Raw genomic sequence first — 55,351 nt, 5'->3', positions numbered from 1 at the left:
ACCGGGTGGCGGTCGCGCCGTACGTCGTCGCGCCCGGCCGGCTCCCGGACCGGATCGTCGCGGGTGCGGCCGAGGCCGGCGCGGACGTGCTCTCCGAGGTGCTCGGGGCTTCCCCGGCCCTGGCCCGGCTGCTGCTGGCGCGGTACGACGAGGCACGGGCGGACCGCGCGCTCACCCTGTCGGCCTGAAGGCGCTCCCCGGGACCGGTACGGAGTCGCCCCCTGCCGTCCGTCCGCATCCTGGACCGATAGGGTCCGCAGGTCGAACGTATGGATGTAAGGAGCAGTCATCGTGACCACGGCCCCCCTCGCCTCGCCCGTCGGCACCTCCCACCAGAGGCACGTACCGGTGATCCAGGCCGACGAGGTCGCCGTGGTGCGTGACGGCAGAGCGATCCTGGACGCCGTCTCGCTCACCGTCCGGGAGGGGGAGCACTGGGCACTCCTGGGTGCCAACGGCGCCGGGAAGAGCACCCTGCTGGGGCTGCTCGGGGCGGTATCCCACCCTACGCGGGGCACGGTGCGGGTACTCGGCAGGACACTGGGCCGGGTGGATCTGCGGGAGTTGCGGACCCTGCTCGGCCACGTCAACCCCCGCCACCCGCTCCAGTCCGCGCTGACGGTACGCCAGGTCACGCTGACGGGTCTCACCAACTCGGTAGAACCGCTCCCGCGTTGGACGCCGACGGCCGACGAGCGGGCGCGGGCGGACGAACTGCTGGCGATGCTCGGGATGGCCGGCAAGGAAGCGTCCCGCTGGCCGGCGCTCTCCCAGGGCGAGCGGGGCAGGACCCTGATCGCCCGGAGCCTGATGCCGAGCCCTCGGCTGCTGCTCCTGGACGAGCCGGCCACCGGCCTGGACCTGGCGGCCCGGGAGCAGTTGCTGGACAGTCTGGACGCCCTGCGCGAGGAGCATCCGGAGCTGGCGACGGTGCTGGTCACCCACCACCTGGAGGAGCTGCCCGCCTCCACCACGCACGCGATGCTGCTGCGTGGCGGGCGGTGCGTGGCGTCGGGTCCTGCCGACGAGGTGCTGACCACCGACCGGGTCAGCGACTGCTTCGGTCATCCGGTGCGCATCACGCGTACGGAGGGCCGCTGGACCGCACGGGCGCAGCGGGTGACGCGCCGCTGAGCCGGGGTATGCCCGGCCGATCGTGCCGAACCGGCTCCAGCCGGCCTTCGCGAGGGGTGGCCCGAGAACCGGAGGGCCCCTACGGGGGGGCGGCTCGGTAGGGTCGGGCCCGTGCGCCCTGATGAGAGCGGTCCTGCCGATCCGGCACCTGTCGCGAACCGGCGGAACGGCCCCACGCTGCGCTGGATCGATCAGCCCGACGTGCGCTCCGCAGGACAGCGGTCACGCCAACCGCCGTTGCGGTACGGGACGTGTGTCGGAAGTCCCGCCTGTCCGGCGACGCCTGACCCGCCCTCCGGGCGGACGGCACCACGTTCGAAACACGCCCTACGACTCGTCGAACGGGTCCACGGAGAACGGGGTGGCCTGGTGGAAGTAGAGCAGCCATCCTCCGTCCCCCTGCCGCCACAGTGAACTGCGGTGCGCACGACGGCCTTTGTGTTCGGTGTCGAAGGTGAGGTGGACAAGGCCGGGGCAGAGTTCGACGCCCGCCATCCGGGACGCCGTCAGCGGGCCGGGGCGGGTGGTCGCCTCCGCGGTGAGTTCCGCGACGATCATGTCGCGGTCCCAGAGCCTGCCGCTGGTGCCGATCTCCCGGAATTCGGGGTGCAGCATCGTCGCGAGGAGCGGCGCGGAGCGGCGCACCTCGGGGTCGAGCAGGCGCAGCTCGTTCTCGATCACCTCGGCCACGGAGTGCGGGAGTTCAGTCACGGGTGAGCTCCACGAGTTTGACGACGGTGTTCCAGTTGCGGCTGGTGGCCACGAGGCCCTTGGTGACGGCGGGCTTGGCGAGGGCGACGGCGAGCGTGGAGCGGGCGAGGCCGTCCGGGGCGTAGAGGTAGAGGGCGCGGTCGCCGAGCCGGAACTCCTCGGGCAGGTGCGCGGCGGGGTCCACCGGGGCGAAGCGGTCCTCGGTGACCGGCCGGTCGTAGAAGGTGACGTGCAGCTGTTTCCCTTCCAGTTCGGCGGCGGGGAAGGGGCACGCGTCGGCGACGGCCCGGAGGTAGGCGGCCGGGCGGACGAGGCAGTCGACGGCGAACCCGTAGTGCTTTTCGACCGCCCGCTCGATCCCGGCCGCGACCTCGTTCTCGTCGTCGCTCGCCGCGGCGAGGACCGCGTTGCCGCTCTGCAGGTACGTGGTCACACCGCTGTGGCCCAGTCCCGCGAGGAGCGTGCGCAGTTCCGGCATGGACACCTTGCGGTGGCCCCCGACGTTGATGCCGCGCAGCAGGAGTGCGTACGTCGTCGTCATGGGCCCACCTTAGGGCCTGCATCGGGTTCGGGGCCGGGCGCGCGGTGGGGCGGTCGTGCGGTCCGGCGCCGATTGGGCGGTGTCCGACGACGCGCGTCGGGCGGGCGTCGGCGTACAGCCCGGCCGGCTCAGCGGGCCCCGGGGGCCCGGAAGGCGTCCGCGTGGCGCGCGCACCAGTCCGCGAAGGTCCGCGGCTCGCGACCGAGCAGCCGCTCGACGGTGTCGGTCCGGAACCCGACGGTGTCGGATCGCATGAGTTCGAACCCCTCGCGGATGGCGTCGGCGAGTGCCGGGGGCGCCCCGTGGGGGAAGCGGGACCGTACGGCTTCTTCCGGCGTGTTCACCGCTCGGACCTCGATGTCGTGGCCGATCGCATCGGAGAGGACGCGGACCTGCTCGGTGACGGTGAGCGCCTCGCCGCCGGTGAGCGCGTACTCGTTGTCCTGATGGCCGTCCTCGGTGAGGACGAGTGCCGCGACGGCCGCGATGTCCGCGGGGTCGATCGGCGCGAAACGGCCCGGCCCGACCGGGTCGAGCACATGGTTTCCCTCGTGGATGGTGGGGAGCCAGTCGAGGGCGTTCGTCATGAAACCGCCGGGCCGCAGGAACGTGGCGGGTATCGCGGAGGCGCGGACGATCTCCTCACGCTCGTGGTGCCAGCGAGCCATGGCGGGCAGCGGTTCGAACGTGACGTGGAGGGAGGACAGGTGTACGACGTGCCTCACCCCGGCCGTTCCCGCCGCGGCGATGGCGGCGGCAGTGTGATCGGTACCGATGCCCTGGGCGAGCAGGAAGAGCCGGTCGACACCGGCGAAGGCCGCGGTCAGCGTCGAGGCTTCTCCGAGGTCGCCGACGACGCGTTCGGCGCGTGCGGGAAGCCCGGCGGCCCGGGCCGGGTCGCGGACGAGGAGACGTAACCCGGCACCTCTCGCGTCGAGTTCGCGGGTGAGTTCACGGCCGATGTTCCCCGTGCCTCCGGTGACCAGTATCATCGGGGACCTCCAATTCGTTTGCCGACTAGCGACTTCCTGGGAAAGCTAGCCGGTTAATGATTAGCCGTCAATCGATTCTCGTACGCCGGGCGTATCCGACCGCCCCGTCCACCGAAAGGTCCCGATGGCCGAGTTCCTGGACCTGCACGGCAAGACGTCGAAAGCCCTCCGGGCCCTGGCCGACGCGGCCATGCGGCGACATGGGCTGCACGTCGGACAGAATCACCTGCTCGCGATGTTGTGGGAGCGGGACGGCAGCACGCCCGGTGAAGTCGCCGCGGCGCTGAACGTCACGACACCGACCGTGGTCAAGATGGCCGACCGGATGACGGTGGCGGGGCTGCTCGTCCGCCGCCGCGACGACCGGGACAACCGTCTGGTCCGCCTCTGGCTCACCGATGCGGGGCGCGCGCTGCGGGAACCGGTGGAAGCGGACCGCCGGTCGATCGAGGAGAAGGTCACCGCCGACCTCACCGAGGCCGAACGCACGGTCCTGCTGAACGCCCTCGCGAAGGTCCACCGGTCGGCGACCGGGCTCCTGAGGGACGGCCCGTCGACGCCCCCGCCCGGCAGCCGCTGAGCCCGGACGGGTGAGCCGGGACGGACGGAATCCGCCCCTCTGCCGCCCGGCCCCCTCACCAGGTGGTCGCGCCCCGCCCGGCGGAAGGCCGCCTCCCCCTGCCCGGCGCGCACGTGCCGGTGCCGCCGGTCGGAGGGATGATCGGTTGCGGACACCGGGGCGCGATCGGCGGGTTCTCCGGGCGGCCGAGTGACAGGAGATCTGGTGAAGATCGCAGTGGCCGGCGGCACCGGCACCGTCGGGCGCCATGTGGTCGACGTCGTCCGCGAGCGGGGCCACGAGGCCGTCGTGCTGTCCCGTTCGAACGGCGTCGATCTGGTCTCCGGCTCGGGTACGGCCGGGGCGCTCCAGGGGGTCGCGGCGGTCGTGGACGTGACGTCGAAGCAGACCATGTCCGCCGAGGCGTCCGCGGAGTTCTTCACCTCGGTGACCCGGCGGTTGCTCGCCGCCGAGCAGGAGGCCGGGGTGGGGCACCACGTCGCGCTGTCGATCGTCGGCGTCGACCGGGTCCCGCACGGCTATTACGCCGGCAAGGTGGCCCAGGAACAGCTGGTCGAGAGCGGCGCCGTGCCGTGGACGATCCTGCGTGCGACGCAGTTCCACGAGTTCGCGGGCCAGATCTACGGACAGCTCAAGCGGGGTCCGGTGGTGGCCGTGCCGAGGATGAAGTCCGAGCCGGTCGCCGCCCGCGAGGTCGCCGAGCGTCTGGTCGAGCTGGCCACCGGCGCCCCGGCGGGCCGGGTCCCCGATCTGGGCGGCCCGCAGGTCGAGTCGATGACCGCGATGGTCAGGGCCTACGCGCACCACACGGGCAAGCGGGGCCTGATCGTGGAGGTCCCCCTGCCCGGCGGAATGGGCCGGGCCATGCGGGACGGAAGCCTGCTCACACGGGCACCCGCCGACCACGGATCGCTCACCTACGCGACATGGCTCTGGCTCCAGCGGCCCACCGTGTGAGGAGTCACGCCGCGCGTCGGCCGGGTCAGCGCTGGTAGCGGGCGAGGACTCGGTTGCCGTCGTCCACCAGGCGCTTCTTCAGTTCGTCCAGCCCGATCGCGCCGCTGTAGTACTCCTGGAGCGCGGGGGTGGCCACCTTGTCCTTCCATTCCGGGTAGCCGCGCACGGACTGGGCGGGGGCCGGGCGGAGCCGCTGGGCGAGCGCGGTGCCGGTGGCCCAGCCCTGGTCCTCGGTGTGCAGCGCGGGGTCGGCGAGGGCCTTCGTGCCGGTGGGCAGCATCCAGTCGCCCTTGGCGAGGCGGACCATGTTGGGCGGGTCGAGCAGGAAGTCGATGAACTCCACCGCTTCCTTCTTGTGCGGGCTGTCCTCGGCGACGGAGAGGGTCTGCGGGCTCACGCCCTGGGCCGTGCCGTCGCTGCCGGCGGGCGCGGGCAGCACGCTCCACTCGAAGCCCTCGGGGGCCTGCTCGACGACCTGCTGCCGGTAGGCGAAGCCGAGCGGCACCATGGCGTACTTCCCCCCGAAGAACCCGGGCAGGGTGTCGGAGCCGCCCATGCCGAGGGCGGTCCGGGCTGCGCTGTGGTCGACGGTGACCTGGTCGTGGATGGTCCCGGTCACCACCGAGTCGCCCGCGTCGAAGCGGAGGTCCACCTTCCCGTCCTCCCCCCGGTGGAAGAGCTGCCCTCCGGCCGAGAGTCCCAGGTTGAGGGTGACCGAGACGGGTTCCTTGAGCGGCCAGGCGACCCCGTACCGCCCCTTGCCGGTGAGTTCCTTGGTGACCTGGCGGAACTCCTCCCAGCTCCACGGCCGGTCGGCGGTGGGGATGCGGACGCCCGAGGCCTTGAGGATCTTCGTGTTGGCGATGAGGACCTTGGGTTCCTGGAGGAACGGGACGCCGTAGACCCCGCCGTCGAAGGTGGTGGTGGACCAGGACGCCTCGGAGATGTCCTCGGTGAGCCGGTCGGGGAGGAGAGTACGCAGATCGGCGAGGTAGCCGCCGTAGGCGAAGTCGGCGAGGTCGTCGGAGGCGTCGTGGATGATGTCGGGCGCCTCGTCCCCCTCGAACGAGGTGAGCAGCTGGTCGTGGACGCTGTCCCAGCTGCCCTGGACGTAGTCCACCTGGACGTCCGGGTGGGCGGCGTTCCACTCGGCGACGAGTTCCTTGTTGGCGGCGACGGACTCCGTCTGCCAGGCCAGTGACTGGAAGCGCAGATGCACGGTCCCGTCGGCGTCCCGGCCGTCGCTCCCGCCGCCCGAGCATCCGGCGAGCAGCAGGGTGAGCACGGTCGCTGCCGAGGCCGCCGCCCTGGTGAGCGCGCGCATCAGCTCTTCACCGCCCCGGCCAGCATGCCGCCGGTGATCCGGCGCTGGATGAGGGCGAAGAGGAGGAGCGAGGGCAGCGTGGCGAGGAACGCGGCGGCGGCGAGCGGACCGAGGTCGGCCGCGCCCTCGGCGCCGATGAAGTGGGTGAGGACGACCGGCAAGGTCTGCTTCTCCGGGGTCTTGAGCAGGACGAGGGCGAAGAAGAACTCGTTCCACGCGGTGATGAAGGCGAAGAGGGCGGTGGCGACGATCCCGGGGGTCAGCAGCGGGGCGGTGACCGAGACGAGGGTACGCAGTCGTCCGGCGCCGTCGACGGAAGCCGCTTCCTCCAGTTCGGCGGGCACGGCCCGGACGTAGCCGACGAGCATCCAGAGCGCGAAGGGCAGCGACCAGACGACGTAGACCATGATCAGGCCCGCCAGGGAGTTGATCAGGTGCAGGTTCTTCAGGATGAGGAAGAGCGGGATGATCAGCAGGACGAAGGGGAACGCCTGGCTGACCACGACCCAACCGGTGGCGGCGGCCGAGAGCTTGCCCCGGTGGCGGGCCATCACGTAGGCCATCGGGGTGGCGATCAGGACGCAGATCACTCCGGCGCTGACGGCGGCGAGCAGGGAGTTCCCGGCCGCCTGGAGCAGTGGCTGTTCGTCGAACGCCTGGCGGAAGTTGTCCAGGGTGGGGTGCCGGGGAATCCAGGTGGGGTGCAGCGAGCCCAGTTCGCGGGCGGGTTTGAAGGCGGTGGAGATCAGCCAGAGGAACGGGAACGCCAGGAAGACGAGATACCCGGTGAGCGCGAGGTACTGCCCCGCACGGGTGGCGCGTCCGGTGCGCATGCTCATGTGTCGTCCCCTCCCCGGAGCCGGCCGACCAGGTACACGGCGAGGATCACGGAGATCACCGCGACCATCACACAGCCCATCGCCGCCGCGTAGCCGAACTGGCCGTAGCGGAAGGCCTCTTCGTATGCGAAGAGCATCGGCAGCCGGGTCCTTCCGCCGGGTCCTCCGCTGGTCAGGACGTAGACCAGGGCGAAGGAGTTGAAGTTCCAGATGAAGTTGAGGGCCGTGATGGAGAGGGCGACGGGTTTGAGCGCGGGCCAGGTGACGGTGCGGAAGCGGCGCCAGGCCCCGGCGCCGTCGAGGGCGGCGGCCTCGTGGAGTTCGTGCGGGGTGTTCTGGAGTCCGGCCAGCAGCGCGACGGTGGACTGGGGCATCCCGGCCCAGATCCCCACGACGATCACGGCGGGCAGCGCGGTGCCGAAGCCGGTGAGCCAGTCGCGGCCGTCGCCGAGACCGAGGTCGCGGATGGTCTCGTTGAGGATGCCCGCGTCCGGGTTGTAGACCAGCCGCCACATGATGCCGACGACGACCTCGGGCATCGCCCAGGGGATGATCGCCAGCGCGCGGGCCAGCCAGCGCATCCGCAGGTTCTCGTTGAGCAGCAGCGCGAGGCCGAGGGCGAGCAGGAACTGCGGGACGGTGACGCCCACGGCCCAGAGGAGGCCGATCCGGAAGGAGTCCCAGAAGAGGGTGTCGTGCAGCAGGTCCTGGAAGTTCAGCGCGCCGATCCACTGGGTGGAGCGGGTGCGGCCGGACTGTGCGTCGGTGAAGGCGAGCCCGATGCCGTAGAGCAGCGGTCCGACGCTGAGGACGAGGATCGGGATGAGTGCGGGCAGCACCAGGAACCAGGTGGCCCGGTCCCGGGCGGCCCGCTCGCCGCCGCGTCCGTCGTCCTTGCGGCGCTGTCCCGGCCACCGGCCGGCCATCCGGCCGCCCGTCCGCTCCGTCACGGCCGGAGTCGCCAATGTCACTGTCTGACCTCTTCGTCGCATCTGGTCGGCTTTCTGCCGCTCTGGCCACTCACTCAGCCTCCGTCATGGTCCTGACGGGCCGACCGTTCGTCAAGGTGGCCTGCGTGAATGCGAAAATCAGGCCATGAACGAAGAGCGAGCGCGCGAGGTACTGACCGCTGCCGGGCTGGCCGGAAAGAGCGTTTCCGGCTCAGCCTTCGGGGCGGAACTCCTCGCGCTGGGCGAGAACGCGGCTTTCGCCGTAGGCGATCTGGTGGTCAAGGTCGGCCGCGACGCGACGCACCATCCGGAGCTGCGCGAACGCGCCGAACGCGAGGTCGCCGTGGCCGGCTGGCTCGCGGACGCCGGGATTCCCGCCGTACGGACCGCCGAGTCCACGCCCCGCATGGTGGAGGGCCACCCGGTGACCCTCTGGCACCGGCTCCCGGACGCCGTACGGCCACCCGAACCGCGCGATCTGGCCCCTCTGTTGACCTTGGTGCACGCATTGCCGGGGCCGGAAGGCTTCTCCTTGCCCCGCCGCGAACTGCTCGGCGGCGTCGAGCGCTGGCTCCACCTCGCGGGCGACGCCGTCGACCCCGCGGACGCCGACTACCTGCGCGCACGCCGGGACGGTTTCGCGGCTGCCGCCGCCGCCCTCGTACCCCACCTGCCGCCGGGCCCGGTGCACGGCGACGCGCTGCCGCGCAACGTCCATGTCGGTCCGGACGGCCCCGTCCTGGTCGACCTGGAGACCTTCTCCTTCGACCTGCGCGAGCACGACCTCGTGGTGCTCGCCCTGTCCCGGGACCGGTACGGGCTGCCCGCCGGGGCGTACGACGGGTTCACCGCCGCCTACGGCTGGGACGTACGGGAATGGGACGGCTGCGCCGTGCTGCGCGGGGCCCGGGAGACGGCCAGTTGCGCGTGGGTCGCCCAGCACGCGCCGGCCAACCCGAAGGCGCTCGCCGAGTTCCGCCGCCGGGTCGCCTCGCTCCGGGACAACGACCCCGAGGTGCGGTGGTACCCCTTCTGAGGGGTAGGGCGTGTGGTGAAGGTGGCGCCGTCCGTCCGGCCGTGCCCCCTGCTCCCCGGCTACCGGCTCCGCGGTATGAGCGGCCAGGCCTGTTCGACGACGGCGGTCGGGTCGGTCCGCCGCAGGTACGCCTGCAACGAGGCCGACTGCGCGGCCGCCGCCACCACCTGGAGTTCGTGCAGGTCCGTCAGGGGCATCGTCCCGACCGGCCGGTGCAACTCGCCCATGCGCCGCACCACCTGGGCGGCGGCCACCGCGTCCGCCCTCGCGTCGTGGGCGTCGTCCAGCGTCACCCCGTAATGCGCGCACAGCGCGTGCAGGGCACGCCGGCCCTTGCGGTACTTGTCGACGTGCTTGTCGATCACCAGGGGGTCGACGACCGGCGAGGGCGCCGTGCCGAGCCGCTCGGTGATCGACCGAAGTCGGTGGCGCCGGCACTCACGGTCCAGCAGCGACAGATCGTAGCGGGCGTTCATCACGACGAGCGGGGTCCCCGAGCGCAGGACCCCGGCGACGGTCTCCGCGATCTCCTCGATCGCGACCGGTGCCGGGACGCCGTGTTCGCGGGCGTGGTCCGTCGAGATGCCGTGGATCGCCGAAGCCTGTTCGGGTATCGCCACCCCCGGATCGAGCAGCCAGGTCCGCTCCGACGAGACCGCTCCGTCCGGATCCAGCCGCACGACCGCAGCCGTGACGATGCGGTCGGTCTCGACGTCCGTGCCCGTCGTCTCCAGATCGAAGCCGACCAGTGGTTCCCGGTGCCAGCTCATCCCGTACCTCCTCCGTGGTGCTTACCCCCAGTGAGGAACACCCTGCCACGCACCACTGACACACCGGTCGGCGGGCGGTCCGGTCCCGGGCGTCCCGGAGACGGTCCGGGGCCTCTCCGGAAGGACTTCGGGGAGGTTCAGGAGACCGGCCGGGAGTCGGTCCACACCGACTCGAACTCCTCGCGGTACGTCTCGAACAGTCCGTGCTCGGTCTCCTGCCCCACCCGGACGACCGCACGCCCGCCGCCCCTCAGGACCAGGACGGGTGCCTCCATCCCGCGTGCGCGGCGCAGATAGGGCTGGACGACGCCCACCGCGTCGGGTCCGTCGCCGTCGACCAGATAGGCGGTGAAGCGCGGGGTCTCGTCGAACACCTGGATCTGGAAGGCCCCCGGGTCGCGGAGTCTGGCCCGCACCCTGCGCATGTGCAGGATGTTCATCTCGACGGACCTGCTCAGCTCGCCCTTGCGCAGGCTGAGTTCTCTCTCGCGGCGGCGGACCGCGCTGCTGGCCGGGTTGATGAAGAGCAGCCTGATCCGGCAGCCCGTCTCGGCGAGCCGGACCAGCCGTCGCCCGGAGAAGTTCTGCACCAGCAGGTTGAGCCCTATCCCGATCGCATCGAGCCGGCGGGAGTTGCCGAACAGGTCCTCGGCGGGGAGCTGGCGCTGGAGCCGGACCCGGTCGGGGTGGACGGAGACCACGTCGGCGTACCGGTCGCCGACCAGGGATTCGACGGCGTCGACGGGCAGCCGGTCGGCGGAGGGCACGGCGGCCCCGCCGCCGAGGATGGTCAGGAGCCGCTGGGAGGCCCGTTCGGCCTGGGCGTGGACGGCCTCGTTGAGCGCGCGGTTGCGGGAGACGACGTTCCGCGCGACCTCCAGCTCGTCCAGCGCCAGCTCGACGTCGCGACGGTCGTCGAAGTACGGTTCGAAGCACGGCCAGTGCTGGACCATCAGCTCACGGAGCTGGGGCAGGGTCAGGAAGCTCAGGACGTTGTCGTCGGCCGGATCGAGCAGATAGCCCTTCCTGCGGGACACCTCACGCACCGCGACGGCCCGCTGCACCCACTCCTGCCCAGCGGGCCCGGCGGCGGCCACCACCCAGTCCTCGCCGTTCACCGGCGCGTAGACGGGCCGCAGCACGGCGGCGACCACCGCCCGCAGCCGCTGCTCGACGAGATTCAGCCAGATGTACGCACGGCCGGCGCGCTGGGCACGAGTCCGCACCTCGCCCCAGTCCTCGGCGCTCCAGCCCAGTTCCGCGCCGATCTCCAGGGGCTGCGCCAGGGATACCGTCCCGGGCGGCGCGTCGTTCGGCTCCCCCTCGTGACTCACGTCACCCGGAGGCAGCTCGAACCCTCCCGAGCTCACCCGTGCACCGCCTTCCACTCCCCCACCCAACGATCACGGAAGGGTACTCCGCGAGCGCGGACCCGTGCAGCCCCCTGCCGAGGACGCTCCGTCAACTGGTGTACCGAAAGGGTGGGTTCCCTGGCCGGTCGCGGAAAGGAGTGAGCTGATTCATAGTGAGGTGAGCGGCCGGGGACCGGTGTTCGGGGCGCCGGGGAGGCTCCGGCGTACCGGACGGACCGCAGGGGTGTAACGCGGTGCGGCGTGTTGACGGCTCTCACCGGGGTACACGGCGCACGGCGCCTCCCGTTCGCGACCGCACCGGCCGACGTACTAGGTACGCGCGCAACTTTCGGGGATTATCTGGCTGAAGAACCGCACCACACCCGGATCAGAAGTGGAAGAGTCATATCTATGCAGGTCTGGCCGGGACAGGCGTATCCGCTCGGCGCCACGTACGACGGCGCCGGGACCAACTTCGCGGTCTTCTCGGAGGCCGCCCACCGCATCGAACTGTGTCTGCTGCACGACGACGGTTCCGAGACGGCGGTCGAGCTGCGCGAGACCGACGCCTTCGTCCGTCACGCCTACCTGCCCGGCATCATGCCGGGCCAGCGGTACGGCTTCCGCGTGCACGGACCCTACGAACCCCAGAACGGGCAGCGGTGCAACTCCGCGAAGCTGCTGCTCGACCCCTACGCGCGGGCCGTCGCCGGGAAGATCGAGTGGGGCGAGGCGGTGTACGGCTACCCCTTCGGGCGCCCCGACGCGCGCAACGACCTCGACTCGGCGCCGCACATGATGAGCTCCGTCGTGGTCAACCCGTACTTCGACTGGGGCGACGACCGCAGACCGCGTACGGACTACCACCGCACCGTGATCTACGAGGCCCACGTCAAGGGCCTGACGATGCTCCACCCGGGTCTGCCCGAGGAGCTGCGGGGCACGTACGCGGGCCTGGCGCATCCGGAGGTGATCGCCCACCTGACCGAGCTGGGCGTCACCGCGATCGAGCTGATGCCGGTGCACCAGTTCGTCCAGGACCACCGTCTGGCCGACGCCGGACTCGCCAACTACTGGGGCTACAACACCATCGGCTTCTTCGCCCCGCACAACGCGTACGCCTCCTGGGGCGACCGCGGGGAGCAGGTGCTGGAGTTCAAGCAGGCCGTCCGGGCGCTGCACCAGGCGGGTATCGAGGTGATCCTCGACGTGGTCTACAACCACACCGCCGAGGGCAACCACCTGGGGCCGACGCTCTCCTTCCGGGGACTGGACAACGCCTCCTACTACCGTCTGACGGACGACCAGCGCTACTACATGGACACCACGGGCACCGGGAACTCGCTGCTCATGCGGTCCCCGCACGTACTTCAGATGATCATGGACTCGCTGCGGTACTGGGTGACCGAGATGCACGTGGACGGTTTCCGTTTCGACCTGGCCGCGACGCTCGCCCGCCAGTTCCACGAGGTGGACCGGCTGTCGTCCTTCTTCGACCTGGTGCAGCAGGACCCGGTGGTGAGCCAGGTGAAGCTGATCGCGGAACCCTGGGACGTCGGCGAGGGCGGCTACCAGGTCGGCAACTTCCCGCCGCTGTGGACCGAGTGGAACGGCAAGTACCGCGACACCGTGCGCGACCTGTGGCGGGGCGAGCCCCGGACGCTGGCGGAGTTCGCGGGGCGCCTGACCGGATCGTCCGACCTCTACCAGGACGACGGCCGCCGGCCGCTCGCCTCGATCAACTTCACCACCTGCCACGACGGGTTCACCCTGCACGACCTCGTCTCGTACAACGACAAGCGCAACGACGCCAACGGGGAGGGCAATCGGGACGGCGAGAGCCACAACCGCTCGTGGAACTGCGGCGCGGAGGGCGAGAGCGACGACCCGGCGGTGCTGGAGCTGCGGGCCCGGCAGATGCGCAACTTCATCGCCACGCTGATGCTCTCGCAGGGCGTGCCGATGCTGAGCCACGGTGACGAGTTCGCCCGCACGCAGGACGGCAACAACAACGCCTACTGCCAGGACAACGAACTCTCCTGGGTGCACTGGCCCGATCCCGTACGGAAACCGGGTGACGCCGGTACGGCGGAGGAGGGAGGCACCGGGGACGCGGAGGCCGTACGGAGGCCGGGCGACGGGCTGCTGGAGTTCACCCGGGCCATGGTCTGGCTGCGCCGGGACCATCCGGTCTTCCGGCGGCGCCGCTTCTTCCACGGACGCCCGGTCGAAGGCACCCACGACGAGCTTTCGGACATCGCGTGGTTCACGCCCGAGGGCAAGGAGATGACCCAGCGGGACTGGCAGGCCGCACACGCCAAGGCCATGACCGTCTTCCTCAACGGGCACGCCATCTCGGAGCCCGGACCGCGCGGCGAACGGATCTTCGACGACTCCTTCCTGCTGATGTTCAACGCGGGTGCGGAGACCCTGGACTTCGCGGTCCCCGTCAACCACGGCGAACAGTGGCAGGTCGTGGTCGACACGGGGCGCCCGGAGGGGGTACCGCCGGGGAGCGGGCCCAAGGTCGCGGCGGGCGAGCATCTCTCGCTCATCGGCCGGAGCCTCACGGTCCTGAAGCGGCCCGCCTGAGTGGTGCGCAGGGGATGGGGGCGCCGGGGACACCGGCGCCCCCGTCCCTCGTCCCGGCCTGCGGCGAAGTGTCCCGTACCCTCCGTCCGGGTGAATCCACCCGGGTGCATCCGTGCGGTCGCGGGCAGCCGGAAGCGGGGCGGATGACACGGACGGGCCGCGAGTGGGTACGTAACCGGGCATGACGCCCACCGCCACGTACCGGCTCCAGCTGCAACCGGACTTCACCTTCGCGGATGCCGGGGAGGCGGTCCCGTACCTCGCCTCACTCGGAATCTCCCATCTGCACCTGTCCCCGGTCCTGGAGGCGGTGCCCGGTTCCCGCCACGGGTACGACGTCACCGATCCCGGACGGGTCCGCGCCGAGCTGGGCGGCGAGGAGGGGCTGCGCAGGCTCTCCGCGACGGCCCGCGCGCACGGGCTCGGGCTGGTCGTCGACATCGTGCCGAACCACATGGCCGCCTCCCCGCGCCACAACCAGGCGCTCCGGGAGGTGCTGCGCGAGGGGCCGTCCTCGCCCTACGCCCGCTGGTTCGACATCGACTGGGAGGGCGGCGGCGGGAGGGTGCTGCTGCCGGTCCTCGCGGGCCCGGTCGGCGAGGAGATGGGCCGGTTCGCGGTCGACGGCCCGGTGCTGCGGTACGGCGAACAGGAGTTCCCGCTCCGCGCGGGCTCCGAGCAGCTCGCGCTGCCCGAGCTGCTGGAGGCCCAGCACTACCGGCTCGGCTGGTGGCGGCTGGCCCGTACCGAGCTGAACTACCGTCGCTTCTTCACCATTTCGGACCTGATCGCAGTACGGGTCGAGCACCCCGAGGTCTTCGACGCCACGCACGGCAAGATTCTCGGACTCGTCCGGGACGGTGTCGTGGAGGGGCTGCGCATCGACCATCCGGACGGCCTCGCCGACCCGGCCGGATATCTGGAGCGCCTCGCCGAGGGGACCGGCAGCCGGTGGACGGTGGTGGAGAAGATCCTCACCGGCGAGGAGACCCTCCCGGCAGGCTGGGCGGTGGCCGGGACCACCGGCTACGACGCGCTGCACCGCGTCGACGGCCTCTTCACCGACCCGCTCGGGTCGGCCGAACTCCTCGGCCATTACCGTGCGTTCGCCGGTCCCTCAGCCGACGAGGGCGGCTCCTGGCCCGAGACCGCGCGGCGGGCCGCCCGGCACGTCGTCGGCCACGACCTCGCCGCCGAGACGGCCTGGCTGACCCGGCTGGCCCTACGGATCTGCGCCCGGGACCCCTTGCTCCGCGACCACGCCCCCTGGGCACTGCGTACCGCCGTGACCGAACTGCTGGTCCGCGTCCCGGTGTACCGGCCGTACGTCGTGGCGGGCGGCCCGGTCACCGAGTCCGCCGAGGCGGCTCTGCCGGACGCGGCGGTACGGGACGCGAAGGCCGCGTTCTTGGTACCCGAGGAGGCCGGGGCGGTGGACGTGGTCCGGGAGCTCGCGCTCGGGAGGCTGGGCGACGGCCCCGAACAGGTCTCCTTCTGCGCCCGGTTCGCCCAGACGGCGTCCGCCCTGCACGCCAAGTCCGTCGAAGACACGGCGTTCTACCGGTACGTCCCGCTGATCTCGGCGACCGAGGTGGGCGGCCGACCGGGCAGGCCCGCAGTGGAGCCCGCCGAATTCCACGCGTTCTGCTCCCGGCTGGCCCGGGACTGGCCGACCACCGGCACGGCGCTCACCACGCACGACACGAAGCGCAGCGCCGACGTCCGCGCCCGGATCGCCGTCCTGTCCGAATGCCCGCCCCGGTGGGCGGAGTTGGTGCGTCAGGCGACGGGGGTGACCTCGGCGGCGGCACCGGACGCCCAACTCGCCTGGCAGGCGTGGCAATCGGCCTTCGGCTGCGTGGACCTGCCGGCGTCGGAGACGGCGGGCAGGCTGGAGCCCGCGCTGCTCAAGGCGGTACGCGAGGCGGGCGTCCGCACCACCTGGACCGAACCCGACGCCTCCTACGAGCGTGCGGTGTCCGACTTCGTCGCGGCCGGCCCAGGCAGCGCCGGGGGGCCCGCCCGGGACCTCCTCGCGGCCTTCGCCCGCTCGCTCACCCCCCAGGTGCGGGCCAATGTGCTGGGCGCGGCGCTCGTCCATCTGACGATGCCGGGGGTCCCCGACCTGTACCAGGGCACCGAGCGGGAGTACCTCGCCCTGGTGGACCCGGACAACCGGCGGCCTTTCACGAAACCGGAGCCCGGAGCGGGATCCTCGGCGGCGGCGGAAGCATCGGGCACTTCGGCCGAGAAGGCCCGCCTGACCGCCACCGCGCTCCGGCTCCGCGCCGAACTCCCGCACGTCTTCGGAGAGTCGGGGACGTACGCCCCCCTCACGGCGCGGGGTGCGGCGGCGGAGCACGCGGTGGCGTTCTGCCGGTCGGGCGAGGTGGTCACGGCGGTGACCCGGCTCTCGCTCCGGCTGGCCGAGGCCGGCGGCTGGGCCGACACGGTCCTGCCGCTCCCGGACGCCGGGCCCTGGCACGATCTCCTGTCCGCGGAGGGGGAGTTCGGCGGCGGCGAGGTGAAGGCCGACGAGTTGTTCGCCGCACGCCCGGTCGCGCTGCTCAGGAGGGGGTCACGAGGGTAGGACGCGCGGGAGCGGCGGCCGCGAAGGCAGGAGGCGCGAGGGCGGGGGCCGCGAGTCCGCCCGCACCCGACTCTCTCGGAGGCCGTCGGCGAGACGTTCCTGAGCCTCGCCGGGTGCGGTCTGCATCGGCGGGCCTGACGAGCCGGGAGTGTCGGCCGGCCCCGAAGGGGCAGCGGGCGGCCCGGTCTCGGAGGGGCAGCGGGCGGCCCGGTCTCGGAGGGACGGCAGGCGGCCCGGTCTCGGAGGGACGGCAGGCGGCCCGGTCTCAGAGGGACGGCAGGCCGCCGGGCGGGAGGGCCGCCGGCCGGTCCGGCGGGAGGGGCGGGGGCGCGGTCAGGCGGAAGGTCATGTGGCCGAAGCTCACCTGGTCGCCCTCCCGGACCGGGACCAGGCCGACGACCCGCTGCCCGTTGACGCAGGTGCCGTTGGTCGAGCCGAGGTCGCGGAGCAGCCAGAGCCGCCCCCGCGCGGTGAGCTCGGCGTGGTTGCGGGAGACCGTCTCGTGGTTGAGCCGCAGTCCGTTGCCCGGGTCGCGCCCGATGAGCAGCGGGTACGGTCCGGGAGCGGGCAGCAGGAGTTGGGGCAGCTTCCCGGCCCGCCAGGCCATCCGCAGCCGTCCCGGGAAGCCCGAGACTCCGCCGACCGCGCGCAAGAGCCCCTGGCTCCAGGCGCGTTCCGCGCGCAGATCGGCGGTGAGGGCCGCCAGGTCCTCGGGGCGGTGGGCGGCAAGGGCGAGTTCCATCCGGCGCAGGAAGGTGTCGTGGGAGAGGCGGCCCTGTGCGGCGCCCTCCCTGAGCACGCCGAGGACACGGTCGCGCTGGGCGTCGGAGACCCGCGCGGGATACGTGTGGAACTCGGAGGAGGACGTCACAGGGTGATTGTCGGGCCGGGTGGCCCGGGGTGTCCAGAAGGGACGGTGTCGGACCGGGGCGGGCAGGTTCGACCGGCCGGAGGGGCGGGCGTACCGCTCAGCGCGCGGGGGCCTCTCCCGAGCGCTCCAGGTCGAGCGCGACGGTGCGCACGGCGTCGACGATGGGCAGCAGCTTCCGGCCGAAGGGGGTGAGGTCGTACACCGTCGACTGCTTGCTCCTCGACTCCGCGACCCGGACGACGATGCCCGCCTCGTCGAGCTTGCGCAGACGGCTGGTCAGGGTGACCGCGTTGACCTTCGGGATGGCCCGCTGCAGCTCGTTGAAGCGCATCGCCGACTTCTGCAGGGTCATCACGATCGCCAGGGTCCACAGATCGCCGACGACCGACAGGATCTGCATGCACCGCGCCGTCTGGGGGTCTACGGGTTGATTCATGGTGCTGCCATTTTAGGGTCCCCCGCTCGGGCCGGGCCGGGCGCGCGTCCCCCGGTGCCGCGCCCCGATCCCGGTCCGAGCGGGGGACCGGGAGGCGCCGATCCGCCGTGCTACGTTCACCGCTAAAGAATTTTTAGTGGTTTACCGGAAGGGTGGAGCCCCATGAGAATCACGATCTTCGGCGCGACCGGGCGGATGGGTCAGTTACTGGTGCGCCAGGCCCTCGACGCGGGGCACGCGGTCACCGCCTACGCCCGCAACCCCGACAAGCTCCGTTTCACGCACCCGGAACTGACCGTCGCGGCCGGTGAACTCGACGACGGGAAGGCGATCCTCGAAGCGGTCCGCGGCGCCGACGCCGTCATCGAGGGCGTCGGCTCGGAGAGCGCCGCGACCCGCAGGATCATCGCCGCCATGGAAGCGTCCGGCGTGGGACGGTTCGTGGTGGTGTCCACGTGCAGCGCCCCGGACCCGGCGGACCGACCGGACCTCAAGTTCAAGGCCCTCGTCCGGTTCGTCAGGACCGCCGCTCCCCGCGCCTGGTCCGAGGTCCGCGCGGCGGCCGAGGCGGTACGCGCCAGCGACCTGGACTGGACGCTGGTGCGCGTGGCCAAGCTCGACGACGGCCCCGCCACGGGAGAGATCAAGGTCGGGCACTACGGGCACGGCGTGGTGGGCCTCTCCGTCCGCCGCGCCGACATGGCGTCCTTCCTGCTCGCCCAGGTGACCGACCGGACCCATCTGCGCGAGGCCCCCGCGATCAGCAACTGAGCCGCACACCGGGGACGAATGGCGGTGCGTGCACGTCCGGTGCGCTGCTATCGTCTGCCGCCGCGAGCCCCCGGTGATCTCCGGGGCCGGCGATCCCCTGGAGCAACGTGACACCCGCTGTACCCGGCCTGACCTTCCGTCCGCTTTCCGGCCCAGCCGAACTCCCCCTCTTCCAGAGCCTGTCCTACGTCCTCGACCACGAGGTGGCCGAGGACCTGGAGGCGGGGCGGCGGAGTCCGTCGTGGCTCTGGGTGGCCCTCGACGGCGACCGGGTGGTCGCGCGGGCCGGGTGGTGGAGCGGCTCCGGTGGCGCTCCCGCGCTGCTCGACTTCTTCGACGTGGACGACGCGCTGCCCGCGGCCGAACGGCTCCGGGTCGGCGCCGCCCTCCTGGAGGCCGCCACGCCGGCCGTGGTGCCGCCGGACGCCCCTCGGCCGGAGTACGAACGTTTCGTGCCGCCGGACTGGCGGGAGGACCCGGCCGCGCGGGCGGTGGTCGAGGCGCGGACCGGGGCCCTGGAGGCGACCGGGGCGCGGATGCTGGTGGAGCGGCTGCGGCTGGAGTGGCGGGCCGGGACCCCGGTGCCCGAGGACACCGGGCGTCTGCGGTTCCGGCCGGTCAGGGACCGCGAGGACCTGGTCGCCCTGATGACCCCGGTGATGGAGGGCACCCTGGACGCGCACGGGAAGCAGGACCTGGCGGCCGGGATGTCGGCGCGTGAGGCGGCCGAGCGGCACTACGACGAGGAGCTCGCACGCTACTCGACCCCCCGAGACTGGTGGCGCGTCGGCGAGCTTCCGGGCGGTGAACCCGTCGGGTTCGTCGTCCCGGCGCGCAACAACTACAACCCGGTCATCGCGTACATCGGCGTGCTGCCCGGCCTTCGGGGCCAGGGGTACGTCGACGATCTGCTCGCCGAGGGGACCCGGGTGCTCGCCGCGCAGGACGGGGTCGAGCGCGTCCGGGCCGCCACGGACCTCGGCAACCAACCGATGGCCGGGGCGTTCCGGCGGCTGGGGTACGTCAACTTCGAGCGGGCGCTCAACATGGTCTGGGACTGAACGGCCCGGGACTGAACGGTCCAGGACTGAACGGTCCAGGACTGAACGGTCCAGGACTGAACGGTCCAGGACTGAACGGTCCGGACCGGATGGTCCAGGACCGGCCACCCGCTCCGTGATCAGCCCGTCGTCTCCGCTTCGGCCGCCCGGTCCTGCGCGAGCCATTCCAGCCGCAGCAGTTGCTCGTCGGGAATGGCGGCGTCCTCGCCGCGCGGTCCGACGTTGAGCAGCAGGTTGCCCCCTTCCGCCGCGGTGCCCCGGACCAGCGCGGTGAGGGCGTCGCGGCCGAGGAAGGCGTCGGACGGGGAGTTGCGGTTGTACCCGAAACTGTGGTCGATGCCGCGGGTGATCTCGTACGGGTCGGGGCCCGTGTAGCGGGCGAATTCCGGTGTACGGAAGTCGTAGTAGGGCGGCTTGCGCGGCACGAAGCCCTCGCCCTGGGCGACCGTGCGCCGCTCCCAGCGGTCGTACAGCGCCCCGGCCACCGGGAGTCCGAAGGTGCGCCAGAGCGGCGAGCGCGGCAGCAGCCGGTCGTTGACGACTCCGTGCGGCACGGTGAAGCGGTAGAACTCGATCAGCCTGCGGATCTCGGGGGCGCCGGCCGGCCAGGCAATGTCGTTCCAGAGGATGTCCGGGCGGTACCGGCGTACGAGTTCCCGCAGTTGGGCGTCGGCGTACCCGGGATAGGCGCCCCGGGGCACGGAGGCGAGCATGTCGGCGGCGGTGCCCACCGGGCGGCTGTCGAAGGTCCAGTCGAGTCCGCCGGAGTAGTACACCCCGAAGCGCAGCCCCTCGGCCCGGACCGCTTCGGCGAACTCGCCCACGACGTCACGGGTGGTGTGCCAGCCGGCCCGGTGCGGGTTGCGGACCTCGGAGGGCCAGAGGCAGTAACCGTCGTGGTGTTTGGTGACCAGAACGGCGTAACGGGCTCCGGCGGCACGGAAAGCGCGCGCCCACGCGGCCGGGTCCCAGCCCGCCAGCCCGTCCTCGAACTCCCGGCCGAAGTCGGTGTAGGGCTTGTCCCCGTAGGTGGCCCGGTGGTGGGCGAAGACCGGGCTGCCGGGAAAGCGGAGCCCGTTTTCGTACCACTCCGCGTACGAGGTCCAGGCGAGCGGGGCGGCTCGCCCGGCGAGGGGGAGGTCGGCGGGCGCGGTGCGGGGCGGGGCCCAGCCGGGTACCGACGCGGGCGTCCAGTGCACGAATATGCCCAGGCCGGCCTGGGTCCACCATTGAGCAACCATGGCGCGAAGTATCGGTCACCCGGAGCCCGGTCGGGAAGCCCCGGCCGCCCCGCCCCGGGTTCAGGCGGGCCCGACGGCGGGTTCGGCTCCGGCCGGTTCCGCCGCACCGGCGGCCTGCTGCCCGATGATCTCGATCCCCGGCGCCACGGCCTGTGCCGCCCCGTCCCCCGCCGCCCCGGTCACCTCGGGCACGCGCTGGGCCCGGATGACCTCGCGGTACCAGGCGTAGGACTCCTTCGGGGTCCGGCGCAGGGTCTCGTAGTCGATGTGGACGAGCCCGAAGCGCTTGCTGGCTCCCTCGGTCCACTCGACGTTGTCGGTCAGCGACCAGGTGAAGTAGCCGCGCACGTCGACTCCTTCACCGATCGCGGCGTGCAGCGCGCCCAAGTGGGCCTCCAGGAAAGCGATCCGGCGGGTGTCGCTGACGGCGTCGTCCACCGCGCAGCCGTTCTCGGTGATGTAGAGCGGCGGCAGCCGGTCGCCGTAGCGGTCGCGGAGGCCGACGAGGGTCTCGCGCAGGCCGTCGGGGACGACGGGCCAGCCGAAGTCCGTCTTCTCGTATCCCTCGATCTCCCTGATGCCGAAGGGGAGTTCGGCGGGAATGTCGAACCCGGCGAAGGATTCGAGCGCTTCGGGGCGGCGGGGCGCGCCGACGAGAGTGGGGTTGTAGTAGTTGACGCCGTACCAGTCCAGCGGGGTGGAGATGGTCTTCAGGTCGTCGGCGACCGGGCCCGGCATCAGGGCGGCGAATCCCTCGTCGGGGTAGCGGCCGGCGAGCAGCGGGTCGGCGAAGAGCCAGTTGGTGAGGGTGTCGTACAGCCCGGCCGCGTCCCGGTCCTCGTCCGAGTCACCGGCCGTCCAGACGGGGCTGTGCGAGACGGCGATCCCGATGTTGGAGGCCCCGGCGGCGCGCAGCGCCCGGACGGCCAGTCCGTGGGCGAGGAGCTGGTGGTGGGCGGCGGGCAGGGCGTCGAAGAGCAGGGTACGGCCGGGTGCGTGCTCCCCGAGGGCGTAGCCCAGCAGGGTCACCTCGGCGGGCTCGTTGATGGTGATCCACATGGGGACGCGGTCGGCGAGCCGTTCGGCGACGATGCCCGCGTACTCCGCGAACCGGTAGGCGGTGTCGCGGTTGAGCCAGCCGCCCTCCTCGTCCAGCGGCAGCGGGGTGTCCCAGTGGTAGAGCGTGGGCGCGGGGGTGATGCCCCGGGCGCAGAGTTCGTCGACGAGCCGGTCGTAGAAGTCGAGTCCGGCCGGGTTGACCGCGCCACTGCCACCGGGCACCACGCGGGGCCAGCTGATGGAGAAGCGGAAGGCGTCGGCGCCGAGCCCTGCGAGCAGGCCGACGTCCTCGCGCCAGTGTTCGAGGAAGCCGGTCCCCCGGGTGGTGTCCGTACCGTCCTTGATACGGCCGGGCACAGCGGCGAACGCGTCCCAGCCGGAGAGACCCTTCCCGTCTGCCTCGACGGCTCCCTCGGTCTGGAACGCGGAGGCGGAGGCTCCCCAGAGGAAGCCCGGCGGGAACTTCGGAACGGTCATTTCGGCCTCCATCAGCCGTACGGCGGCGTACGTATGAGCAGGATCGGGCAGGGCAATGATCAGAGCAGACCTTAAGGGGTGTTCCGTACTCCTGTGCGCGGATGCACGGAACACGGGACATCTCTTCGGTCACCCGTCGTGGAACCGGTCCAGTATTCCGGGGCGGGGCGCAGGACTTCAGCCGATCATGGAAGCCGGTCCGGACTTTCCTCCGGCACATCCGGCTTTTCATACGAATCACTGACACGACTGACGGGGAGTGGCGGATGCGGTTCGAGGTGTGGGCCCCCGGGGCGGGGTCGGTCGGTCTCTGGCTGTCCGGCACACGGCAGGCGATGGGGCGCGACGAGTCCCGTGCGGGCTGGTGGACGGCCGAGGCGGACGCGGCGGACGGTGACCTCTACGGCTTCTCGGTGGACGAGGGGCCTCCGCTCCCCGATCCGCGCTCCCGGCGCCAGCCGGACGGCCCGGACGAGCTGAGCGCGGTGGTCGACCAGGAGGCGTACGCCTGGCGGAGCGACTGGCCCGGACGCGGGCTGCCGGGCGGCGTGCTGTACGAGCTCCACGTCGGTACGTACACCGGCGAGGGCACCTTCGACGCGGCGGCTCGGCGGCTGGGCCATCTGGCCGAACTCGGCGTCACCCACGTGTCGCTGATGCCGGTCTGCCCCTTCCCCGGTACCCACGGCTGGGGGTACGAGGGCGTGTCGCTCTGGGCCGTCCACGAGCCGTACGGCGGCCCGGCAGGGCTGAAGCGGTTCGTGGACACCGCGCACGGGCTGGGCCTCGCCGTGCTGCTGGACGTCGTCCACAACCACCTGGGCCCGTCCGGTAACTACCTCCCGGCCTTCGGCCCGTACTTCACCGAGACGCACCACACCCCGTGGGGCGCTGCGGTCAATCTGGACGCGCCGGGTTCGGACGAGGTGCGCGCGTATCTGCTGGGCAGCGCGCTGGCCTGGCTGCGCGACTACCGTCTCGACGGGCTGCGACTGGACGCGGTGCACGCGCTCGCCGACACCCGGGCGCTGACCTATCTGGAAGAACTGGCGGCCGGGGTGGACGCCCTGTCGGCCGAGGTGGGCAGGCCGCTGACGCTGATCGCCGAGTCCGACCTCTGCGACCCCCGTACGACGACCCCGCGCGCGGCGGGCGGCCTGGGGCTGCACGCCCAGTGGAACGACGACTTCCACCACGCCCTGCACACCGCGCTGACGGGCGAGGCGCAGGGCTATTACGCCGATTTCGCCGCCGCACCGCTGGCCGGGCTGGCGAAGACGGTGACCCGGGCCTTCTTCCACGACGGCACCTACTCCAGCTTCCGGGGGCGGTCGCACGGCCGCCGGGTCGACGTCACCCGCACCCCCGCCCACCGCTTCGTCGGGTACGCCCAGACCCACGACCAGATCGGCAACCGTGCCCTCGGCGACCGGCTCGCCGCCTCCCTCTCCCCCGGCCTCCTGGCGTGCGCGGCGGCGCTGGTGCTGACCGGCCCGTTCACCCCGATGCTCTTCATGGGCGAGGAGTGGGGGGCGCGGACCCCCTGGCAGTTCTTCACCGACCACACCGATCCGGAGCTGGCCGAAGCGGTGCGCAACGGCAGGCGGCGGGAGTTCGGGGCGCACGGCTGGGCCGAGGAGGACATCCCGGACCCGCAGGACCCGGCGACCCGCGCACGCTCCTGCCTGGACTGGAGCGAGCCGGAGCGCGCGCCGCACGACCGGCTGCACGCCTGGTACCGGGAGCTGATCGCGCTCCGCCGGTCCGTACCCGATCTGCACGACCCGGACCTCGCCTCGGTGAAGGTCGCCTTCGACGAGGAGGCCGGGTGGCTGGCGCTGCGCCGGGGCGACGTGCGGATCGCGGTCAACCTCGCCGGCCGGCCCGCCGCCGTCCCGCTGGGCGGCGGGCGGAACCGGGCCGCCGCCGGGCGGGTGCTGGCCGCCTGGGAGCCGGTGGAGGCCCCGGGCGCCGACGGCCTGCTGCGGCTGCCGGCCGAGTCGTGCGTGGTGCTGGCGGACGGGTGACCGGGTGGGCGGAGCGCCCGGCCGGGCGTGATGACGCCGAACGTGGCGCCCGCCGCGATCGGCGCGCGTGCCGGGCTCCGGGTCCGCACCCGGGCCGGCACGGGCTCGCGGGGCCGCGGCCGCGCTGGGCGGTGTCCGGGTGGGAGTACTCGTCGGCCAGGGCCTTGCACCGGTCGCGCACGCGAGACGCTCGGCCGGGCGGACCGGGCCGAGCCTCTCCGTGATCGACCGACCGCCTCACACCCGACGGTGTTGCGACGACCTCGGGAACCCGAGACCACGCTCGGGGTCCGAAGACGGACACGGACTGCCCCGGGCCGCGTCCAGGCCCCTTCCGGCACCGGCTATCCGACGATCGCCAGCTCGCGGGCGGTGGAGTTGAGACGCCGCCCGCCGTCGTCGGTGACGGTCACGATGTCCTCGATGCGCACCCCGAACCGCCCCGGAAGATAGATCCCCGGTTCCACCGAGAAGCACATCCCCGGCACCAGCGGCTGCTCCTCGCCCTCGATCATGTACGGCGGTTCGTGGGTGGTGACCCCGATGCCGTGGCCGGTGCGGTGGATGAACCGGTCACCGTAGCCGAACTCGGTGATGACCGCGCGCGCCGCCCGGTCGACGTCCTGGCAGGCGGCTCCGGGCCGTACGGCCGCGCACCCCGCCGCCTGGGCCTCGCGCACCACGTCGTGGACCCGCTGCTCCTCGGCGGTGGGCTCGCCGACGTGGACCGTACGGGAGGTGTCGGAGCCGTAGCCGTACCGCAGACCGCCGAAGTCGAGGACCACCATGTCGCCGTGTGCGATGACCCGGTCCCCGGCCTCGTGGTGCGGGTTCGCGCCGTTGGGCCCGGAGCCGACGATGGCGAAGTCCACCTGCGAGTGGCCGAATCCGATGAGCAGCGCCGCCAGGTCCGCCGAGACCTCGGTCTCCCGCCGCCCGGCGAAGGGAACCTTCAGGATCTCCTCGTACGTGGCGTCGGCCGCCGCGCCCGCCGCCGCGAGCCGCTCCAGCTCGGCCGCGTCCTTGACCGCCCGCAGCATCGGCAGCACCTGGGTGAGCGAGGCGTAGGAGGTGCCGGGCAGAAGTTGCTGGAGCCCGAGCAGGTGCATGGCCCAGGCGTTGTCGCTGATCCCGTACCGGCCGGCCGCGTCGAGGAGCGGGGCGGCCACCTCGTACGGGTTTCTGGCGTCGGTCCAGTCGCGCAACGACAGGGCGGGGGCACCGATCGCCGCCTCGGCGTCGGGCGCCTCCAGGGCCGGTACGACCAGCACCGGCTCCTGACCGGGCGTCAGCACGAGAAGGGTGAGGCGCTCGGTGCTGACGGGCTGGTAGCCGGTCAGGTGCACGAGGTCCGGGCCGGGCGCCACCAGGACACCGGCCAGCCCGGCCTCGGCGGCGGAGTCGGCCGCACGGGCCATCCGGGCCCGGTAGACGTCGGCGGTGAAGGGCTCGGGCGGGTTCGGGCTGGTCATGCGGTGCCTCCAGAGGTGCTGCCGGTACGGCTGCCGGTGGCGGCGCACCACTGCGCGCGCCGCACGGAGCATCCTGCCGCCGCCCGCCGCGGGACGCGAGCGCCGGACGGGCGTGGCGGGACGGTTGGTACGCCGGGACACGGCGGTACGGGCCCGGGCGGGCTGGGCGGGACGGGCCCGGGTGGGCACGGCGGGGCGTTGCTGAGCACGGCCGGGCGGGGCGGCTCCGAGGTGCCCTGATCCAAAAAGGGTTGCCGGGCCACCACGCCTCCTGGTTCCCTACCGGGGCGCGTGCACGAGCCGACGCGACCCCAGACCCCGAGCGAGGACTCCCATGAAGCCGGGATACGCCGTACGCGCCCCTCTCCGATCCGAACTCACCGAGATCCTCGACGCCGTGAACGCGGCCGGCCGGGCCGGGGACGCGACGGCGGCGGCCCAGACCGTCGACGAGTACCTGCGCGTCTGGTCGCGCCTGGACACCGAGCGGGACGCCTGGATCGTGACCGGTCCCGGCGGGGAGGTCGCGGGCTACGGACACGTGACCGCCGAGACGGGCGAGGGCCGCGTCCACGCCGACGCCTACACGCATCCCGACCACGAGGGCGCGGGCATCGGCACCCGGCTGCTGGAACTGGCGGAGACCCGGGCCGCCGAGCTGGCGACCGCTGCCGGACACGACCTCTCCCTGTACAACTACGTCTACCTCGGAGGCGTTTCGGAACGGCTGCTGCGCGCCCGCGGCTACCGCCGGGCACGGGTCCACCAGCGGATGACCATCGCGCTGGACGGGCCGCTCGCCACCCCGGTGTGGGCCGACGGGGTCACCCTGCGGCCGTGCACCGGAACGGCCGGGGATCTGCGGGCGGTGCACGCCTGCGTCGAGGACGCGTTCGGCGACCGCTGGGGCGGCGAGCCCCGCCCCTACGACGTCTGGGCCGACGACCTGCTGTACGACGGGTTCGACCCGTCGCTCTGGCTGCTCGCGGAACGCGCGGGCCGGATAGCGGGCGCGGCACTGTGCCGGTTCCGTGACGTACGGGGCGACCTCGCCGGCGAGGTGGGCCAGTTGGCGGTGGCGCGGGAGGACCGCCGCCTCGGCATCGGGCGGTCCCTGCTGCTCAGCGCCTTCGCGCTCTTCGCCGAGCGCGGCGCGCCCTCGGTCGGGCTGGACGTCGACAGCGAGAGCCTGACGGGCGCGCATCTCCTGTACGCACGGGCGGGGATGACGGTCACGGTCTCCATCGGCCGCTTCGAACGCGAGGCGTCCGGCGGGACCGCGGAGGGCGCCCCCGCGCGGAGCTGAGCGGGGCGGACGCCACACCGGCGGCGCACCTCGGCCGGGTCACGGCTTCTCGGCGTGGTCACGGGGACCGGTCACGACGGCCGGACGACCAGGTCGGCGCGGTCGCGTCCGGCCTCGACCAGCCGGGCGTTCGCCTCGTCCGAGTCCGCGGCCCACCGCTCGGCGTCCGGCCTCGGCCTGCCGAACCGTACGTGCCGGTCCACCAGCCTCCGCACGCGCAGGTCCGGGTCGATCTCCACGTACCAGACCTCGTCGAGCAGCCCGCGCACCGGTGCCCAGGGCCCGTCGTCGTGGAGGAGGTAGTTCCCCTCCGTGACGACGAGCGACGTGCCCGGGTCCACCGCCACGGACCCGGCGATCGGCTCTTCCAGGGCACGGTCGAAAGCCGGGGCGTAGACCGTCCCGCCGCCGTCCGTCGCGGGCCGGACCGTGGCGGGGTCGCGCAGCCGTCGCAGCAGCGCGGCGTAACCGGCGGCGTCGAAGGTGTCCGGAGCGCCCTTGCGGGCGGCTCGCCCGAGGCGTTCGAGTTCGGCGCCTGCGAGGTGGAAGCCGTCCATGGGGACGAGTACGGCGGTACCGTCCAGCGCTTCCACCAGGGCCGCGGCGAGGGTCGACTTGCCGGCACCGGGCGGCCCGGCGATCCCCAGGATCCGGCGTCTGCCGGGGACGATGAGCGCCCGGGCGCGGGCGGCGAGCGGGGCGAGGTCGTACGAGTCCATACGGGGCATTCTGCGGGGTCGGCGCGGAGCCTCAGTAGGGTGGCGCTGGACCGCCGCCGTGCACGAGGAGCCGACATGCCCCACATCGCCCTGACCACCCTGGTCGTCCACGACTACGACGAGGCCATCGCCTTCTACCGGGACGCCGTCGGGTTCGAGCTGGCCGAGGACACCGACCGGGGCGACGGCTCCCGCTGGGTCGTCGTCCGTCCGCGCGGCGCCGGTGCGGCCGGCACCGGCCTGTTGCTGGCCCGCGCGAAGGACGGGGACCAGCGGGCGGCGGTCGGGGCGCAGACGGGCGGCCGGGTCGGGTTCTTCCTGCACACCGAGGACTTCGCGGGCGATCACACGCGGATGACTGCGGCCGGGGTGCGGTTCCTGGAGGAGCCCCGGCACGAGACCTACGGCTCGGTCGCGGTCTTCGAGGACCTGTACGGCAACCGGTGGGACCTTCTCCAGCCCGCGTGAGCGCTCCGGGCGGGCCGAATCAGCCGTCGCTCGCCCCACCCCTCGGCCGGTGTCCCCGGGATCGCTCCGTACGTTCGCCGGACCTTGATAGCGTCGCCCCCACGCGACTGCGGAACGCTCCCCGCCCCGGTCGCGAGCCGGCCCCGCGCGTCACCGGAACGGGCCTGCGCGCACGCGGGTTCGGGGACGGTCGCCGCAGGACGAAGAGAGCCCCGGGCATGAGCCTCGCGCAGTTGCACTACACCTCGGCAGCTCCGGGTGACGAGGGGACGGTGGGGCGGTTCACCGCCGTCGGCCCCGGAATACCCACGGCACTGCTCTCGGAGATCGAACCTCTGCTGGGGTACGAGCCTCCGGGGGACGTGCCGTTCCTCCCCACGGACGCCGAACTCCGCTCCATGCCTCAGGCGTTCGGCTTCACCCATCTCTCGGACGGCAGCAGGCTGCTGTCCCGGGCGGTGCCGCTGGCAGCGCCGGGGGCCGCGTCCGGGCAGTTGCGGTTCCACACCCACGCCGTGCTGCTGCCGGCCGGCGCGCGCCTGCCGGGGGACCGGCTGCCGATCACCGCGTGGCGCTCGCCCCGCTGGGTGTCCGTCACCCCCAGCGGGGCGATACCCGACCCGCTCACCTCGCCGCACGCCGGTCCGGGCCTGGAGCGTGAGGCGCTCGGCGACTTCGCCGTCTCCCGGGGCCCGTGGCTCGCCGCCGTCTTCGCCGATCTGCGCCGGGTGCGGCTGGAGAACGCCTCGGGCGGAACGGCTCGGGTGGCGCTCGTGGAGCGGCAGAGCGAGGACGTGGCCCGCTGGATCGGGCTGGCCTCCTCGGTCCTGCCTCCGGAGCATGCGGAGCGGCTGACGTTCACCACGTACTCCCGGCGGCCCTCGCTCGCCCCGCAGCAGGTCGTCGGGGTGCTCCCCGAGGACGCCCATCTCCTCGACGCCGCCGAGATCCGGGTGCACCTGTGCGGCGGGCCGCACGGCCGGCCGTCCCCGCCGTCCGGTGACGCCTGGGCCGAGACCGCCGCCCGCGTCTGGCGCAACCGCGCGCCGGAACTGTTCGACCAGGCACGCCTGTTGCACGGCGAGCCGTTCGCCGCCGGGCCGCTGGCCGTCACCGCGCTCTGCGCCGGGATCGCGCTCGGGCCCGCCGAGCGTTCCACGGCCGCCGTCTGGGCGGCGGAGCGGCCGTACACGCTGGACGAGGAACAGACCCGGAAGCTGGTCGGCGCCCTGACCGCCGCCTCGATCGACGACCGCAGCGGCGGCGAATTCGACGCGGTGGGGCGGCTGTTCTGCGCACTGGACGGAAGGTCTCCGGCCGCCGTGACCGCTCCGCTCGCGGCGATGCTGGTGACCGAGGCGGTACGCGGCGGCAACGGCTCTCTCGAACTCCCCGACCGGAGCGCCTTCGCCGGCCCGGAAGGCAAGGCCATGTCCGAGGCCCTCGCGCCGGAGATCCTGGCCGAACTGGGCGGCTCCGGCGCGGCACTCGACATCGTCCGGACCGTGCAACTCCTCCGGGTGGCACGGCTTCTGGACATCGACTGCGCCGAGCTGCTGCCCTCCCTCGTGGACCGGGTGGCCCCCGCCCTCCTGGCCGCCGCCGACTTCGCCTGGGGCCCGGCCCTGCTGGAGCTGCTGGACGAGCAGTTCGACGTACGGACCGCCCTGCTGGTGGCGCTGGACCGGATCGCCCCGGACGATCCCGCCGCCATGGAGCGGCTGTTGGGGCGGGTACCGCTTCCGTTCACCGGGACGCAGTCACTGCCGCATCTGCGCATGTGCGCCGAGTCGCGTGCGGTCAGGGCGAGTTGCGGCGAGGACCGGACCTCCGCGCTGAGCCGGGTGTTGCGGACCGCCGGGATCTCACCGTTTGCCGAGCCGCTGGTGCTGCGCTCGGCGGTCGGCCTCGTCTGGGCGGACCGGGAGCCGACCGCCACGGAGGCCCGGATGCTCTTGGAGGCGGCCACCTCGGACGCCCACCGCAGCGCGGGAACCTGGTCGCACCTGGTCAGCGCGGCTCTCGGCGCGGCGGCCGACGACGCGGACGCCGCCGAACTGGCGCACGATCTGCTGCGCGGCTTCCCGCACCAGATCCTCGGCCGGGAGCGCGGCGCGCTGCTTCTGCTGGACTTCGCCCGCACGATGCGCGGGGCTGGTACCGAGCCGGAAGCCGACGGGGCGAAGGCTCCGGACCAGACGGCACCCGGAGAGGGCTGGGCGGATCGGGCGCTGGCGCTGCGCCCGGCCGCCGAACCGGTGGAACCGGGCGTCCTGGAGCACGCGTTCGGCGCACTGGCCCGCCGTCTGCTGGCACCGGAGCGGCCGGACGCGGAGCTGTACGCCTTCGTCCACACGGGCGACCCGGACCTGCTCGCCGCCTACGGCAGGGCCGCGCGGGAGGAGCCGGTACTCGCCCGGCTGCGGTCCGATCCCGCGTTCGCCGCCGACTGCTATCTGAACTGGAGTGCCCATCCGCACGCGGGCGCCCACTGGGCGGGCACCAGCACCGCCCTGCTGGACGAGGTGCTGCGCCCCGCCGTGCGCGAGCTCTCCTCCGCCGGGGTACTGGCCGTGGAGGAGGCCGTCGAGCGAGCCGGGAGCAGTGGCCGGACGGATGCCTTCCGCGCGTGGAACCGTCGCCAGACGGGCACGCTCGGCCGGATCGGCCGCCGGCTGGCGGGCAAGGTACGCCGCCCCTGACGGTCCAGGGCGTCCTCCGGCAGTCGCGGTCAGGACGGCCGGGCGGCCCGCGGATCGCGCCCGAGGAAGCCCACGAACCGGTCCATCGCCGGGGCGTCCTCGGGGACCGGCACGATCTCGCCGAACGCCTGCCCCTCGCCCCGGAACCGCGGCGGCAGCGTGACCCGCGCGCGGGCCAGCACCTGCGCTCCCTCCTCCTCGGTGAAGGGGACCTCCTGCCCGGTGGCGACGGCGAGGTCCCAGCCGTGGCCGAGGTACTCCATGAGCGTCATGTCGAACACCATCGGCGCGGGCAACTCGCCCTCCCGGACCCGGACCCGGCGGTCGAATCCGTGCCTCCGCCATCCGGCGAGCAGCCCCTGCGCGGCGGCCCTGAACTCACCGGCCGGGTCGTCACCGCAGACGTGGGCCGCCGGATCGGCTTCGTACGCGCGGCCCTCGGATCCCGCCTCGAAGACCTGGAGCCACCCCACGAGGTGGTTGCGCAGCGCCTCCACGTCGTAGGTCTCGCAGGTGGTCGGCAGGGAGAGCTGGTCGGGGCGGACGCCCTCGACGAGGTCTCCGGTCTTGGACAGAATTCCCGCAAGGAGTTCGACGTCGCTCATGGCGGGAGCTTAAGTGGCGCCCCGCCATCGACCCGGGATCGGTGTGCCGCGTCGCGGCGGGCCCGGGGGCCGGGCACACCCCAGAGCCCGACCACCCTACGGAGACGCCGCAGTGAACGTGAACAGGGACGCCGCCGCCCGGCTCCCCTCCCGTCCTTCCTCCTGGGCGTCCGGACGATGGGGCACCGGCGTCTCCGCCGTCGTCCTCGTCGCGGGAGCGCTGGTGACCGGGTACCTGGTGTTCGTCGCCTACATGGTCGAACCCGACGGGTCCTGGGACGCCCAGGCCGTCACCAACGCACGGGTCTGCGCCGCGATGGGACTCCTCCTAGCCGTCCTGCTGGCGGCGGCGACCTGGGTACCCGTCAGGTGCGCGTGGCTGCGGACGTACTGGTACGCCGCACCCGCCGCACTCGCGCTCGCGGCACTGCTGCGCCTCACCCTCTTCTCCCCCGTCCTCTGAACGGGACGGAGTTCGTGACGACCGGCGCCGACCGCGCACGTCCGTCGGGCCGCACGTCCGTCGGGCCGCCGGGCCGCCGGGCCGCCGAGCCGCCGAGCCGCCGAGCCGCCGAGCCGCCGGGCCGCCGGGCCGCCGAGCCGCCCTGGGTGCGGATTCCGGCGGGCCGACAGGCCATGGCCGCCGTTCCCGTCACCGGAAGGCTGCCCCGCACTTCGAGTGGGTACGTGTGAGGTCGCGATGGGCGGGTAACGGCTGAACACCAGCCCCGCACCCCGCGCGCACCGGCTCCGTACGTTCCACCTCCGGCGCGGGCGAGAAGGCCACTGCGACGAGAGAGGCGACCGCCGAACGATGCAGAACACGACTGACTCCACCCAGTGCGCTCCGGCCATGACCTACACCCTGATGCTCGAAAAGATCCGCTACGACGGCGCGTACCCGACCAAGGAACGGGCCGAGGAAGCGGTACGCCTCGTACTGGCCGGTCTCGGAGGACAGTTGTCCGGATCCGTGCGCGAGAGCCTGGCGGCCCGGCTCCCGGGAGAGGCCGCGGGCATCCTCCTCGCCGGAAGACCCGAAGCCCCGCTCACCGGGCGTGACTTCGTCACCTCGCTCGCCCTGCTAACCGGCGCGAGCACCGCCACCACCCGCTGGGACACGGGCTCCGTCCTGACCACGGTGGCCCAGCTGGCCGGCCCCGATCTCCTGGCCCGGTTGCTCCAGGCACTCCCCTCGGGGTACGCGCTACTCTTCGGCCGCGCCGAGCTCGCCCGCGCCGCCTGACCCGGGCGGGCACCCCTGGTGGCCTTGGTGGCCCCCATGGTCCGGTCCCCGGCACCCCGCTCCGGGCAGCTGCCGGACTCACCGAACCCTCTCGCCACCCCGCCCCGACCGCCCTCGCGCTCACCGGTCCGTTCCGGGAGACGCGGGGGCACGGCGGGCGGGGGCAGGGAACGCGGGGCAGGGGCAGCGGCTCGGCACCCGAGGAAGGCCGGGCACCTCTCCCTGGGATGTGCGTCACACCCGCCCTCCCCGCCGAACGGCACCCGCCCCCGCACCGTCCACACTCCCCGTACTCCCGCACCGCGCGCTCACGGGCCCGCGAGACGGCCGCCATCGAACCCTGCCCCGACATCGGGGTAGGGTTTTTGGGGTGGTGAGGGTACGCTCCGCGCGCCCGTCCATCACGCCGGGGCCGACGCAGCTCCCGGCGGAGGTCCGGTCCCGCATGGTCCCGTGCCGGGAGAGCAGCATGCGCGTGCCGCAGGCCCGCCGCGGCCTGTCCGTGCTGAGCTTTTCGCGCGACCGGCCCGGTGACGAACGGATCCTTCCCCGTCCGTTCCCTCTCCGCTTCCGGTCCCGGTCACGGGCCCGACCGTGGTGCGCCGTCCCGGCTCTCCGCGTCCTGACGCACGCCCTCGGCCTGCCCGACACGGTGGTGTGCCCGAGCACGACAGGTTTCCGCTGCCTTGTCCTCCACCGTCCCCGCCGTCTCCACCGATTCACCGGCCGCGCGGCTGCGCGCACTGAAGCCCGACTGGCTGGGCGACCCGAAGGTCTGGCGCACCGAGGTGCTGGCCGGGCTGGTGGTCGGGCTCGCGCTGATTCCCGAGGCGATCTCCTTCTCGGTCATCGCCGGGGTCGATCCGGCGGTCGGCCTGTTCTCCGCGTTCACCATGGCCGTGGTGATCTCCGTGGTGGGCGGGCGCCGGGCGATGATCTCGGCGGCCACCGGTGCGGTGTCCCTGGTGGTCGCGCCGCTCAACCGTGAGCACGGCTTCGGCTACCTGGTCGCCGCCGTGATCCTCGCCGGGGTCTTCCAGATCGTCCTGGGGGCGCTGGGGGTGGCGAAACTGATGCGGTTCGTCCCCCGCTCGGTGATGGTCGGCTTCGTGAACTCGCTGGCGATCCTGGTCTTCATGGCGCAGGTGCCCGAGATGCGGGACGTGCCCTGGGCGGTCTACCCGCTGATCGTGGCCGGGCTGGCGCTGCTGGTGTTCTTCCCCAAGGTCACCACGGTCGTGCCGGCCCCGCTGGTCTCGATCGTGGTGCTCACCGCCTTCACCGTGGCGGCGGGGATCTCGGTGCCGACCGTGGGCGACCGGGGCGAGCTGCCTTCGTCCCTGCCGGTGCCCGGCCTGCCGGACGTGCCCTTCACCCTCCACACGCTGACGACCGTGGCGCCGTACGCGCTCGCGATGGCGCTGGTCGGGCTGATGGAGTCGCTGATGACGGCGAAGCTGGTCGACGAGATCACGGACACCCGCTCGGACAAGACCCGGGAGTCGGTCGGCCAGGGCATCGCCAACATCGTCACCGGCTTCTTCGGCGGCATGGGCGGCTGCGCGATGATCGGCCAGACGATGATCAACGTGAAGGTGTCCGGGGCGCGGACCCGGCTGTCGACGTTCCTGGCCGGCGTGTTCCTGATGGTGCTCTGTATCGCCTTCGGCCCGGTGGTCTCCGACATCCCGATGGCCGCCCTGGTCGGGGTCATGGCGATGGTCTCGTTCGCCACGTTCGACTGGCACTCCATAGCCCCGAAGACCCTGCGCCGGATGCCCGCGGGCGAGATCGCCGTCATGGTGGTCACCGTGGTGGTCGTCGTCGCCACCCACAACCTCGCCATCGGCGTGGTCGTCGGCTCGGTCCTCGCGATGGTGGTCTTCGCCAAGCGGGTGGCCCACTCCGCGGACGTCACCGCCGTCACCGACCCGGACGGCACCACCGTGGTCTACCGGGTGACCGGAGCCCTCTTCTTCGCCTCCTCCAACGAGCTCGTCTCCCGCTTCGACTACGCGGGGGACCCGGAGCGGGTGGTGATCGACCTGTCCGCCGCGCACGTCTGGGACGCCTCGTCCGTGGCCGTCCTCGACACGATCGGCGCCCGGTACGCCCAGCGGGGCAAGACCGTCGGGATCACCGGCCTGAACGAGCCCAGCGCCCGTCTCCACGACCGGCTCAGCGGGCAGCTCTCCGCGGGCGGCTGACACCGCCGGCGGCCGGTCGGTCCGCACCGGGTACGCGAACGGGGCCGGTGACGGGCGGCCCCGTCAGGCGTCGGACGTCAGGCTTCGGGCGTCAGCTTCAGCGAGATGGAGTTGATGCAGTAGCGCTGGTCGGTCGGGGTCTCATACCCCTCGCCCTCGAAGACGTGGCCGAGGTGGGAACCGCAGCGGGCGCAGCGGACCTCGGTGCGGACCATGCCGTGGCTGTTGTCCGCGATGAGTTCGACCGCGTCGGTGTCCTTCGGGTCGTAGAAGGACGGCCAGCCGCAGTGCGACTCGAACTTCGTGTCGGAGCGGAACAGCTCCGCCCCGCAGGCGCGGCAGGAGTAGACGCCCTCGGTCTTGGTGTCGGTGTACTCACCCACGAAGGCGGGTTCCGTCCCGGCCTTGCGCAGGACGGCGTACTCGGCCGGGGAGAGTTCTTCCCGCCACTGCTCGTCTGGCTTCTCGATGTCGTACGGCACGGTGGCTCGCTCCCTCACTTCGACAGCTGGTCCAGGATGTGCGGGCCGAGGTCGGTGACGTCGCCCGCTCCCATGGTGAGAACGAGATCACCGGGCTTCGCCATTCCCGCGACGACCCCCGGAACGTCCGCCTTGTCGTGCACGGCGGTGACGTCGGCTCCGGCCGCCAGCGCGGCGTCGACGATCAGCGCGCTGGTGATGCCGGGGACCGGGTCCTCGCGGGCCGGGTAGATGTCCAGGACCACGGAGGCGTCGGCGAGGGCGAGGGCGTGGCCCATCTCGGTGCCGAGCTCCTGCGTGCGGGAGAAGAGGTGGGGCTGGAAGACGACCAGGATGCGGGCGTCGGCGGCGGCGCCGCGCATGGCCTCCAGGTCGGCGGTCATCTCGGTGGGGTGGTGGGCGTACGAGTCGATGACCTGGACGCCCGCGGCCTCGCCCTTGAGCTGGAGGCGGCGCTTGACCCCGGTGTACGTGCCGAGGGCGGAGGCGAGGTTGTGCGCGGGGATGCCGAGGGCGACACCGGCGGCGAGGGCCGCGACGGCGTTGTGGGCGTAGTGACGGCCGGGGACGGAGACGGTGAAGGTGAGGAACCTGCCGTTCAGCAGGACCGTGACCTCGCTGGTCAGCCCGCGCGGGGTGACCTTGTGGACGCGGACGTCGGCGTTCTGGGACTCGCCGTAGGTGACGATGTTCAGGTCGGACGGGGCGCTCTCGCGCAGTCGCCGGGTGAGTTCGACGGCCCCGGGCTGGTCGGCTGCGACGACGAGGGTGCCGCCCGGGTTGATCTTCCCGGCGAACTTCTCGAAGGACTCGTAGATCTCGTCCATCGAGGCGTAGTTCGCGTGGTGGTCCAGCTCGACGTTGAGGACGATCGCGACCTCGGGGTCGTACTTCTGGAAGCTGCGGTCGCTCTCGTCGGCCTCCGCCACGAAGATCTCGCCGCCGCCGTGGGCGGCGTTGGTGCCCGGCCCCTCCAGGTCGCCGCCGATGGCGTACGAGGGGTCGAGGTTCAGCGAGGAGAGGGCGACGGCGAGCATCGACGTGGTGGTCGTCTTGCCGTGCGTGCCGGCCACGGCGATGGCACGGGTACCGGTCATCAGCGAGGCGAGCGCGTCGGAGCGGTGCACGACCGGGACGGAGAGTTCGGCGGCGCGCAGCAGCTCCGGGTTGTCGGCGCGGATGGCGCTGGAGACGACCACACAGGTCGCGTCGTCGGCCAAGTGGGCCGCGGCGTGACCGATGTGGACGGTCGCCCCCAGCGCGCGCAGCGCGTCGGCGGTCCCGGACTCCTTGGCGTCGCTGCCCGCCACCTTCGCGCCCCGCTGGGCGAGGATCTTCGCGATGCCCGACATTCCGGCGCCGCCGATGCCGATGAAGTGCGGCCGTTCCATGGCGGCAGGAATACCGGTTGCCATGCGTGTCTCTCCCTGAAGTCGGTCGCGGTGCCGGGTCCGCCCGGCACCGGTGCCCAGCCTATTCGCTGTGTGCGAAGAGCTTGAGCACCGGGACGCCGACCTTGTGGCGGGCCCGGGACGCCCAGTCGCGGTGGAAGAACTCCTCCACGTAGTGCGGGGCGGTCAGCACGATGACCTCGTCGGCTTCCGCCTGGTCCACCACGGTCTTGAGGCTGTCCAGCGGGTGGTCTTCCACGACCTGCCCCACCGCTTCGGACCCCGCCGCCCGCAGGGCGAGCAGCGAGTGCTGGAGTGCCAGCCGGGCGGGTTCGCGGGCCTCCTTGCCCTCGGGTTCGTCGCCCTCGTTGGCGGCGTCCCGCAGCTCCCCGAGCGCCACGTCGTCGATCGCGCGGAGCAGGACGTCGGCCTGGTCGCCGCGTGGCTGCATGAGCACGATGAACGAGATCCGCTCGTCGCCGTGGAGGGTCGTGACGAATTCGACGTCCTCGGGGGTGAGCGGCTTCTCGATCATCAAAACGCTTGTGAACACGACGGGCGCCCTTCCGCTTCTTCATCCGGCCGGCCTGGTGGAAGGCCGCTGCTGAAACCATCCTTCCCCGTGATCGCACGGAGATTGCAGGGGTAAGTGTGCCCAGCGGAAGCCAAGCGGAACGGCAAATTCCGTTAAGAGTCGGGCGGAGTCGCGGCCCAGCGCCGGGCGGAGTCGCACCGCGCCTCAGCGGCGGCGGTACCGGGTGAAGAGGAACCCGTCCTCCTCCAGCAGCCCTGCCAGGGCGAAGCGTTCCGGCACGGGTACCGACGGGCCTCCCGCGATCCGCTGCGCCTCGCCCGCCGTCAGCATCGGCGAGACGGTCAGGCAGAGCTCGTCGAGCACACCGGCGGCGACGAACTGGCCGAGCAGCCGGGGCCCGCCCTCGGTCAGCTGCCGGGTCAGGCCGAGGGCGGCCAGCTCCCGGACGGCTCTCGCGGGGTCCACCCGGGTGCCCTCACCGGCGACCACCACCAGGGCGCCCGTCTTCCGGGCGGCAAAAACCCGGTCGGCCGGTGCGTCCGCCCCGGTGAGCACCAGGGTCGGGACCAGCGGTGCGGTGTAGAGCGGAGCCGTGAAGTCCAGGTCGAGGCTTCCGCTGACCACGGCGACGGCGGGAGCGGGCCCCTGCCCGGCCGCCGCCCGCCGCGCGGCGAACGCCTCCCGGGCGCGGGCGGGCCGGTAGCCCTCCGTACGTACGGTCTCGGCGCCGGCGATCACGACGTCGGCGAGGCCCCGCAGGGTGCCGAAGATCCGCATGTCCGAGGGGGAGGAGATGGACTGCGAGCGGCCGTCGTGCTGGGCGGCACCGTCCAGGGTGGTGACCATGTTGGCGCGCAGCCAGGGTCCGGGGCCCCCGGGGTAGGCGTACGCCTCGGCCAGTGCGTCGAGACTCCACTCGTGGTCGTCGGCGCCGGCAGGGTCGGGGGCACCCGTGGCTGTCAGGTCCGTCACAGGGAACAGGCTTCGCATGTCAGGCAGTGTGGCACGGCCCTTAAGGTGGAGAGTTGTGTCGTCCTCCACCACCGCTCCGGGTGCGAACTCCCTCACCGGCGCGACTCCGCTGTCCCTGTGCGCCCGTCGGCCGCACGTCCCCGCCGATCATCTGGTCGCCGAGATGGTGCCGCCGCCGCGCTTCGATTCGGTGCGTTTCGCCACGTACGTCCCCGATCCGACCCAGCCGAGCCAGAGCGAGGCCGTCACGGTGCTCAGCTCCTTCGCCGCCGGTCTCGGCGGGGCGTACGCGTCGGGCGAGGGCAAGCGGCGGTGGTTCGCGAAGAAGCCCGCGGCCCCGGCCGGTCCGCGCGGGGTGTACCTCGACGGCGGGTACGGCGTCGGCAAGACCCATCTGCTCGCCTCGCTCTGGCACGCCACGCCCGCCGAGCCGGCGCTGAAGGCCTTCGGCACGTTCGTGGAGCTGACGAACCTCGTCGGCGCGCTGGGTTTCCAGCAGACCGTGAAGACCCTGAGCGGGCACCGGCTGCTCTGCATCGACGAGTTCGAGCTCGACGACCCGGGCGACACCGTGCTGGTCTCCTCGCTGCTCAGCAGGCTGGTGGAGGCGGGCGTCGCGCTGGCGGCCACGTCCAACACGCTGCCGGGCAAGCTCGGCGAGGGCCGGTTCGCCGCCGCCGATTTCCTCCGGGAGATCCAGGGACTCTCCGCGCACTTCCGCCCGCTGCGGATCGACGGCCAGGACTACCGGCACCGGGGCCTGCCCGAGGCCCCGCCACCGTTCGACGACGCGCAGGTCACCAAGGCCGCGTACGCCACCCCGGGCGCGGCGCTGGACGACTTCACCGCGCTCCTCGGCCACTTGGCCGAGGTGCACCCCAGCCGGTACGGGGCGATGACCGACGGGGTGGACGCGGTCTGCCTCACCGGTGTGGTGCCGGTGCCGGACCAGTCGACGGCGCTGCGTCTGGTGGTCCTCGCCGACCGGCTCTACGACCGCGAGATCCCGGTCCTCGCCTCGGGCATACCCTTCGACCGGCTGTTCAGCGAGGAGATGCTGAACGGGGGGTACCGCAAGAAGTACTTCCGGGCCATCTCCCGGCTGACGGCACTGGCGAGGGACGCGAAAGGGCTGGTGGCGCAGTAGGTTCGTGGGGGTGACGGCGCGACTCCTCCGGGTGGCCGCGTCGTTCACCGGTTCCGCGGCACACGAGGTGCCGTGGCCCCGCGCGACCGCGCGCACCGTTTTCGAAGGGATTCACCATGGCTACCACGCGTCAGGCCCACACGGTCTGGGAAGGCAACCTGCTGGAGGGCAAGGGTGTCGTCACCCTCGACTCGTCCGGTGTCGGCGAGTTCCCCGTCTCCTGGCCCTCGCGCGCCGAGAAGGCCAACGGCAAGACCAGCCCGGAGGAGCTCATCGCCGCCGCACACTCCAGCTGCTTCTCGATGGCCCTCTCGAACGGCCTGGCCGGCGCCGGCACCCCGCCCACCCGTCTGAACACCCAGGCCGAGGTGACGTTCCAGCCCGGCACCGGCATCACCGGCATCCACCTCACGGTGGAGGGCCAGGTGCCCGGCCTGGACGAGGCGGGCTTCGTCAAGGCCGCCGAGGACGCCAAGGCCAACTGCCCGGTCAGCCAGGCGCTGTCCGGTACGACGATCACCCTGACGGCCACCCTCGCCTGACCGTCCGGCTTCGGGCCACCGCCGACCCCGCTTCCCGGGGCGCGGTGGCCCGTGCGCCGGGCCCCGCGATTCCGACGGCCCGTCAGGACAACGGCCGGGCAACGTCGGAGCACGGCCGGACCACCCACCCACCCACAGAGCACGGTCGGGCCACCGGCAAGGCAGCCTCGGACCGCCGGGCGCGGTCGGGCCGTTGGCAGGGCACGTCGGACCACCGGCCGGGCGCGGTCGGCGCGGCGTCGGGACACCGTCAGAGCACCGGCCCCGCAGCCGGATCGCGCCGGAGACCGCCCCTTCCTCCGTAACACACGCGTCATCCCACGGCCGCACGTTCTCAAAGAACGACTGGCTCAATGCACTCCAACGCAGCGACCTGCACAGGAGGGCATGACATGGACGTATCAGAAGCACCGGTTCCGCCTGGGGACCGGGACGTCCATCCGGTCGATCGGCGCCCTTCTGCGGGCAGGCTCGCCACCTTCGGACTCCAGCACGTGCTCGTCATGTACACCGGCTGCGTCACCGTGCCACTGGTCTTCGGCGGGGCCGCCGGGCTCGACACCTCGACCATCGGCCTGCTGATCAACGCGGACCTGCTGGTCGCCGGACTGATCACCCTGATCCAGAGCCTCGGCGTCGGCAAGGTCCTCGGTGTACGCCTGCCGGTCGTCACGGGCGCCACCTTCGCGGGGGTCACCCCGATGATCCTGATCCACGGCGAGTACGGCATGCAGGCGGTGTACGGCTCGATGCTGGCCGCCGGGTTCTTCGGACTGCTGATGGCCGTGCCGTTCGCACGACTGGTCCGCTACTTCCCACCCCTCGTCAGCGGTGTGGTCATCACCGTCATCGGCCTCTCCCTGATCGGTGTGGCCGCCGGGCTCATCACCGGCAGCGACCCGGAGGCGGCCGACTACGCGTCGGGGACCCGGCTCGGGCTGGCCGCCGGGGTGATCGTCTTCATCGTGCTCTTCGCCCGCTTCGTGAGGGGCTTCGCCGGGCAGACGGGCATTCTGATCGCCCTGATCGTCGGCACCCTGGTCGCCATACCCCTCGATCTCACCGACTTCTCCGGCGTCCCGGACGCGGACTGGATGGGACTGGCGGCCCCCTTCCACTTCGGCGCCCCGGAGTTCCCGGTGTCGGCCGTGGTCTCGATGTGCGTGGTGATGCTGGTGATCTTCACCGAGTCGACGGCCACGATGCTGGCGGTGGGCGAGGCGACCGGACGGCCCCTCACGGACAAGGACCTGGCGCGCGGACTCGCGGCGGACGGGCTGTCGGGCGTGCTCGGCGGCGCGATGAACTCCTTCATGGACACCGTCTTCTCCCAGAACGTCGGACTCATCCGACTGACCCGGGTCTCCAGCCGTTACGTCACGGCGGTCGCGGGCGGCGTTTTGGTCGTGCTCGGCCTGATCCCGAGGCTCGGCGAGCTGGTCGCCGCGCTGCCCGGCCCGGTGGTGGGGGCCGCCGCCCTGGTGCTGTTCGCCACGGTGACCATGGTCGGCGTGAACACTCTGCGCCGGGTGGACCTCGACCGGGGCCACAACCTGACGATCGCCGCGGTGGCGCTGGGGATCGGCCTGCTGCCGGAGATGTCCGACGGCATCTACGCGAACTTCCCGTCCTGGGTGCAGATCGTGTTCGGCAGCGGAATCACGGCGGCGGCGTTCACGGCGTTCCTGCTGAACCTGCTGTTCCACCACACGCCCTGGGGAGCCACGCCCGGGAGGGAGGGCGCACCTGCCGCGCCCGCGGCAGAAGCAGGTCCGGCCGCGGGCGCGACGACGGCCATTTTGGCCCCGGAGGGGAGCGCGTCGGCCGATCCGGCCCCGTCCGCGACGGCGGCGGAGCCGGTCCCGGAGGAGAGCGCGTCGGCCGATCGGGGCGCTCCGAGCGCCGCAGGGACCACCTGACCCAAATAAATCATATTGTCCGATATTTTCCGTGAGTGAATACCTCAGCACGGAAAGTCTCGCCTCTGATCGGTTCTGTCTGCCTGGCCGGTCTGGCTGTCTTGAGCGGGGTGCTCGCCGGATGCGGCGGTCCGGGCGGGCACCCCGCCACCACGCGACCGCCGCAGGGCGCCTCCTCCCCCACTTCCGCCGCGTCCGCGTCCGCTTCCACGGTCCCCGACCCGGCCGCCGGACAGCAGATCCCCCGGCCGCCCACCCTCGCCCCGGGCCCCGAGGGCCTCACCCCGGTCTTCGAACGGCGGCCGAAGAGCGCGGTCTCGACGGACGAGAAGGTCGTGGCGCTCACCTTCGACGCCGACATGACGGCCGACGAGGGCGACCGGGCGGCGGCGGGCGAACCGTTCGACAACCCGCCGCTGATCGACCTGCTGCACCGCCTCAAGGTCGAGTCGACGATCTTCATGACCGGCCGCTGGGCCCAGGAGTACCCGGACCAGGCCCGGGCGATCGGCACGGACCCCACCTTCGAGATCGCCAACCACTCCTACAGCCACTACTCCTTCTCCTCCCCCTGCTACGGTCTGCCGGCCGTGTCGAAGGAGGAGATGAAGGGCGAGGTGGAGCGCGCGTTCGCCGCCTTCCGCACGGCGGGAGCCCGCAACGTCGTCCCGTACTTCCGCTTCCCCGGCGGCTGTTACGACGACGAGGCGCTGCGTGCGCTGGCCACCGAGAAGGTGACGGCGGTCCAGTGGGACGTGGTCGGCGGCGACGCGTTCGCGACCGACCCGGACGCGGTGGCCGAGCAGGTGCTGGAAGGCGTGACCCCGGGCTCGCTGGTGGTGCTGCACTGCACCCGTAGCGCCGCCCCGGTCACCGAGGAGGCGGTACGCAGGATCGTCCCCGAACTCCGCGCGCGCGGCTACCGGTTCGTGAAGGTGTCGGAGCTGATGCGGGCGGCCCCGGGAAGGTGACGGGCCGGAGTGCGACCGGAAGGCGGCCGGGTCCTGGTGGCCCCCGGGCCCGTCCGCCGACACCCGGTCATCCGGAGCAGGCGTTGCGGCCGGCCTCCTGCCAGGCGCAGACCGGGCAGAGGGTGGCGCCCTTCGTCGACTCCGGGTACTCCGTCGGCTTCCGGCAGAGCACGCACTCGGCGAACGGCCCGCCCGCGTCGGCGGGTACGTCCGGCCCGAGGCCCGAAGGGGCGGGGGCCGCGCAGTACGTCTGGTCGTCCATGCGCCGAGCGTACGACGGCACCGCGCCCCTCGGCCACGCCCCCGAAGACAGCGAGCTCACCCGGCCGACGTCTTCTCCGGCTTCAGCTCGCTCGGGCGCACGATGACGAAGCCCTCCCCGTCCAGCCGCAGCTGGACCGCCTCGCCCGAACCTCCCCGCACCATCGAGCCGAAGCTCTGGGAGCGGTGCAGCGAGGTGGTGAGCTGCGCACTCCAGCCGACGACCGCGTCCGTGTCGACGAAGACCGGCTGCTGCGGCATGACGGGTATCACGATCGGATGGCCCTCGCAGATCAGGCCCAGCTTCCCGTACCCGCTGAAGACACTGTTGAAGAGGCCACCGCCGGTCATTCCGGCACCCTTCACGGTCTTGATCTCGTACGCGAGCGTCGAGTCGAAACAGAGGACGTTGCGACCGTTGATGGTGAGCACGTCCCCCTGCTCGATCTCGACGATGAAACAGTTCTGCGCCTCGTGCGCGAACCACGCCTCGCCCTGCCCACGGACCGCCATCAGCGGCAGCCCCTCACCGGTGACGGCCCGCTTGAGCATGCCGCCGATCCCCTGGCCCTTGCGCTCGAACTTCAGGTCGCCCCGGAACGCGATCATCGAACCCTGGCGGGCGTGCATCTCCCCGCTGACCGCGTACTTGACCGACTTGGTGTTCTGCAGGGTCATACCGGGGACGGTGGCCTGCTCCGCCATGTGCTCACCGGAGAATATGTCGCTCTTCATGCGGTGCATCCTCGCCCGGAACATGCCACGAATCCAAGCGGCCCACCGGGGGGCCCGCCATGTCAGAGGTGCCTGGCAGACTGGCTCCGTGAGCAGCAACGACATTCCCGCAGGCACGACGGCACCCGCCCCGACCGCCACACCCCCGGTCACACCGGCCGAGCCGGCCGGACCGCTTCCGGCGGACAGCCCGTTCCGGACCGAGCCGACCCCGCGCGACGAGGCACCGCAGTTCGTGCTGCCGCTGGTGGTGCACATCGAGAAGACCGACCCGCCCGCCCGTACGGACGCTCTCCGCACGGCGGCCCGCGCGGTGCTCACCATCCTGGCCGACGACCGTGCGCTCGGAGACGGCGAGTGGGCACAGGCGATGCGCGACTGGCAGGACGCCCGGATACGCAAGGTGGTGCGGCGGGCCCGGGGCGCCGAGTGGCGCAAGGCGGGCACGCTGCCCGGGATCACGGTCACCGGGGACGCCGCCGAGGTCCGCGTCTATCCACCGGTCCCGCTGGACGGCTGGCCCAAGGAGCTGGCGAAGCTCCAGGTCTCGGGCACCGACCTGGACGACCCCGAGCCCCCGGCCTCCCCGGACACCGCCGGCCCGGTCCTCTGGCTCAACCCCGGGATCGACATGTCGGCGGGCAAGACGATGGCCCAGGTCGGCCATGGCGCACAGCTCGCCTGGTGGGAGCTGACGGACGCCGAGCGCAAGGAGTGGCAGGAGGCGGGCTTCCCGCTCTCGGTGGCCACCCCGGACGCGGAGACCTGGCACCGCCTCACGGTGAGCGGTCTGCCCGTGGTGCGCGACGCCGGGTTCACCGAGATCGCCCCGAACTCGGCCACGGTGATCGCGGACCACCCGGCGCTCCGGGCGCGTACGGCGGGCTGACCGGCTTCCGTCCGACGAACGGTCCGGGGTGACCGGTGTGAGGCACGTGCCCAGGCGCCCCGTCGCCAGCGTGAGGCTGACGAGGCGATTGTCACCGGGTACGCCGGTACGCCGGCCCCGTTCGCGGCATGATGACTCTCATGGCGCATATCTCCTCCCGCACCGTCGGGGGTTCCTCGCTCTCCCTGTGGTCGACGGACTCGTTCCTGTCCATCGGCTCCGTCGGGTCCGTGCTGTCCATCGGTTCGGTCGGCAGCGCCCTGTCCGTAGGGTCCATCGGCTCTTCCCTGTCAGTCGGCTCGATCGGCTCTGCCATGTCCCTCGTTTCGCTGGGGTCCATCCAGAGCACCGGAAGTGCGCTGTCCATCCAGGGACGGCGCTCTGTACTGGCCGTCGGCCCTCACCGCGTGATCAGCTCGCGAGGCACGCTCGCACTGCTCGGATCGGGCGTGCTCGCCCTTGCCGGCGCACTTGCCCTGCACGCACGTATCGGGCGGTGACCGGTCCGACACCATCGATCTCGGTGCCGAGAGAACGGCTTTGCCGCGCCGGGCGACCGCCGGCCCCGTGCCCCTGCCGACGATCCGCAGTGGCCGCCTGCCCTCGTCGTCATCGATGTGCCGCACCTGCGACCGCTCGGACATGCCGAACCGTCGGTACCGAACGCGCCGGCCGGGAACGAGTTCCGGGCCGGCGCGCCGAGTACGGTGTGCGTGTCAGCTCGGATGCCGGACGAAGAACCCCAGCGAGCCGTCCACTTCGAACGACGGTACGTCCCCGTGCTTGCCGGGGTTGGCGTGCAGCGTCTTCTCACCCGAGGCCAGGGCGTCGAACAAAGCCAGGCTCTCGTCCCGCGGCACCATCTGATCGTCCCACTGGACCAGGAACTGCACCGGCACGGTGATCCGCCCGGCGTCCTGGGCCAGCCCGCGCAGTCCACCACGCACCGCCACCACACAGCGGCCCGCCCCGCCCCCGCAACCTCAAATCCTCCTCTGAACGTCTCCTCGTTCGGGTTCGCCGCCGCGCGCCGGGGTCATCACCTCCCCACGGGCAGCGAACGGATCGCCCGGAGAGGGGGAAGCACTCATGAGGCTCGGCATCGGAATCGGCTGGCGTCCGGAGATCGCGGACGCGGTGGAGGCGCTGGAGGGCGTCGAGTGGGTGGAGGCCGTGGCGGAGAACCTCTGCGCGGACCATCTGCCGGATTCGTTGGTGCGGCTCCGGGAGCGGGGCGTCACGGTGGTGCCGCACGGGGTGGCGCTGGGCCTCGGCGGCGCGGAGCGCCCCGATCCCCGGCGGCTGGCGGACCTGGCGGCGCGCGTGGAGCTGCTCGGTGCGCCGCTGGTGACGGAGCACGTCGCGTTCGTACGGGCCGGGGGGCCGGCGGCCGGTGCGCCCGCGCTGGAGGCGGGCCATCTACTGCCCGTACCGAGGACCTGGGACGCCCTGGACGTGCTCTGCGAGAACGTGCGGATCGCTCAGGAATCGCTGCCGGTGCCGCTGGCGCTGGAGAACATCGCGGCGCTGGTCGGCTGGCCGGACGAGGAGCTGACGGAGGGGCAGTTCCTGGCCGAACTGGTCGCGAGGACCGGGGTCCGCCTGCTGATCGACGTGGCCAACCTCCACACCAACCGCGTCAACCGGGGCGAGGACCCCGCCACGGCACTGGACGAGCTGCCGGTGGAGGCCATCGCCTACGTCCATGTGGCGGGCGGCGTCGAGAAGGACGGAGTCTGGCACGACACGCACGCCCATCCGGTGACGGCCCCGGTGCTGGACGTCCTGACGGAGCTGCGGTCCCGGGTGGACCCGCCCGGCGTGCTGCTGGAACGCGATGACGACTTCCCGCCCGCGGAGGAGCTGGCCGGCGAACTCGCCATGATCCGCAAGACGTTGGAGGCGACGCGCCGGTCCGGTCGTACGAGCGGTGCGGCGCGCGGGTCGGCGCGCGGGTCGGCGCGCGGGTCGGCGCGTGTGGCGCCCCCGGCCGGAGACACGACCGGGGCCCGTGAGCGGCTGGCCGGGGCCCAGGCCGGGCTGCTCGCCTCGCTCGTCGCCGGGGCCCCCGTACCCGCGGGCTTCGACGCGGAGCGGCTGGGAGTGCAGAGCCGGGCCCTGGCCGCCAAGCGGGCCGGCATCGTCGCGAAGGTGGCGCCGGAGCTGCCGGAGATCCTGGGAGCGGGCTACCGCCCCGCGTTCCTCCGGTACGCCGAGGGCCGGCCGCCCGCATCCGGCTACCGCCGTGACGCGCTCGCCTTCGCCGAGCACCTGCTGGTCGCGGGTGAGCCCGCCGACGACGCGGCCCGGCGGCGGCTGACCCACTGGTGGCAGGACCGGGCGGGGGCACGACCGCCCCGGCGCACGACCCGGCTCGTCCGCGCGGCGCGGGCCGCGTTCGCCACCACCACCCACACGCTCAGGACGTCTTCCGGGGGGAACCGATGACCATGAACCTGCTCGCCCTGCTGCTGACGGTCGCGATCGTGACCTCAAGTGTCCTGCTCCTCACGGGGCGTTCGCGCAGCGGCCGGGGGCTCGCCGCTTCCGGCACCGCGGTGCACGACGACCACGAGGCGGCGTTCCTGGTCGGCGGCCCGGGGAGAGTCATGGACACCGCTCTCACCGCTCTGCACACCGACGGGCGCATCGTGATCGGCGGCCCGGGGGTGGTCTCGGTCGTGCGGGCAGAGCCCCATGACCCGGTGGAGCGCGCGGTACTCCAGGAGTTGGCGTCCGCCCCGAACGGGGCGCTGCACATCCTGCGCTTCTCGGTCATGCACCACCCCGCCGTGCAGGAGATCGGCGACGGGCTGGCGGCCCGGGACCTGCTGGCGCGTCCGGAGGAGGTGCGCACGCGCCGCCGCTGGGCAGGGATCCAGGGCCTGGTCTGTCTCGCGCTCTTCCCCGTGTCCATGGTGGCGACCTTCGTCCAGTACGCGGTCATCGACGGATTTGGCGAGATACCTCTCCCGTTCATCGTCAAGATGCTGCCGGCGATCCTCTTCGGCGGAGTCTGCGCTCTGGTGGCGGGGTCGCGCGCCCGGGCACGGATCACCAAGGCGGGCCAGGCAGCGGCGCGCGCGTACCGTACGGCCCGTGCCGGCTCGGCCGGTACGCCCGCGCAGTTGGTGGCCGCCTTCGGGCTGCGGTCGCTGGCGGACACGGCGCTGCGCGACCAGTTGACGGCCGCCGCGCGGTACGGGGCGCCGGGGTCCCCCGTCCGGAGCGGGTCCTCCTCGGCGCGCCACCACGGGGCTGCCGACTCGTCCGTGGCGGGTGTGGCGATGGTGCCCGTGGTGTGGTGCGCGGGGACGGGTCCGGGCGGCGGCTGCGGCTCCGGTTCCGGTTCGAGCTGTGGCGCGGGGAGCGGATCCAGCTGCGGGGGTGGCGGCTCGTCCAGCTGTGGCGGGAGCGGCTCGGGCGGCTCCAGTTGCGGCGGAAGCAGTTCGAGCTGTGGGAGCAGCAGTTCAAGTTGCGGTGGGAGCAGCTCCAGCTGCGGCGGCGGGAGCAGCTGAGCGCGAGACGACCGGCTGCGTTCCCGGTGCGGACGGTTCCGCCGTCAGCGGAGCACGAGGAATTCGTGCCGCTTGCTGAACACTCCTACGGGATTGGACTCCGCTCCGGGAATCGCACGGCAGTTGAGGCTCTTCCGCTGCCCGGGTGCCACCTCGACCGAGAGGACCGGACTGGAACACCATGAGATCTTCACCTGAACCGTGTGCGTGCCGGCCGGGGTCGGTACCGAACACACCTCACCCGGCCGTACGCTGCCTACACGCTTCCCATCCACATACACGTGGTAGCGACGCAACTGCGCATAGGAATCGTCCTCGTCGCGTCGTACGGCAATCTGCGTCCTGTCGTCCTCGCCGGTTGCGCGCACCACCGAATCCGTCACGGCTTCCTGCTTCCCGCCCACGACTTCCTCCGTCCCCGAAAGACTATCGGCCCCACCTCCGGATCCGGCCCCGGCGCCCCCTGAAGCAGAACAAGCGGCCGCCCGAGGATGCCGATCGACGATTGCGCCAGGAAACCCAAGAGGAATATCGGTTGTCCTCCCCGCCGCCGGGCCTCTCATCCCCCCACCGCCTCCGCGATGTGCCGGGCCACCTCGGCGGGAGTGAGGCGGGTGGTGTCGACGACCTCGGCCTCCCGGTGCAGCCAGGCGTCGGCCGCCACGGCGTACGGCTCCAGGTGCTTCAGCCGGAACGCGGAGGGGCCCATGTCCGTGTCGCCCTCGATGCGTCCGCGGAGGGTGTCCTGGCCGGCGTGGAGGACGAAGTGGCGTACGGGGATGGCGTGGTGGGCGAGGCCCGCGCTGATCTCGCGCCAGTACTCCTCGACCAGGACGGTCATCGGCATCACCAGGGTGCCGCCGGTGTAGTCGAGCACGTGCTGGGCGGTCTCGACCACCAGGGGGCGCCACGGAGGCCAGTCCTGGAAGTTGCCCGTCCAGGGCAGCGTCGGCTTGATGTCCATGAGCGTCTCGCCGACCTTCTCGGCGTCGAACACCCGTGAGTCCGGGATCAGCCGCTGCACGAGCGCGCTGGTCGTCGTCTTGCCCGCGCCGTGGGTGCCGTTGAGCCATACGATCATGGCCGCCACGCTACTGCGGGCGGTAAGCGGCCACCGCGCAAACGAACTTCCTCCCTCTCTGTGTCCGAATGGTGAACGGACCGGACCGGTTTCTCCTCGACTCGCATAGAACTCGGTCATGGTCTGGTTGATGTGTCTGCTGATCGCATGGGCCGCGGCGGCCCTCTCCTGTCTGCGGCTCTGCCTCGCCGCCGCCAGGGCCGCCCACCCGGGAGCCGTCTCCTCCCGTCGGCCGGGGCCGGCGGCGTACGACCTGAGCCTGTACGAGACCGCGTTCCTCGCCGGAGGTCCGGAGCGCGTCGCCGACCTCGCGCTGGTCTCCATGCATCTGCGGCAGAGCCTGCTGCTGGCCCACACCGGCTGGGCCACGGTGGTGGACCCTCAGGGCCGGGACGACGTCGAACGCACGGTGATCCAGGCCATCGGGCCCGAGGGCCAGTCACGGATCGCGCCGGTACGGGCAGCCGCCGCGTCGGCCGAGCCGGTACGCGCGCTGGCGGACCGTCTGGTGGCGGCGGGACTGGCGATGCCGCAGGCGCTGCGCGGCGCGACGGCGGCGGCGCTGGGCGAGGTACGGCGCACGGCGGTGCTGATCGTGGTGCTGGCGCTGGCGTCCGTGACGCTCCCGGGCCGGTCGCTCTCACCCGGTGGACCGGCGATCGTCTGGTTCGTGCTGCCGCTGGTGCTCGTGGTGGGCTGCCTGCTCATCGTGCGGATCGAGAACCATCCGTACAGTCCGTGGGCCTCGCCCGCCGGGCAGGAGTGGCTCGACTCGCTGCGGACTCCCGGCCCGGGGCGCGGCGCCCACCTGCATCTGCTCGCCGCCGTCGCCGTGCGGGGCCTGCACGCCGTGCAGGACCCGCTGCTGCGAGCCGCCCTGACGGGCCGTCGCGCCGGCCGCACGGGGCACGCGTACTGATTCCGGGCGCGCCGGTCGGTCACGCCGGACACGCCTCCGCACGCCGTCCGACGGTCCTTTACTTCGCCCTCCGCGCGCCCGACGATCCTCTTCCCCGCAGGACGTCCCGCGGGGCAGGGACGAAGGGACCATCCGGTGGGAGCAGTCACGCGGTACGCGACGGCCGGGGCACTGGTCCTCGCCGCGCTGACGGCCGCGTCAGCCACGGCGACCACCCCGGCCGCCACCCCGCGGGCCGGGACGGCGGCCCGGGCGGACGTCACGGTCCCCGAGGCATGGGGCACGATGATCGCCGCCGGACGGGCCCGGGAGCGGGGCATCGCGTTCGGCGACTGCCCGGAGAGCGAGATGCTGCCCGAGTCGCTGCGCTGCGGGACCTTCACCGTGCCGGTCGACTACGCGCACCCCTACGGTCCGCGGATCGCACTCGCCGTCAGCCGTACCGCCGCCACCGGCGACGCGGCGGAGCACCAGGGCTCGCTGGTCTACAACCCGGGTGGTCCGGGTGCGGCGAGCATCACGTTCCCGCTGGTCGGCGACTGGGCGGCCTGGCGCGAGACCGCCCGCGCCTACGACTTGGTCGGTTACGCCCCGCGCGGTGTCGCTCCGTCGCCCGCGCTGTCCTGCCGTCCCCCCGAGGAGGCGGCCGGGGCGCCCACCGACTCGCCGCAGCAGCCCTCGTCCGCGTACAAGCAGGAGCGGACCGTCCTCGCGAAGGCGTACGCGGACGGGTGCGCGCTCGCCGCCGGGACGGCGCTGCGCCACTACTCCTCCCTGGACGGCGCCCGGGACCTGGAGGTGCTGCGCGCCGCGCTGGACGAGCCGCGGCTGACGTTCATGGGCACGGACCAGGGCGCGTACGTCGGAGCGCTGTACGCGACGCTGTACCCCTCGCACGTGCGCCGGATGGTCTTCGACTCGCCGCTCGACCCGGACGCCCGGCGGATCGGCTACCGGGCGGGGCTGGCCCGCTCGCGCGCTCTGGAGTCCCGCTTCGCGGACTTCCTCTCCTGGGTCGCCCGCCACGACGACGTGTACGGCCTGGGGACGACGGCCGCCGCGGTGCGCAGCCGGTACGACCTCGTGCGGACCGAGCTCTCCCGGAGTCCGGCGGGCGGAACGGTCGGGACCGCCCAGCTCCAGGCGGCCTTCCTGGATGCCGCGTACTACGACGACTACTGGGCGATGCGGGCCTCGGCCCTGTCCGCGTACGCGAAGGGCGACCCGGAGCCGCTGATCACGCAGGCGTCCCCCCGGCCGTACACGGCGAAGGGCGACGAGAACGCCGAGGCGGTGCGCACGGCGGTGGAGTGCAACGACGGGGTGTGGCCCGCCGACTGGCGGACCTGGGACCGCGACCACACCCGGGCGGCCCGCCGGGCCCCGTTCGCCACCTGGGCGGGCGCCTGGGCGAACCTGCCGTGCGCCTCCTGGCCGAGGACCCGGCATCCGCTCGACGTACGGACCGGGCGCGGCGGCCTCCCGCCGGTGCTGGTCCTGGCGGCGGAGCGCGACGGGGTGACGCCGTACGCGGGGGCGGTGGAGCTGCGGCGGCGGCTGCGCGGGGCGGTACTGGTCACCGAGCGGGACGCGGGCTCGCACGGCATCGGCGGCGCCGAGAACGCCTGCGTCGACGGCCACCTGGAGACGTACCTGCTGACGGGCCGGGTGCCCGAGGAGGACGTCGCGTGCGCCCCGCACCGGGAGCCGAACCCGGTCTCGCTGAACCGCGCCGTCCCCCGGGACGCCGGGCCGCAAGGACTGCTGCGGGGCGAGCCGGGCGTCTGACGGGGCGGCCACGTGGTCACGTCGGCCGTAGTGCTGCCACGGCTGCCGCCGCCTCGTCGAGGATGCGGTGCAGGACGGGAACGGGGATCGCGGGATTCGTGACCGCGGCGCTCGCCGTCTCCCGGTCGTGCAGCAGTCCGGCCAGGACGCGGGCCGGCAGCCGCGGATTGCACACGACGGTGGCGCGGACGGGGGCCGCCGGGTCGTTCAGCAGCCGCACCGCGTCGGCGGGTGACAGCCGGGGGTCCTCGGCCGCGCGTCGGCGCGCCTCGGCTTCGGGGTCCCGGACCAGGCGTGCGACGTCGACCTCCGTCGACTCCGGATCGTCCAGGGCCAGTCTGCGCATCCGACCGCTGGGGTCGGTGATGTGGCGCAGCAGGCCCGTACGGGGAAAGTTGGGGTGGCTGCGCGGCCGGTCGGGGTGGCTGAAGCTGCCGTCCCACCACCGCCAGACCTCCAGCAGCATGTCGGCCGGCGCGTCCTCGCACGATTCGGCGAGGAACAGTCGGACCGTCCGGTCCTCGTCCCGCGCCAGACGTGCCACGGCGTCCGGCGGAAGGTGCCGGGCGCGGGCCACACTGCGGCGGACCAGTGGATGGGACGACGCGGCGAGGCGGCGCATCGCGTCGGTGTCACCGTGCAGGTCTTCGACCCAGGACAGGGTGAGCGACATGGACGTCGGGTCGAAGTCATGGCGTATCCCGGCACGTTGTTCCTCGGTGAGATCGGCGCGCAGCGCCACCGCGGAGCGGACGCCGCCTCGCGGATCGTCCGACAGCACGGCGACGCCCTGTGCGCTCAGGCCCGGGTTGGCGGCCATGGCCCGTCGTGCCTCCGCGTCCCCGCTTCGGACCAGATCCGCCTCCAGCGCGGGCGCCAGGCGGCACCGTTGGAGCGCCCTTCGCGGATCGGGCAGAGTGGCGAACACCTCGTAGGGCATGGGTAGGCCGGTGTGGTGGGCGAGCAGCGCGTCCGTTCGCACCGTGTGGTCGGTGTCGGACAGCAGGCTCTCCCGCAGCGGTGAGGAGAGCTCCTCCCAGCGGGCGCAGGCCGCGGCCCGCACCCGGGGATCGGGGTCGGCCACGAGGCCCGGGAGGTGCTCTGCGGGGAGCCCCGGAAGTTCGGCGGCTCGCGCCCGGGACGGTCCGGCGAGGAGGTCGTCGTACAGGTCGTCGGGGAGCCCGGCGCCCCAGGCGTGGGCGTGCTCGGCCCAGTGGACGCGTCGGTCCGGCGACGGCTCGGCGCGGACCAGTCGTACCCACTGATCGGACGTGAGCCTGGGCCGGAAGGTGTCGGCGGGTCTCGACCGCACCCGCGGGTCGGGGTGCGCCACCGCGGCATCGAGAACGGCGGGCCGGTCGCATCCGTGCAGGAAGCCGTCCTCCACGTCCAGCAACCGGATCAGGAGTCCGTCCGGCGCGGCCGGATTGGATCCCAGCCGCTGTGCCCAGTGCAGAGGCAACGCGTGCCGGCCGGGAACCTTCGCCCACACCTCGGCGCGCTCGGCCTCCGTTTCCGTCCCGGCGGCTTCGGCGGCCTCCTCCAGCCGCTCCGGCAGCCGGTCGAGGGCCGTCACCCGCGGCCCGTCCGCGCCGGGCACCTCCGCCAGCAGTACCTGCCCGTCGAGGGAGAGCGCCACGTACCCGGGGTCGCGGGTCAGCTCCGGCACGCCGCTCCCGGCGTACCGCACCCGGGTCCACCAGGAGTCGTTGCCGCCGATCCGGTGTCCGAGGACGGCCACCAGGAACTCGCCGTCGCCATCGCGCAGACGGCGCCACCACGCTGCGTCGAGCGCCCCGCGGGTCACTCCCTCCGGTGCGGCGGTCCCCCGTGCGATCCGCAGGCCCGCCTCCGGCGGGAACAGGCTGCCCGGGGGCACCTGCTCGACGACCGTGAGTCCGGCGTGTGCGAGCAGTTCGTGGAGTTCTTCTCGGCGCGGCACGCGGTCATGGTCCCAGCCGCTCGCGGTGGGAGAAAGCGTTCGGCCCGGGCTTACCGGAGCGGGTCCGGGAACGGCGGCGGCGGTAGCCGTACCCGGGCGGGCCCGTGAGCGGCCGTCAGCCCGCCCGCTCCGCCATCTCGGCGGCGTACGGCGGCTGGGCGCCCGCCACCGCGCAGGTGCGGGCGGCCACCGCGACGGCGAACTCCGTCGCGCTCCGCAACGCGGGCTCGGTCAAGCCGTCCAGACGGCCCCCCAGCAGCCCGTCCGCCGCGAGGCGGTGGAGAAGTCCGGCGGTGAAGGCGTCCCCGGCGCCGATCGTGTCGGCCACGTCGACCGCGGGCGCGGGCACCCGGACGCCGAAGTCGCGGGTGCGGGCGAGGGCGCCGTCGGCACCGAGGGTCACCACGGCGAGCACGGCGCCCGCCGCGAGCAGCCGGTCCGCGGCCTCTTCGGGGCCGGTACCCGGCATCAGCAGCTCCACGTCGTCGGCGCTGACGCGGACGATGTCGGCCAGCGCGCACCAGTGGGGCAGCCGGGCGCGCAGGTGCTCGACGTCGGCCAGGGTGGGGCGCACGTTGGGGTCGACGCAGACGGTGGCGGTGTCCCGGGCCTGTTCCAGGGCGGCTTCGATCGCGGCGGCGCCCGGCGGGAGCGCGAGGGCGAGGCTGCCGGTGTGGACGCAGACGGCGGGCGGTACGGCCGCCAGTGCCGCGGTGAGCTCGGCGTGGGTCCACTGCCAGTCGGCGGTGCCGTCGGCGTAGAAGTCGTAGGAGGCGCCGCCGGTCTCGTCGATCCGCGCGAGGGCGAGGGTCGCGGGGCGGGAGCTGGTGGCCGAGGGGCCGAGGTCGACTCCGGAGGAGGCGAGCCGCTCGCGCAGCAGGGTGCCGAGGGGGCCCTTCGAGAGGCGGCCGGCGAAGCGGGTGGGGGTACCGAGCCGGGCGAGCGCGACGGCGGTGTTGGCGGGGCCGCCGCCGGCGTGGACGGTCAGCGGGGTCGAACCGTCCGGGGCGGTCGTGCCGACGAACGCGTCGGCGACGGTCTCACCGATGACGGTGACGGGCGCGGAAGGCGAGACGGGCGAAGACGTCATGACCGGGCCTCGGGCTTTCTTCTGGGGCGGCCGGGAGGCGGTCGGACCACCGCGCCCCGATGCCTCGCGGAGCGGGACAGCCCTTGGCCTCCGGCCCTGGGTCCCGGGGCGTGCGGGTCACGAGGACACGCAC

Annotated in this window: 51 protein-coding genes and 1 pseudogene (1 of these 52 cut by a window edge); 26 read left to right on the top strand and 26 right to left on the bottom strand. The window is 72.8% G+C overall.

Features of this window, described 5'->3' with window-relative positions; genetic code table 11:
* Window positions 1–188, top strand: partial view of a sirohydrochlorin chelatase gene (locus ACFWEP_RS01955; RefSeq protein WP_387363990.1) — the final stretch only. 586 nt of this gene lie to the left of the window's left edge; only the last 188 of its 774 coding nucleotides appear in the window; its start codon lies off the left edge, out of view; its stop codon occupies window positions 186–188.
* Window positions 189–288: 100 nt separating this feature from the next.
* Window positions 289–1,134, top strand: coding sequence for an ABC transporter ATP-binding protein (locus ACFWEP_RS01950; protein ID WP_387364011.1), 846 nt, complete (start codon window positions 289–291; stop codon window positions 1,132–1,134).
* Between the two features lie 327 nt (window positions 1,135–1,461).
* Here the strand turns inward: ACFWEP_RS01950 and ACFWEP_RS01945 are convergent, their stop codons facing one another.
* The 3 genes from ACFWEP_RS01945 to ACFWEP_RS01935 form a co-directional block, all read right to left on the bottom strand.
* Window positions 1,462–1,845 carry a DUF4440 domain-containing protein gene (locus tag ACFWEP_RS01945; protein WP_387363987.1) on the bottom strand — a complete coding sequence of 128 codons (384 nt, stop codon included), beginning with the start codon at window positions 1,843–1,845 and terminating at the stop codon, window positions 1,462–1,464.
* Entirely contained in the window at window positions 1,838–2,386 is a 549-nt protein-coding gene (locus ACFWEP_RS01940) for a DUF1697 domain-containing protein (RefSeq protein ID WP_387363984.1), read from the bottom strand. The genes ACFWEP_RS01945 and ACFWEP_RS01940 overlap by 8 nt, the downstream gene beginning before the upstream one ends.
* A 128-nt stretch (window positions 2,387–2,514) precedes the next feature.
* Entirely contained in the window at window positions 2,515–3,378 is an 864-nt protein-coding gene (locus ACFWEP_RS01935; RefSeq protein ID WP_387363981.1) for an NAD(P)H-binding protein, read from the bottom strand.
* A 124-nt stretch (window positions 3,379–3,502) separates the two neighbouring features.
* On the opposite strand from ACFWEP_RS01935, the gene ACFWEP_RS01930 reads away from it, so the two are divergent.
* Together ACFWEP_RS01930 and ACFWEP_RS01925 are read left to right on the top strand one after the other, a co-directional pair.
* Window positions 3,503–3,958, top strand: a complete 456-nt coding sequence (locus ACFWEP_RS01930) for a MarR family winged helix-turn-helix transcriptional regulator (protein WP_387363978.1) — start codon at window positions 3,503–3,505, stop codon at window positions 3,956–3,958.
* 204 nt (window positions 3,959–4,162) lie between these two features.
* On the top strand, window positions 4,163–4,915 hold the full coding sequence (locus tag ACFWEP_RS01925) for an SDR family oxidoreductase (RefSeq protein WP_387363975.1): 753 nt from the start codon (window positions 4,163–4,165) through the stop codon (window positions 4,913–4,915).
* A gap of 25 nt (window positions 4,916–4,940) precedes the next feature.
* On the opposite strand, the gene ACFWEP_RS01920 is transcribed toward ACFWEP_RS01925, so the two are convergent.
* Genes ACFWEP_RS01920 through ACFWEP_RS01910 form a run of 3 tightly spaced genes read right to left on the bottom strand, consistent with a single transcriptional unit; the run spans window position 4,941 to window position 8,004 of the window.
* Window positions 4,941–6,239 carry an ABC transporter substrate-binding protein gene (locus ACFWEP_RS01920; RefSeq protein WP_387363972.1) on the bottom strand — a complete coding sequence of 433 codons (1,299 nt, stop codon included), beginning with the start codon at window positions 6,237–6,239 and terminating at the stop codon, window positions 4,941–4,943.
* Window positions 6,239–7,078: a carbohydrate ABC transporter permease gene (locus ACFWEP_RS01915; protein WP_387363969.1), complete on the bottom strand. Its 840-nt coding sequence runs from the start codon at window positions 7,076–7,078 to the stop codon at window positions 6,239–6,241. The genes ACFWEP_RS01920 and ACFWEP_RS01915 overlap by 1 nt, the downstream gene beginning before the upstream one ends.
* On the bottom strand, window positions 7,075–8,004 hold the full coding sequence (locus ACFWEP_RS01910) for a carbohydrate ABC transporter permease (RefSeq protein WP_387364008.1): 930 nt from the start codon (window positions 8,002–8,004) through the stop codon (window positions 7,075–7,077). Before ACFWEP_RS01910 ends, ACFWEP_RS01915 begins: the two co-directional genes overlap by 4 nt.
* A gap of 169 nt (window positions 8,005–8,173) precedes the next feature.
* Here ACFWEP_RS01910 and ACFWEP_RS01905 point away from each other — a divergent pair, with 169 nt between their 5' ends.
* Window positions 8,174–9,064, top strand: a complete 891-nt coding sequence (locus tag ACFWEP_RS01905; protein WP_387363966.1) for a phosphotransferase enzyme family protein — start codon at window positions 8,174–8,176, stop codon at window positions 9,062–9,064.
* A gap of 59 nt (window positions 9,065–9,123) precedes the next feature.
* Here ACFWEP_RS01905 and ACFWEP_RS01900 read toward each other — a convergent pair whose 3' ends face one another.
* Together ACFWEP_RS01900 and ACFWEP_RS01895 are read right to left on the bottom strand one after the other, a co-directional pair.
* Window positions 9,124–9,834, bottom strand: coding sequence for an exonuclease domain-containing protein (locus ACFWEP_RS01900; protein ID WP_387363963.1), 711 nt, complete (start codon window positions 9,832–9,834; stop codon window positions 9,124–9,126).
* 137 nt (window positions 9,835–9,971) lie between these two features.
* On the bottom strand, window positions 9,972–11,204 hold the full coding sequence (locus ACFWEP_RS01895) for an SAV2148 family HEPN domain-containing protein (protein ID WP_387363960.1): 1,233 nt from the start codon (window positions 11,202–11,204) through the stop codon (window positions 9,972–9,974).
* Between the two features lie 393 nt (window positions 11,205–11,597).
* Between ACFWEP_RS01895 and glgX the strand changes: the two genes are divergently transcribed.
* Window positions 11,598–13,778 (top strand): glycogen debranching protein GlgX, encoded by a 2,181-nt coding sequence (glgX, locus tag ACFWEP_RS01890; protein ID WP_387363957.1) that lies wholly within the window; start codon window positions 11,598–11,600, stop codon window positions 13,776–13,778.
* A 181-nt stretch (window positions 13,779–13,959) separates the two neighbouring features.
* Window positions 13,960–16,368 (top strand): malto-oligosyltrehalose synthase, encoded by a 2,409-nt coding sequence (gene treY / locus ACFWEP_RS01885; RefSeq protein WP_387363954.1) that lies wholly within the window; start codon window positions 13,960–13,962, stop codon window positions 16,366–16,368.
* Between the two features lie 265 nt (window positions 16,369–16,633).
* Here treY and ACFWEP_RS01880 read toward each other — a convergent pair whose 3' ends face one another.
* Both ACFWEP_RS01880 and ACFWEP_RS01875 read right to left on the bottom strand, forming a co-directional pair.
* Entirely contained in the window at window positions 16,634–17,239 is a 606-nt protein-coding gene (locus tag ACFWEP_RS01880) for an FHA domain-containing protein (RefSeq protein WP_387363951.1), read from the bottom strand.
* Between the two features lie 97 nt (window positions 17,240–17,336).
* Window positions 17,337–17,675 carry a winged helix-turn-helix transcriptional regulator gene (locus tag ACFWEP_RS01875; RefSeq protein ID WP_387363948.1) on the bottom strand — a complete coding sequence of 113 codons (339 nt, stop codon included), beginning with the start codon at window positions 17,673–17,675 and terminating at the stop codon, window positions 17,337–17,339.
* A gap of 162 nt (window positions 17,676–17,837) precedes the next feature.
* Here ACFWEP_RS01875 and ACFWEP_RS01870 point away from each other — a divergent pair, with 162 nt between their 5' ends.
* Window positions 17,838–18,446, top strand: coding sequence for an NAD(P)-dependent oxidoreductase (locus ACFWEP_RS01870; RefSeq protein ID WP_387363945.1), 609 nt, complete (start codon window positions 17,838–17,840; stop codon window positions 18,444–18,446).
* 107 nt (window positions 18,447–18,553) lie between these two features.
* Complete coding sequence (locus tag ACFWEP_RS01865) at window positions 18,554–19,507, top strand: GNAT family N-acetyltransferase (RefSeq protein ID WP_387363942.1); 954 nt, start codon at window positions 18,554–18,556, stop codon at window positions 19,505–19,507.
* A 119-nt stretch (window positions 19,508–19,626) separates the two neighbouring features.
* On the opposite strand, the gene ACFWEP_RS01860 is transcribed toward ACFWEP_RS01865, so the two are convergent.
* Window positions 19,627–20,748, bottom strand: coding sequence for an alpha-L-fucosidase (locus ACFWEP_RS01860; protein ID WP_387363939.1), 1,122 nt, complete (start codon window positions 20,746–20,748; stop codon window positions 19,627–19,629).
* A 60-nt stretch (window positions 20,749–20,808) separates the two neighbouring features.
* Window positions 20,809–22,284 carry a GH1 family beta-glucosidase gene (locus tag ACFWEP_RS01855; protein WP_387363936.1) on the bottom strand — a complete coding sequence of 492 codons (1,476 nt, stop codon included), beginning with the start codon at window positions 22,282–22,284 and terminating at the stop codon, window positions 20,809–20,811.
* Between the two features lie 266 nt (window positions 22,285–22,550).
* On the opposite strand from ACFWEP_RS01855, the gene treZ reads away from it, so the two are divergent.
* Window positions 22,551–24,311: a malto-oligosyltrehalose trehalohydrolase gene (gene treZ / locus ACFWEP_RS01850; protein ID WP_387363933.1), complete on the top strand. Its 1,761-nt coding sequence runs from the start codon at window positions 22,551–22,553 to the stop codon at window positions 24,309–24,311.
* Window positions 24,312–24,655: 344 nt separating this feature from the next.
* Here treZ and ACFWEP_RS01845 read toward each other — a convergent pair whose 3' ends face one another.
* A complete protein-coding gene (locus ACFWEP_RS01845) occupies window positions 24,656–25,783 on the bottom strand; it encodes a M24 family metallopeptidase (RefSeq protein ID WP_387363930.1) in 1,128 nt (375 codons plus the stop codon).
* A gap of 334 nt (window positions 25,784–26,117) precedes the next feature.
* Between ACFWEP_RS01845 and ACFWEP_RS01840 the strand changes: the two genes are divergently transcribed.
* Window positions 26,118–27,089, top strand: coding sequence for a GNAT family N-acetyltransferase (locus ACFWEP_RS01840; protein WP_387363927.1), 972 nt, complete (start codon window positions 26,118–26,120; stop codon window positions 27,087–27,089).
* 71 nt (window positions 27,090–27,160) lie between these two features.
* On the opposite strand, the gene ACFWEP_RS01835 is transcribed toward ACFWEP_RS01840, so the two are convergent.
* A complete protein-coding gene (locus ACFWEP_RS01835) occupies window positions 27,161–27,817 on the bottom strand; it encodes a nucleoside/nucleotide kinase family protein (protein ID WP_387363924.1) in 657 nt (218 codons plus the stop codon).
* Window positions 27,818–27,883: 66 nt separating this feature from the next.
* Between ACFWEP_RS01835 and ACFWEP_RS01830 the strand changes: the two genes are divergently transcribed.
* Window positions 27,884–28,276 carry a VOC family protein gene (locus ACFWEP_RS01830; protein ID WP_387363921.1) on the top strand — a complete coding sequence of 131 codons (393 nt, stop codon included), beginning with the start codon at window positions 27,884–27,886 and terminating at the stop codon, window positions 28,274–28,276.
* Between the two features lie 218 nt (window positions 28,277–28,494).
* On the top strand, window positions 28,495–30,978 hold the full coding sequence (locus ACFWEP_RS01825; RefSeq protein ID WP_387363918.1) for a GTPase-associated protein 1-related protein: 2,484 nt from the start codon (window positions 28,495–28,497) through the stop codon (window positions 30,976–30,978).
* Window positions 30,979–31,007: 29 nt separating this feature from the next.
* Here ACFWEP_RS01825 and ACFWEP_RS01820 read toward each other — a convergent pair whose 3' ends face one another.
* Window positions 31,008–31,583, bottom strand: coding sequence for a TIGR03086 family metal-binding protein (locus ACFWEP_RS01820; protein WP_387363915.1), 576 nt, complete (start codon window positions 31,581–31,583; stop codon window positions 31,008–31,010).
* 112 nt (window positions 31,584–31,695) lie between these two features.
* On the opposite strand from ACFWEP_RS01820, the gene ACFWEP_RS01815 reads away from it, so the two are divergent.
* The 3 genes from ACFWEP_RS01815 (at window position 31,696) to ACFWEP_RS01805 (ending at window position 35,036) form a co-directional block, all read left to right on the top strand.
* The gene (locus ACFWEP_RS01815) at window positions 31,696–32,046 is read left to right on the top strand and encodes a hypothetical protein (protein WP_387363912.1); all 351 of its coding nucleotides are present in this window, start codon (window positions 31,696–31,698) and stop codon (window positions 32,044–32,046) included.
* A 351-nt stretch (window positions 32,047–32,397) separates the two neighbouring features.
* Window positions 32,398–32,829 carry a DUF2267 domain-containing protein gene (locus tag ACFWEP_RS01810; protein ID WP_387363909.1) on the top strand — a complete coding sequence of 144 codons (432 nt, stop codon included), beginning with the start codon at window positions 32,398–32,400 and terminating at the stop codon, window positions 32,827–32,829.
* Window positions 32,830–33,515: 686 nt separating this feature from the next.
* On the top strand, window positions 33,516–35,036 hold the full coding sequence (locus ACFWEP_RS01805) for a SulP family inorganic anion transporter (protein WP_387363906.1): 1,521 nt from the start codon (window positions 33,516–33,518) through the stop codon (window positions 35,034–35,036).
* Window positions 35,037–35,113: 77 nt separating this feature from the next.
* Here ACFWEP_RS01805 and msrB read toward each other — a convergent pair whose 3' ends face one another.
* From msrB to ACFWEP_RS01785, 4 genes are all read right to left on the bottom strand, one after another.
* Entirely contained in the window at window positions 35,114–35,518 is a 405-nt protein-coding gene (gene msrB, locus ACFWEP_RS01800) for a peptide-methionine (R)-S-oxide reductase MsrB (RefSeq protein ID WP_328718707.1), read from the bottom strand.
* A 14-nt stretch (window positions 35,519–35,532) separates the two neighbouring features.
* Complete coding sequence (gene murC, locus ACFWEP_RS01795) at window positions 35,533–36,933, bottom strand: UDP-N-acetylmuramate--L-alanine ligase (protein ID WP_387363902.1); 1,401 nt, start codon at window positions 36,931–36,933, stop codon at window positions 35,533–35,535.
* Between the two features lie 58 nt (window positions 36,934–36,991).
* Window positions 36,992–37,444, bottom strand: coding sequence for an indole-3-glycerol phosphate synthase (locus ACFWEP_RS01790; RefSeq protein WP_387363900.1), 453 nt, complete (start codon window positions 37,442–37,444; stop codon window positions 36,992–36,994).
* Window positions 37,445–37,648: 204 nt separating this feature from the next.
* On the bottom strand, window positions 37,649–38,434 hold the full coding sequence (locus ACFWEP_RS01785) for a pyrimidine reductase family protein (protein WP_387363897.1): 786 nt from the start codon (window positions 38,432–38,434) through the stop codon (window positions 37,649–37,651).
* Window positions 38,435–38,471: 37 nt separating this feature from the next.
* Between ACFWEP_RS01785 and zapE the strand changes: the two genes are divergently transcribed.
* The 4 genes from zapE (at window position 38,472) to ACFWEP_RS01765 (ending at window position 42,995) form a co-directional block, all read left to right on the top strand.
* Window positions 38,472–39,563, top strand: coding sequence for a cell division protein ZapE (gene zapE, locus ACFWEP_RS01780; protein WP_387363894.1), 1,092 nt, complete (start codon window positions 38,472–38,474; stop codon window positions 39,561–39,563).
* 116 nt (window positions 39,564–39,679) lie between these two features.
* Complete coding sequence (locus tag ACFWEP_RS01775) at window positions 39,680–40,105, top strand: OsmC family protein (protein ID WP_328718712.1); 426 nt, start codon at window positions 39,680–39,682, stop codon at window positions 40,103–40,105.
* A 392-nt stretch (window positions 40,106–40,497) separates the two neighbouring features.
* A complete protein-coding gene (locus ACFWEP_RS01770) occupies window positions 40,498–42,024 on the top strand; it encodes a nucleobase:cation symporter-2 family protein (protein ID WP_387363890.1) in 1,527 nt (508 codons plus the stop codon).
* 83 nt (window positions 42,025–42,107) lie between these two features.
* On the top strand, window positions 42,108–42,995 hold the full coding sequence (locus ACFWEP_RS01765) for a polysaccharide deacetylase family protein (protein WP_387364005.1): 888 nt from the start codon (window positions 42,108–42,110) through the stop codon (window positions 42,993–42,995).
* A gap of 67 nt (window positions 42,996–43,062) precedes the next feature.
* On the opposite strand, the gene ACFWEP_RS01760 is transcribed toward ACFWEP_RS01765, so the two are convergent.
* Together ACFWEP_RS01760 and ACFWEP_RS01755 are read right to left on the bottom strand one after the other, a co-directional pair.
* Window positions 43,063–43,257, bottom strand: coding sequence for a hypothetical protein (locus ACFWEP_RS01760; RefSeq protein ID WP_387363887.1), 195 nt, complete (start codon window positions 43,255–43,257; stop codon window positions 43,063–43,065).
* Between the two features lie 56 nt (window positions 43,258–43,313).
* Window positions 43,314–43,991, bottom strand: coding sequence for an AIM24 family protein (locus tag ACFWEP_RS01755; RefSeq protein ID WP_387363884.1), 678 nt, complete (start codon window positions 43,989–43,991; stop codon window positions 43,314–43,316).
* Window positions 43,992–44,079: 88 nt separating this feature from the next.
* Here ACFWEP_RS01755 and ACFWEP_RS01750 point away from each other — a divergent pair, with 88 nt between their 5' ends.
* On the top strand, window positions 44,080–44,880 hold the full coding sequence (locus ACFWEP_RS01750) for an aminoacyl-tRNA hydrolase (RefSeq protein WP_387363881.1): 801 nt from the start codon (window positions 44,080–44,082) through the stop codon (window positions 44,878–44,880).
* A gap of 140 nt (window positions 44,881–45,020) precedes the next feature.
* Complete coding sequence (locus tag ACFWEP_RS01745) at window positions 45,021–45,380, top strand: hypothetical protein (protein ID WP_387363879.1); 360 nt, start codon at window positions 45,021–45,023, stop codon at window positions 45,378–45,380.
* Between the two features lie 216 nt (window positions 45,381–45,596).
* Here ACFWEP_RS01745 and ACFWEP_RS01740 read toward each other — a convergent pair.
* Window positions 45,597–45,863: pseudogene (locus ACFWEP_RS01740) on the bottom strand (alpha/beta hydrolase); the annotation flags it as partial.
* 106 nt (window positions 45,864–45,969) lie between these two features.
* Between ACFWEP_RS01740 and ACFWEP_RS01735 the strand changes: the two are divergent.
* Together ACFWEP_RS01735 and ACFWEP_RS01730 are read left to right on the top strand one after the other, a co-directional pair.
* Window positions 45,970–47,328 carry a DUF692 family multinuclear iron-containing protein gene (locus ACFWEP_RS01735; protein ID WP_387363876.1) on the top strand — a complete coding sequence of 453 codons (1,359 nt, stop codon included), beginning with the start codon at window positions 45,970–45,972 and terminating at the stop codon, window positions 47,326–47,328.
* A gap of 2 nt (window positions 47,329–47,330) precedes the next feature.
* A complete protein-coding gene (locus ACFWEP_RS01730; RefSeq protein ID WP_387364002.1) occupies window positions 47,331–48,398 on the top strand; it encodes a TIGR04222 domain-containing membrane protein in 1,068 nt (355 codons plus the stop codon).
* 44 nt (window positions 48,399–48,442) lie between these two features.
* On the opposite strand, the gene ACFWEP_RS01725 is transcribed toward ACFWEP_RS01730, so the two are convergent.
* Window positions 48,443–48,802, bottom strand: coding sequence for a hypothetical protein (locus ACFWEP_RS01725; protein ID WP_387363873.1), 360 nt, complete (start codon window positions 48,800–48,802; stop codon window positions 48,443–48,445).
* A 155-nt stretch (window positions 48,803–48,957) separates the two neighbouring features.
* Window positions 48,958–49,479, bottom strand: coding sequence for an ATP-binding protein (locus ACFWEP_RS01720; RefSeq protein WP_387363870.1), 522 nt, complete (start codon window positions 49,477–49,479; stop codon window positions 48,958–48,960).
* Window positions 49,480–49,597: 118 nt separating this feature from the next.
* Between ACFWEP_RS01720 and ACFWEP_RS01715 the strand changes: the two genes are divergently transcribed.
* Window positions 49,598–50,398, top strand: a complete 801-nt coding sequence (locus tag ACFWEP_RS01715) for a TIGR04222 domain-containing membrane protein (RefSeq protein ID WP_387363867.1) — start codon at window positions 49,598–49,600, stop codon at window positions 50,396–50,398.
* Window positions 50,399–50,533: 135 nt separating this feature from the next.
* Window positions 50,534–52,186 (top strand): alpha/beta hydrolase, encoded by a 1,653-nt coding sequence (locus tag ACFWEP_RS01710; RefSeq protein ID WP_387363864.1) that lies wholly within the window; start codon window positions 50,534–50,536, stop codon window positions 52,184–52,186.
* A 16-nt stretch (window positions 52,187–52,202) separates the two neighbouring features.
* Here ACFWEP_RS01710 and ACFWEP_RS01705 read toward each other — a convergent pair whose 3' ends face one another.
* Together ACFWEP_RS01705 and ACFWEP_RS01700 are read right to left on the bottom strand one after the other, a co-directional pair.
* Window positions 52,203–54,128, bottom strand: coding sequence for a hypothetical protein (locus ACFWEP_RS01705; protein ID WP_387363861.1), 1,926 nt, complete (start codon window positions 54,126–54,128; stop codon window positions 52,203–52,205).
* A gap of 115 nt (window positions 54,129–54,243) precedes the next feature.
* Complete coding sequence (locus tag ACFWEP_RS01700) at window positions 54,244–55,218, bottom strand: carbohydrate kinase (protein ID WP_387363858.1); 975 nt, start codon at window positions 55,216–55,218, stop codon at window positions 54,244–54,246.
* Window positions 55,219–55,351: the final 133 nt, after the last annotated feature.

The organism is Streptomyces sp. NPDC060198 (genome assembly GCF_042728415.1).
Taxonomy (GTDB): domain Bacteria; phylum Actinomycetota; class Actinomycetes; order Streptomycetales; family Streptomycetaceae; genus Streptomyces.
The sequence above is the reverse complement of the archived record's forward strand: the minus strand, read 5'-3'. Positions and strand labels throughout refer to the sequence as shown.

What these genes read in the sequence shown, in the direction of transcription:
- ACFWEP_RS01940 (WP_387363984.1), bottom strand. Translation starts at nt 2,386, where the DNA reads ATGACGACGACGTACGCACTCCTGCTGCGCGGCATCAACGTCGGGGGC.
- ACFWEP_RS01935 (WP_387363981.1), bottom strand. Translation starts at nt 3,378, where the DNA reads ATGATACTGGTCACCGGAGGCACGGGGAACATCGGCCGTGAACTCACC.
- ACFWEP_RS01930 (WP_387363978.1), top strand. Translation starts at nt 3,503, where the DNA reads ATGGCCGAGTTCCTGGACCTGCACGGCAAGACGTCGAAAGCCCTCCGG.
- ACFWEP_RS01920 (WP_387363972.1), bottom strand. Translation starts at nt 6,239, where the DNA reads ATGCGCGCGCTCACCAGGGCGGCGGCCTCGGCAGCGACCGTGCTCACC.
- ACFWEP_RS01915 (WP_387363969.1), bottom strand. Translation starts at nt 7,078, where the DNA reads ATGAGCATGCGCACCGGACGCGCCACCCGTGCGGGGCAGTACCTCGCG.
- ACFWEP_RS01910 (WP_387364008.1), bottom strand. Translation starts at nt 8,004, where the DNA reads ATGGCCGGCCGGTGGCCGGGACAGCGCCGCAAGGACGACGGACGCGGC.
- ACFWEP_RS01905 (WP_387363966.1), top strand. Translation starts at nt 8,174, where the DNA reads ATGAACGAAGAGCGAGCGCGCGAGGTACTGACCGCTGCCGGGCTGGCC.
- ACFWEP_RS01900 (WP_387363963.1), bottom strand. Translation starts at nt 9,834, where the DNA reads ATGAGCTGGCACCGGGAACCACTGGTCGGCTTCGATCTGGAGACGACG.
- glgX (WP_387363957.1), top strand. Translation starts at nt 11,598, where the DNA reads ATGCAGGTCTGGCCGGGACAGGCGTATCCGCTCGGCGCCACGTACGAC.
- treY (WP_387363954.1), top strand. Translation starts at nt 13,960, where the DNA reads ATGACGCCCACCGCCACGTACCGGCTCCAGCTGCAACCGGACTTCACC.
- ACFWEP_RS01875 (WP_387363948.1), bottom strand. Translation starts at nt 17,675, where the DNA reads ATGAATCAACCCGTAGACCCCCAGACGGCGCGGTGCATGCAGATCCTG.
- ACFWEP_RS01870 (WP_387363945.1), top strand. Translation starts at nt 17,838, where the DNA reads ATGAGAATCACGATCTTCGGCGCGACCGGGCGGATGGGTCAGTTACTG.
- ACFWEP_RS01860 (WP_387363939.1), bottom strand. Translation starts at nt 20,748, where the DNA reads ATGGTTGCTCAATGGTGGACCCAGGCCGGCCTGGGCATATTCGTGCAC.
- ACFWEP_RS01855 (WP_387363936.1), bottom strand. Translation starts at nt 22,284, where the DNA reads ATGACCGTTCCGAAGTTCCCGCCGGGCTTCCTCTGGGGAGCCTCCGCC.
- treZ (WP_387363933.1), top strand. Translation starts at nt 22,551, where the DNA reads ATGCGGTTCGAGGTGTGGGCCCCCGGGGCGGGGTCGGTCGGTCTCTGG.
- ACFWEP_RS01845 (WP_387363930.1), bottom strand. Translation starts at nt 25,783, where the DNA reads ATGACCAGCCCGAACCCGCCCGAGCCCTTCACCGCCGACGTCTACCGG.
- ACFWEP_RS01840 (WP_387363927.1), top strand. Translation starts at nt 26,118, where the DNA reads ATGAAGCCGGGATACGCCGTACGCGCCCCTCTCCGATCCGAACTCACC.
- ACFWEP_RS01835 (WP_387363924.1), bottom strand. Translation starts at nt 27,817, where the DNA reads ATGCCCCGTATGGACTCGTACGACCTCGCCCCGCTCGCCGCCCGCGCC.
- ACFWEP_RS01830 (WP_387363921.1), top strand. Translation starts at nt 27,884, where the DNA reads ATGCCCCACATCGCCCTGACCACCCTGGTCGTCCACGACTACGACGAG.
- ACFWEP_RS01825 (WP_387363918.1), top strand. Translation starts at nt 28,495, where the DNA reads ATGAGCCTCGCGCAGTTGCACTACACCTCGGCAGCTCCGGGTGACGAG.
- ACFWEP_RS01820 (WP_387363915.1), bottom strand. Translation starts at nt 31,583, where the DNA reads ATGAGCGACGTCGAACTCCTTGCGGGAATTCTGTCCAAGACCGGAGAC.
- ACFWEP_RS01810 (WP_387363909.1), top strand. Translation starts at nt 32,398, where the DNA reads ATGCAGAACACGACTGACTCCACCCAGTGCGCTCCGGCCATGACCTAC.
- murC (WP_387363902.1), bottom strand. Translation starts at nt 36,933, where the DNA reads ATGGCAACCGGTATTCCTGCCGCCATGGAACGGCCGCACTTCATCGGC.
- ACFWEP_RS01790 (WP_387363900.1), bottom strand. Translation starts at nt 37,444, where the DNA reads ATGATCGAGAAGCCGCTCACCCCCGAGGACGTCGAATTCGTCACGACC.
- ACFWEP_RS01785 (WP_387363897.1), bottom strand. Translation starts at nt 38,434, where the DNA reads ATGCGAAGCCTGTTCCCTGTGACGGACCTGACAGCCACGGGTGCCCCC.
- ACFWEP_RS01775 (WP_328718712.1), top strand. Translation starts at nt 39,680, where the DNA reads ATGGCTACCACGCGTCAGGCCCACACGGTCTGGGAAGGCAACCTGCTG.
- ACFWEP_RS01770 (WP_387363890.1), top strand. Translation starts at nt 40,498, where the DNA reads ATGGACGTATCAGAAGCACCGGTTCCGCCTGGGGACCGGGACGTCCAT.
- ACFWEP_RS01760 (WP_387363887.1), bottom strand. Translation starts at nt 43,257, where the DNA reads ATGGACGACCAGACGTACTGCGCGGCCCCCGCCCCTTCGGGCCTCGGG.
- ACFWEP_RS01755 (WP_387363884.1), bottom strand. Translation starts at nt 43,991, where the DNA reads ATGAAGAGCGACATATTCTCCGGTGAGCACATGGCGGAGCAGGCCACC.
- ACFWEP_RS01745 (WP_387363879.1), top strand. Translation starts at nt 45,021, where the DNA reads ATGGCGCATATCTCCTCCCGCACCGTCGGGGGTTCCTCGCTCTCCCTG.
- ACFWEP_RS01735 (WP_387363876.1), top strand. Translation starts at nt 45,970, where the DNA reads ATGAGGCTCGGCATCGGAATCGGCTGGCGTCCGGAGATCGCGGACGCG.
- ACFWEP_RS01730 (WP_387364002.1), top strand. Translation starts at nt 47,331, where the DNA reads ATGAACCTGCTCGCCCTGCTGCTGACGGTCGCGATCGTGACCTCAAGT.
- ACFWEP_RS01720 (WP_387363870.1), bottom strand. Translation starts at nt 49,479, where the DNA reads ATGATCGTATGGCTCAACGGCACCCACGGCGCGGGCAAGACGACGACC.
- ACFWEP_RS01715 (WP_387363867.1), top strand. Translation starts at nt 49,598, where the DNA reads ATGGTCTGGTTGATGTGTCTGCTGATCGCATGGGCCGCGGCGGCCCTC.
- ACFWEP_RS01700 (WP_387363858.1), bottom strand. Translation starts at nt 55,218, where the DNA reads ATGACGTCTTCGCCCGTCTCGCCTTCCGCGCCCGTCACCGTCATCGGT.